The 42,846-nt window shown below is 40.8% G+C and carries 39 protein-coding genes and 1 pseudogene; 13 read left to right on the top strand and 27 right to left on the bottom strand.

The window, feature by feature from the left end; genetic code table 11:
• Both QL919_RS11835 and QL919_RS11830 read right to left on the bottom strand, forming a co-directional pair.
• On the bottom strand, nt 1-838 hold an 838-nt coding region (locus QL919_RS11835; protein ID WP_290189697.1), incomplete at its 3' end, for a tetratricopeptide repeat protein.
• A gap of 150 nt (nt 839-988) precedes the next feature.
• On the bottom strand, nt 989-1,858 hold the full coding sequence (locus QL919_RS11830) for a LysR family transcriptional regulator (RefSeq protein WP_290189696.1): 870 nt from the start codon (nt 1,856-1,858) through the stop codon (nt 989-991).
• 218 nt (nt 1,859-2,076) lie between these two features.
• Between QL919_RS11830 and QL919_RS11825 the strand changes: the two genes are divergently transcribed.
• Nucleotides 2,077-2,499 carry a rhodanese-like domain-containing protein gene (locus QL919_RS11825; RefSeq protein WP_290189695.1) on the top strand — a complete coding sequence of 141 codons (423 nt, stop codon included), beginning with the start codon at nt 2,077-2,079 and terminating at the stop codon, nt 2,497-2,499.
• A 185-nt stretch (nt 2,500-2,684) separates the two neighbouring features.
• The gene (locus tag QL919_RS11820) at nt 2,685-3,125 is read left to right on the top strand and encodes a GNAT family N-acetyltransferase (protein WP_290189694.1); all 441 of its coding nucleotides are present in this window, start codon (nt 2,685-2,687) and stop codon (nt 3,123-3,125) included.
• 137 nt (nt 3,126-3,262) lie between these two features.
• Here the strand turns inward: QL919_RS11820 and QL919_RS11815 are convergent, their stop codons facing one another.
• From QL919_RS11815 to QL919_RS11780, 8 genes are all read right to left on the bottom strand, one after another.
• On the bottom strand, nt 3,263-3,895 hold the full coding sequence (locus QL919_RS11815) for a recombinase family protein (protein WP_290189693.1): 633 nt from the start codon (nt 3,893-3,895) through the stop codon (nt 3,263-3,265).
• A 375-nt stretch (nt 3,896-4,270) separates the two neighbouring features.
• Nucleotides 4,271-4,603 carry a DUF3817 domain-containing protein gene (locus tag QL919_RS11810; protein ID WP_227511554.1) on the bottom strand — a complete coding sequence of 111 codons (333 nt, stop codon included), beginning with the start codon at nt 4,601-4,603 and terminating at the stop codon, nt 4,271-4,273.
• 363 nt (nt 4,604-4,966) lie between these two features.
• Nucleotides 4,967-5,674, bottom strand: coding sequence for a signal peptidase II (lspA, locus tag QL919_RS11805; RefSeq protein WP_037026031.1), 708 nt, complete (start codon nt 5,672-5,674; stop codon nt 4,967-4,969).
• Nucleotides 5,675-5,815: 141 nt separating this feature from the next.
• Nucleotides 5,816-7,096, bottom strand: coding sequence for a c-type cytochrome biogenesis protein CcmI (gene ccmI / locus QL919_RS11800; protein WP_025643930.1), 1,281 nt, complete (start codon nt 7,094-7,096; stop codon nt 5,816-5,818).
• Entirely contained in the window at nt 7,093-7,662 is a 570-nt protein-coding gene (locus QL919_RS11795; protein WP_025643928.1) for a cytochrome c-type biogenesis protein, read from the bottom strand. Before QL919_RS11795 ends, ccmI begins: the two co-directional genes overlap by 4 nt.
• Nucleotides 7,659-8,252, bottom strand: coding sequence for a DsbE family thiol:disulfide interchange protein (locus QL919_RS11790; RefSeq protein WP_025643927.1), 594 nt, complete (start codon nt 8,250-8,252; stop codon nt 7,659-7,661). Before QL919_RS11790 ends, QL919_RS11795 begins: the two co-directional genes overlap by 4 nt.
• Nucleotides 8,253-8,321: 69 nt before the next feature.
• Complete coding sequence (locus QL919_RS11785) at nt 8,322-10,370, bottom strand: heme lyase CcmF/NrfE family subunit (RefSeq protein WP_025643925.1); 2,049 nt, start codon at nt 10,368-10,370, stop codon at nt 8,322-8,324.
• A gap of 121 nt (nt 10,371-10,491) precedes the next feature.
• Nucleotides 10,492-12,708: a heavy metal translocating P-type ATPase gene (locus QL919_RS11780; protein ID WP_058025811.1), complete on the bottom strand. Its 2,217-nt coding sequence runs from the start codon at nt 12,706-12,708 to the stop codon at nt 10,492-10,494.
• Nucleotides 12,709-12,850: 142 nt separating this feature from the next.
• On the opposite strand from QL919_RS11780, the gene cadR reads away from it, so the two are divergent.
• A complete protein-coding gene (gene cadR, locus QL919_RS11775; RefSeq protein WP_007394845.1) occupies nt 12,851-13,261 on the top strand; it encodes a Cd(II)/Pb(II)-responsive transcriptional regulator in 411 nt (136 codons plus the stop codon).
• Between the two features lie 147 nt (nt 13,262-13,408).
• Here cadR and QL919_RS11770 read toward each other — a convergent pair whose 3' ends face one another.
• Together QL919_RS11770 and QL919_RS11765 are read right to left on the bottom strand one after the other, a co-directional pair.
• Nucleotides 13,409-14,131, bottom strand: coding sequence for a CHAP domain-containing protein (locus tag QL919_RS11770; protein ID WP_025643918.1), 723 nt, complete (start codon nt 14,129-14,131; stop codon nt 13,409-13,411).
• Between the two features lie 796 nt (nt 14,132-14,927).
• A complete protein-coding gene (locus tag QL919_RS11765) occupies nt 14,928-15,572 on the bottom strand; it encodes a DUF411 domain-containing protein (protein WP_082787298.1) in 645 nt (214 codons plus the stop codon).
• Nucleotides 15,573-15,811: 239 nt separating this feature from the next.
• Between QL919_RS11765 and lnt the strand changes: the two genes are divergently transcribed.
• Nucleotides 15,812-17,380 carry an apolipoprotein N-acyltransferase gene (gene lnt / locus QL919_RS11760; protein WP_068039556.1) on the top strand — a complete coding sequence of 523 codons (1,569 nt, stop codon included), beginning with the start codon at nt 15,812-15,814 and terminating at the stop codon, nt 17,378-17,380.
• A 186-nt stretch (nt 17,381-17,566) separates the two neighbouring features.
• Here lnt and QL919_RS11755 read toward each other — a convergent pair whose 3' ends face one another.
• From QL919_RS11755 to QL919_RS11730, 6 genes are all read right to left on the bottom strand, one after another.
• On the bottom strand, nt 17,567-18,493 hold the full coding sequence (locus QL919_RS11755) for a cation diffusion facilitator family transporter (protein ID WP_058025953.1): 927 nt from the start codon (nt 18,491-18,493) through the stop codon (nt 17,567-17,569).
• A gap of 245 nt (nt 18,494-18,738) precedes the next feature.
• The gene (locus tag QL919_RS11750) at nt 18,739-18,879 is read right to left on the bottom strand and encodes a hypothetical protein (RefSeq protein ID WP_156410079.1); all 141 of its coding nucleotides are present in this window, start codon (nt 18,877-18,879) and stop codon (nt 18,739-18,741) included.
• A 1,109-nt stretch (nt 18,880-19,988) separates the two neighbouring features.
• The gene (locus QL919_RS11745; protein ID WP_058025952.1) at nt 19,989-20,957 is read right to left on the bottom strand and encodes a DNA-binding protein; all 969 of its coding nucleotides are present in this window, start codon (nt 20,955-20,957) and stop codon (nt 19,989-19,991) included.
• Nucleotides 20,958-21,084: 127 nt separating this feature from the next.
• Nucleotides 21,085-21,381 carry a hypothetical protein gene (locus QL919_RS11740; protein ID WP_025643904.1) on the bottom strand — a complete coding sequence of 99 codons (297 nt, stop codon included), beginning with the start codon at nt 21,379-21,381 and terminating at the stop codon, nt 21,085-21,087.
• A 140-nt stretch (nt 21,382-21,521) separates the two neighbouring features.
• Nucleotides 21,522-22,463 (bottom strand): replication initiation protein, encoded by a 942-nt coding sequence (locus QL919_RS11735; protein ID WP_025643902.1) that lies wholly within the window; start codon nt 22,461-22,463, stop codon nt 21,522-21,524.
• A 361-nt stretch (nt 22,464-22,824) separates the two neighbouring features.
• Entirely contained in the window at nt 22,825-24,978 is a 2,154-nt protein-coding gene (locus QL919_RS11730; RefSeq protein WP_290189692.1) for a MobA/MobL family protein, read from the bottom strand.
• Nucleotides 24,979-25,266: 288 nt separating this feature from the next.
• Between QL919_RS11730 and QL919_RS11725 the strand changes: the two genes are divergently transcribed.
• A complete protein-coding gene (locus tag QL919_RS11725) occupies nt 25,267-25,782 on the top strand; it encodes a hypothetical protein (protein ID WP_068039583.1) in 516 nt (171 codons plus the stop codon).
• A 121-nt stretch (nt 25,783-25,903) separates the two neighbouring features.
• Here the strand turns inward: QL919_RS11725 and QL919_RS11720 are convergent, their stop codons facing one another.
• Both QL919_RS11720 and QL919_RS11715 read right to left on the bottom strand, forming a co-directional pair.
• On the bottom strand, nt 25,904-26,179 hold the full coding sequence (locus QL919_RS11720; RefSeq protein WP_068039580.1) for a hypothetical protein: 276 nt from the start codon (nt 26,177-26,179) through the stop codon (nt 25,904-25,906).
• Between the two features lie 156 nt (nt 26,180-26,335).
• Nucleotides 26,336-26,560, bottom strand: coding sequence for a helix-turn-helix transcriptional regulator (locus QL919_RS11715; RefSeq protein WP_058368516.1), 225 nt, complete (start codon nt 26,558-26,560; stop codon nt 26,336-26,338).
• A gap of 364 nt (nt 26,561-26,924) precedes the next feature.
• Between QL919_RS11715 and parA the strand changes: the two genes are divergently transcribed.
• The 6 genes from parA (at nt 26,925) to QL919_RS11685 (ending at nt 34,709) form a co-directional block, all read left to right on the top strand.
• Nucleotides 26,925-27,563: a ParA family partition ATPase gene (parA, locus tag QL919_RS11710; protein WP_068039576.1), complete on the top strand. Its 639-nt coding sequence runs from the start codon at nt 26,925-26,927 to the stop codon at nt 27,561-27,563.
• A 3-nt stretch (nt 27,564-27,566) separates the two neighbouring features.
• Nucleotides 27,567-27,776 carry a plasmid partition protein ParG gene (locus tag QL919_RS11705; protein WP_025652656.1) on the top strand — a complete coding sequence of 70 codons (210 nt, stop codon included), beginning with the start codon at nt 27,567-27,569 and terminating at the stop codon, nt 27,774-27,776.
• A gap of 322 nt (nt 27,777-28,098) precedes the next feature.
• On the top strand, nt 28,099-29,640 hold the full coding sequence (locus tag QL919_RS11700) for a type I restriction-modification system subunit M (protein ID WP_290189691.1): 1,542 nt from the start codon (nt 28,099-28,101) through the stop codon (nt 29,638-29,640).
• Nucleotides 29,637-30,773 (top strand): restriction endonuclease subunit S, encoded by a 1,137-nt coding sequence (locus QL919_RS11695; protein WP_290189690.1) that lies wholly within the window; start codon nt 29,637-29,639, stop codon nt 30,771-30,773. The genes QL919_RS11700 and QL919_RS11695 overlap by 4 nt, the downstream gene beginning before the upstream one ends.
• Nucleotides 30,766-33,867 carry a type I restriction endonuclease subunit R gene (locus QL919_RS11690; RefSeq protein ID WP_290189689.1) on the top strand — a complete coding sequence of 1,034 codons (3,102 nt, stop codon included), beginning with the start codon at nt 30,766-30,768 and terminating at the stop codon, nt 33,865-33,867. Before QL919_RS11695 ends, QL919_RS11690 begins: the two co-directional genes overlap by 8 nt.
• Nucleotides 33,868-34,073: 206 nt before the next feature.
• Entirely contained in the window at nt 34,074-34,709 is a 636-nt protein-coding gene (locus QL919_RS11685; protein ID WP_290189688.1) for an Abi family protein, read from the top strand.
• 219 nt (nt 34,710-34,928) lie between these two features.
• On the opposite strand, the gene QL919_RS11680 is transcribed toward QL919_RS11685, so the two are convergent.
• Together QL919_RS11680 and QL919_RS11675 are read right to left on the bottom strand one after the other, a co-directional pair.
• The gene (locus QL919_RS11680; RefSeq protein WP_256713876.1) at nt 34,929-35,054 is read right to left on the bottom strand and encodes a hypothetical protein; all 126 of its coding nucleotides are present in this window, start codon (nt 35,052-35,054) and stop codon (nt 34,929-34,931) included.
• 99 nt (nt 35,055-35,153) lie between these two features.
• Entirely contained in the window at nt 35,154-35,987 is an 834-nt protein-coding gene (locus tag QL919_RS11675; RefSeq protein WP_025644116.1) for a cation transporter, read from the bottom strand.
• 365 nt (nt 35,988-36,352) lie between these two features.
• On the opposite strand from QL919_RS11675, the gene QL919_RS11670 reads away from it, so the two are divergent.
• Nucleotides 36,353-36,517: a CsbD family protein gene (locus QL919_RS11670; RefSeq protein WP_207992393.1), complete on the top strand. Its 165-nt coding sequence runs from the start codon at nt 36,353-36,355 to the stop codon at nt 36,515-36,517.
• Between the two features lie 144 nt (nt 36,518-36,661).
• Here QL919_RS11670 and QL919_RS11665 read toward each other — a convergent pair whose 3' ends face one another.
• Nucleotides 36,662-37,657, bottom strand: coding sequence for a phosphatase PAP2 family protein (locus tag QL919_RS11665; RefSeq protein ID WP_207992394.1), 996 nt, complete (start codon nt 37,655-37,657; stop codon nt 36,662-36,664).
• A 287-nt stretch (nt 37,658-37,944) separates the two neighbouring features.
• The gene (locus QL919_RS11660; RefSeq protein ID WP_207992395.1) at nt 37,945-38,268 is read right to left on the bottom strand and encodes a hypothetical protein; all 324 of its coding nucleotides are present in this window, start codon (nt 38,266-38,268) and stop codon (nt 37,945-37,947) included.
• A 376-nt stretch (nt 38,269-38,644) separates the two neighbouring features.
• Between QL919_RS11660 and QL919_RS14165 the strand changes: the two are divergent.
• A pseudogene (locus QL919_RS14165) lies at nt 38,645-39,235 on the top strand (recombinase family protein).
• A gap of 357 nt (nt 39,236-39,592) precedes the next feature.
• Here the strand turns inward: QL919_RS14165 and QL919_RS11650 are convergent.
• The 3 genes from QL919_RS11650 to QL919_RS11640 all read right to left on the bottom strand — a co-directional run.
• Nucleotides 39,593-41,176 (bottom strand): Fic family protein, encoded by a 1,584-nt coding sequence (locus QL919_RS11650; RefSeq protein WP_082787299.1) that lies wholly within the window; start codon nt 41,174-41,176, stop codon nt 39,593-39,595.
• Nucleotides 41,177-41,482: 306 nt separating this feature from the next.
• On the bottom strand, nt 41,483-42,076 hold the full coding sequence (locus QL919_RS11645) for a recombinase family protein (protein WP_011959997.1): 594 nt from the start codon (nt 42,074-42,076) through the stop codon (nt 41,483-41,485).
• 452 nt (nt 42,077-42,528) lie between these two features.
• On the bottom strand, nt 42,529-42,846 hold a 318-nt coding region (locus QL919_RS11640), incomplete at its 5' end, for a tetratricopeptide repeat protein (RefSeq protein ID WP_290189687.1).

Below are 42,846 nucleotides of genomic sequence, written 5' to 3'. Positions count from 1 at the left end.
TGGCATAGTCCTGACGCACACCCAAGCCTTTGTAATACATCAACCCAATACTATTTTGAGCATCAGGCACCCCTTGATTGGCAGCTTTTTCATACCACTGAGCTGCTTTGGCATAGTCCTGACGCACACCCAAGCCTTCGTAGTACATTGCACCAAGGATAGCTTGAGCATCAGGCACCCCTTGATTAGCAGCTTTTTCATACCATTGAGCTGCTTTGGCATAGTCCTGACGCACGCCATTGCCTTGGAAGTACATCAACCCAATACTATTTTGAGCATCAGGCACCCCTTGATTGGCAGCTTTTTCATACCACTGAGCTGCTTTGGCATAGTCCTGACGCACGCCATTGCCTTGGAAGTACATCACACCAAGGATAGCTTGAGCATCAGGCACCCCTTGATTGGCAGCTTTTTCATACCACTGAGCTGCTTTGGCATAGTCCTGACGCACGCCATTGCCTTTGGTGTACATCACACCAAGATTGTATTGGGCTTGAGCATCCCCTTGGTTAGCAGCTTTTGTATACCACTCAACTGCCTTGCCGTAATCCTGAGGCACGCCTTCGCCTTTGTAGTACATCCATCCTAGAATGAATTGAGCACTAGAATTCCCTTGGATGGCGGCTTTTTCATACCACTGTCTTGCCTTAGCAGAATCTTGACGCACACCTTCGCCTTTGTCATACATCAGACCAAGCCTAGCTTGAGCCTCAGCCATCCCTTGGTTAGCCAAACGTTGGATCTGGTTAAAATCTGCTGCCATAGCTGAGACAGAAAGCATCGCTGCTGCTAAAAATATGGTTGATTTACGTATTATTGAGGTATTCGGAAAGGTCATGGCGTATCTCTACTAAGGGAATTTTTGGATTTACATTTGTGCGTTGATGCCATGGTAGCAGATATGCTTTAGAGCACTCGGCTCGATGACTTTTTTTTGCTTAAAATCATTTGTCATAATCTAATTAATACGAGACTTTCAACATTCACACTAAATTTTTATACCCCATAATATTCTAATTTCCTGCAATAGAGCGTTTATTACTGGTTCCTCCACTCTACTTTTAGCTACAACAAAATGTAATGTAGTAAAAAAATTTAATGTCGATATGATTTTAATATTGTTGTTTTTCTCAGCCAGAATTGCTTCTTCCATTTCGAGAAAACTCAGACCTAGACCGCTTTTTACCAGTTCTAATCGAGTACCGTCATCACTGGTTTTTAATACAGAGGGTACGCCACTACCTAGCTTTCTTTTTAAAAATGTATCAAAAGGGCAATAGTCGCCCATCATTATCCACTGCTGCGTACTTAGATCTGCTTGTGTTAGTATTTTACTGCAATCAAGTGTTGTTGGTGCAATAGTCGTTATTTGTTGTTCCATAACTGCTACGCTAATAAAGTCATCGGGAATCTCACCAAAAATATAACCACCATCTAGTCGATTTTCTTTAATGTTATTAAGGGTTTTTCCAGTTGATTGTTGGTGAATATCCAAGCTAATACCTGGACAGTTTTCTTGTAGATTCTCGGCTAACTCATGAAGCTTTATCTGCTTTGCAGTTAAGTTAATACCTAGGCGGAATGTTCCTATTATTTCATGTTGGTTATTAGCCGCTAAATTTACTAGATCAAGAGCACTATCTAGGGTGATTTGTGCTTTTTCTAATAGAGCTTGACCTTTATCAGTTAAAGACATGCCTTTATGGGATCGGATAAATAAAGGGGTTGAGAGTTCTTCCTCAAGCGTTTTAATATGAGCACTTATCGCTGGAGGTGTTGTATACAAACGTTTTGCTGCTTTAGTTAAATTGCCTGTTTGAGCAACGGCAACAAAAGAGCGTAAATGGTAAAATTCCAATGTCAATTTCCTCAATCAATTCAAAGAATACAGGATCGTATTCTCAGTCAGTATAAAGGCAAATTTAATACCTACTTCATTATTCCACCATTCATAATTATTGAACACTGCCTTCAGAAATCATGAATTTTGAATTAAATCAAATTGCGCTAATTTAGCTTCACTGAAGACGAACAGTATGATTCAGTCCCACACAACGAATAATACGAGGAATATTTATGCCTAACAATAGCAATGCATTTTCTTACCAAGCTGCTCTCACTCAACAATCAAACGAATTTTTTGCGACTAAACTAGCTTGCGAAACCGATTGTTCAGATGTTTACGCGGATATCAAAGAGCAAACTAAAAACTATATATTATTAGACGTACGTTCTAGAGAGGCTTTTGATAAAAGCCATGCAATAACCGCTGTAAGTATGCCTCACAGTGAAATTAATAGTGAGTCATTTGCAATGTACGACAAAGACACTTTGTTTGTTGTTTATTGCTGGGGTCCTGGTTGTAATGGCGCGACTAAAGCAGGATTAAAAATATCAGCACTGGGATTTGCTGTAAAAGAAATGATCGGTGGAATTCATTACTGGGAAGATTTTGAACGATACCCTGTTAACCGTCGGGTGACTGAAATTCAAAAATAGCAATAAATATCTTAGTGCAACCACTGCTAATAGTAGTGGTTGCTATACTTATACACTCTAAAAATTGGCAATTTATATAGTTATTTGTTTTATTGAATATACTGTCCATACAAATAAAATCAAAGAGCTTTAATCGTACGCCAAAATCTGGATTCTATGAGTAAATAAGTACTTTAGGAGTTAATATGGAATACTGTATTCGTGTAGCGCAAGTCAAAGATCATGAATTTCTATTATTATTGATGAAAGATCATGCTCATTTCGAGGGTCATGAACTTGTGTTATCTAAACAGCATCAACAGTTAGGTAGTTTAGAGTCACTTCCACTAACCATCTTCGTTGTGGAATCAAATAACAAGCTAATGGGTTATATGTCAGTAATAAAACAGTTTTCAACTTGGGACATGGACTGGTATCTATACCTTGACTGCTTATACTTGAATGAGGAAACTAGAGGCCAAGGAATTGGTATGGAGTTAATGCAAAAGATTAAACTTTTTTCACAAGAAAATAATATAAATACGATCCAGTGGCAAACACCAAAAGACAACCTTTCTGCCATTAAATTTTATCAAAAGCTAGGTGCAATTAATAAAGAAAAGTATCGGTTTTTCTGGTCAGTGTGATGCATTCCTAAGTCCTATGTAACTAGAGATCATTCAATCTGCAAAGGTTTCTACAGGTATATCCCAGCGGAACCATCTGAAAAGGCTCATTAATCAATTAATAGACTACTCATAGTAGACTGCTGTAGTGGAACCACTTAATGAGTACTGAGCATCTTCGGTCTTTCCTTGGCTACATCAGCGATCAGATGCCGTGAGCACTTGGTCATTTTTTGAATATCAGAATAGCTATGACCTGATTTGAGCAGACTAGTGATGATCTTACGCTTTTCCGTATCCTTTCTACGACCGGCATACTTACCTTCTGCTTTAGCACGAGCTATACCTTGCATCTGACGGTTACGGCGATCCTCATAATCTTTTCGAGCAATGGCTGCGAGCATATCCAGCATCATTGAATTAATGGCCTGCAATACACTGCTCATAAATTCAGTGCTGCTTTCAGGTTGAAGCGCCATATATGAGGTCGGCAGCTCTTTTGATACGATAGAGAGTTTTTTTTCTGATAGCATTCTTTTAAGCGTATCCCAATCAGCTTGGTTCAAACGTGCCAAGCGATCAATCTGCTCAACTAAGATAACATCGCCCTTATGAGCGTCTTCAATCAGTTGCATAAGCTTGGGTCGCACCAAGATAGCTCCTGATTCGTTTTCGATATAGAAGGCAGCAATTTTGTGGCCATGATCGTTGGCAAATGCTATGAGTTCGCTTTTGGCACGCTTAGCGTCTTGTTCTTTGGTAGACGCTCTAAGATACGCTCTGATAAACATAAACACCTAAAATAGTCTGTTATAAGTGGTTCCATTATAGCAGTCTGTTTTAAGTGGTCTGTTAATAGGTTTAGAGGGTAAAATAGCTGGTTCCCTTGGGGTATACCCTAGGATAATAGGAAATCCATCGCGGATGACAAAACCTGTTTAGCTTTTAAACAATACGGGTTTGTCGATAGTATGTAAGATAAGTTCGAAAAGTGACTAGAGTGTTAGATTATTCATACTGGGTCTGAATTAAAATTTTATTGTGATTAATTTCTGCTCAATGTTATTCATTTGTCGCCATGATGAGTGATGGCGGCTTGTGATTTAGTTAGGAAAAATAATCTTGAGTAATAAGGTACGTTTGTAGCATTTGCAGCAGGGCTTGTTCTAGGCTTCTTTACTTACACTTTCCTGTAAATTCTTTTTTAGTAAATGATCGAATATAAACGGGCCAAAAGGTAAGAGTGAGCCGAGTACGCCCGCAGGTATTGCCCAAAGAGGCATTTTCATTTTGATAGCTGAGCCTATAAGTATTATGATATAGGTAATAAACAATATACCGTGTGCCATACCGATGTATTTCACACCTTCTGGAATGTCCAGCATATATTTTAGTGGCATGGCGATACAGAGCAATAATAAGAAAGAGGTGCCTTCTAGGTAGCCTATAATGGTAAGGCTTTTTAATGCGGCACTTTGTTTTTTTCTAAGATTATGTATTTGTTTGATAGTTAGCTGAGCATGTGACACTATATTATCCTTTTGTTATTTCAATAAATAATTTAGGCGGTATTCAATGTCTTTATAATAATGGCCCTGTCCAGAGCTTTGAAGTACTGGTTTTTGTCATCTACCACTTAGCACGTCACGCCTTCGTCTAGCCACTTCAAAATCATCCTGCGTTCACTCGCATACAATTATGCATTGGGTTTTGGGATATAGAATGAGAGAGTATTTGTATTAATCATATATCACCTTCCAGTTCGCATTTTTATAAACACACTTGAGTATAAAAAGTATCTTTCCGTATAGAGCAGCTATGACGCTAGTTCTTTTTATTTGTACTGATCAATATTCACTTGTTTATTCATTACGCTTACTTTCCAAAAATATCATATCAATTATAATCAACGCTACACCGACACAGACACCTATATCTGCAACATTGAAAATAGGATAATTCCAGACATCAGCATAATGCACATGGATAAAGTCAACCACTTTGCCAATTCTTAAACGATCGATTAAGTTGCCAATCGCACCGCCAAGCACTAAGGCCAACCCCATAGACAATAGCTTGGCTGTACGTGGCGCTTTGATTAAATAAATCGTTAAAAAGATAGCCATTACAAAAGCTAAGCCTGAGAAAAACCATTTCTGCCAACCGCCAGCGTCGGCTAAAAAGCTAAATGCTGCCCCATAGTTATAAGCGAGTGTCCAGTTGAGAAATGGTTCAATGACCGGTACGGGGTCATTGAACGCTAATTTGGTTTGGGCCAACCACTTAGTCCATTGATCAAGTATTAACACCATTATCGCCAACAAATACCAGATAAAAGCGCGACTGCCATTGGCAACCATTTTTGGCATTTTATCCAACTTACCTTTAGGTGTTATCGAGTTGCCTGAAGTCACGTACATAGCTTTAGGCGTATGATTCATGGTTTTAGAGTCAATCGATTGATGAGTACTACTCACAGCTATAGGTACTTTATTGTCAGCAATATTAGTACTAGCCGATTCAACGCTATTCAATTTAGTACTATCTAATCTGTCGGTAGATTCAGTCATAGTTGTTTTCTTTATCTGTGTTTATACAATGAACAATGTTAAACGTATATGTTTTTGGTATACGACTATTAATCGCGCCACTTTTATAAACGGCTCCACTTACCGCTCTGGTGTTATGAAACTTACGGTAATAATTTTTTATTAGGGAATCTGTTGATTGATTTCAACATTAACCTGAGTCTGTTCAGCGCTAATCACTATAGGATTACCCGATAAGTCGCCTGACTCTGCTATGGCATTACCGCTATGACTAATACGAGCAACGACTGCTAACTGAGTTTTGTCACTACGAGCTGAATTTAACGTGCGATCTGGCATCATCGCATCAAGATTGCTTAAGCGGATACTAGCCTCACCTTGCTTGATAATACTAATGGGTAAACGTTTGGCGGCAAACGGTGGACCTCCTTTAACGTCACGTATCGCAACAAACAACACATCATCAGCTTTCACTAACGGTAATAAATTAGCGTTAATTTTCACTGTCACGTCAATACCTTCTAGCGCTTGCTTTTCTTGCGTGCTAACGTAGTTGCTTAACTCATCTAAGCTTGCTAAAGCTTTAGTATGATCACCTGGTTTGGCCACAATGCTGCCTTGTAAGCGTTTAATCCAACCTTGCGCTTGGGCAAAGTTACTACTACGAGTCTCACCCATTGCCATGAGCATTTGAGCCCGTTCATGCTGCGGATTCTTAGCTAATATAGCTTGTAATACACGGCGAATATTGGCGTCTAACTGACCTTCATTAACGAAAAAGCTAGTCTGAGCATAAGTGGTGGCGATTTCTTCATTTTCAGGAGCTAAACGATAGGCACGAGATAAGGCTTCCAGCGCAGAATCAGTTGCCTCCATAGATAAGAAAAGCTCGGATAGGCGCATCCAGCGATTAGGATCATCAGCATTACGATGAACATTGGTTTGCATGGCGCTAATCAGTTGACGACCATCTTCAAACGCCCATGATGGCGGCTTGTCAATTTTAGCTGTCAATAGGTCGTCAGCCACTTGTCCTACTTTGTCCTCAGCTGTCCACAAATCAAACACGGGCGTACGATTGCCTATTAGTAAATACGCCATTGCAGCCAATATTGGGATCCAAGCTGCGACAATTAAACGGCTTTTGACATCAGGGGTGACCATAGGTGTTATCTGACGCTGCACATCTAATAGCTGACGCTCCAGTTCCAGCTTTTGATTTTGATAATGGCTATTATTAATAGTACCGCTGTCTTTATCTGTTTGTAGCTCAGCTAAACGTTCGCGAAATACTGCAACATTAATATCTAGCAGTTGATTGTCTATTGGTTTGGACTGCAAACGCGGTGCTCGTAGCCATGGCATAATAGCAATCAGCGCAAATATAAGAGCAATCAGCAAGCTTAGAGTTACAAATAAGCCAAAAGTAGAAAATAGAGTCATTTTTTGTCCTCTAGGCTAGTAATGTCGTGGTCGACACTCTCAGCTTGCGATAATAGACGATCAAGCTCAGCCTTTTCCGTAGAGGTCAAGGCAGCAGTACTGTTCACTGTGACGCCGCTTTGACCACGGGCAACAACTTGGCGACGCTTACTTTGCCAAAACCAACCAATAATTAAGACGAGCAATAATAGTGGTGGAAAAAACCATAGGATCCATGTTGATGGTCGCATAGGCGGCTTGTAGCTAATAAAGTCACCGTAGCGCTCTTGCATATAGACGCGTATTTCAGCATCACTACGTCTATCTTTAATTAAATCATAGACTTTTTGCTTTAGATCCTGTGCAATCGGTGCATCAGAGGCTGCAAGGTTTTGATTTTGGCATTTTGGGCAGCGAAACTCTTCTATTAATCCACGATACTGAGCTTCTTGCTGTGGTGAGTCAAAATCGTATACGTCAATAGCTGCGTTTGCCGTCATGTTAAGCAGACACGCTAGTATTAAGCTTGCTAGTTTTAAAACTATATTGGGTTTTAGTTGAGGAGCTCTTATTCGAGTAACGTTCATTTGCACATCTCCTCAACCTGAATGAGATCAGGACTATCGTTGTTCTTATTAGCCTTATTAAGTACTGTCAGGCACGGCTTAACACGCTGTTGCCAATTGGCTTCATTAATCTCACCAACAATATGCTGACGAATGATGCCATCTCCATCCACAACAAAGGTTTCGGGCGCACCAGTTATGCCTAAGTCTAGAGCAAACTGACCCAATGAATCCTGAATAGACATAGAAAATGGATCACCGCCTCGGTTTAAGTAACTGAGCGCATTACCAATCTCATCCTTATAATTCACACCAACGATATCAACGCCGCGCTCTTCTAGTTGCATTAAAAACGGATGCTCAATAACGCAAGTTGGGCACCATGAGCCCCAAACATTAAGTAAAAACGGCTTATCCGGCAAATTATCATTGGTGATAGTACGGGTAGTATCTGCTAATAACGGCAGCTCAAAGGTAGGAACCGGACGCTCAAGAGCGGTATTGGTCACAATGTCTGTTGGTTTACCTAAGCGCATGTACAATATAACTACCAAACCAAAAAAGAGGATAAGCGGAATTAAGAACCATAGCTTCGTCTGCTTTTTTTTCATTGTCTTTGGGTTACGCTGCTTACTGTTTTGGCTATCTTTTTGCTCAGGAGTATTATTCGACATAGTCATTTATTTCTCCTTTAGTGTCGACATCGTCGATACTGAGATTGCCTGCTCAATAGCTACCTCATTGACTCCATAAGTAGCCAAACTACCAGTAACTAGCAACGGAGCTTTAATTTTTTTGATGCGGTATCGTTTATCAAGCATACTAATTAATCCACCTAGAGCCATGATAATTGCCCCTAACCAAATCCAGCGAATTAATGGTTTTACATAAATCCTTAATGCCCATTGGTTACTACCATCGGCAATAGGTTCGCCCAGTGCGACATAAACATCGCGCATAAGACTGGGGTCAATAGCAGCTTCAGTTGTTGGCATCGTGCTGATAATATAAGTACGCTTTTCTGGAGTCAGTTTCGCCACTTCACGACCGTCTTTGGATACCACCACTTGCGCTTGCGTTGCATCAAAGTTACTACCCTTTATTTCAAAAAATTCAGTTACTTCAAAATCGTAACCTTGAACATTGACTGTATCGCCAATACCCATTGCTACGTCACGCTCAATACTCAGGCTACTAGTAAAGGCTATGCCAATGACAGCAACCAATACGCCAATATGAGCAGTCTGTTGACCCCAATAGCTAAGACGCAGCTGACGCAGACCTTTAAAGAAATTAGGGGCGTTCTTGGTTTTGTCTCTAAAGTCAACGATCATCCATAGCAGTACCCAAAAGCTCACCGCTAAAGTCACGCCAATATTGAACATAGCAGATGGACTGGTAAAGTAGGCGATAATAGCAGCCAATACGATACTACTAGCGGCAATGGCGATACCCACCCCTAGTAACGGACGCTTATCTTGTTTCCAGCGAATATTAGAGCCCATACCCATAGCGATTAACAACAGCCATGTCAAAGGCACAAACAGCGCATTGAAGTATGGAGGCCCTACAGATACCTGACCGAGACTAAAGGCATCAGCGATAATAGGATAGAGGGTGCCGAGCAGCACCACTAAGGTTGCAATCAAAATGATGGCGTTATTGATCACTAAAAAGGACTCACGTGAAATCAGCTGATATTGACTTTCAACGGTTAAACGCCAACCGCGAACGGCAAACATTAATAGACCACTACCGATGATAATGCCAAGAATAGCTAAGATGACCAAACCACGCGTCGGATCAGCGGCAAACGAATGCACTGAGGTAAGGACTCCAGAGCGTACCAGGAACGTGCCAAGCAAGCTTAAGGCAAAGGCGAAAATAGCCAGCATGATGGTCCATGCTTTAAACACCCCGCGCTTTTCAGTGACTGCTAATGAATGCAGCAATGCTAAGCCGACAAGCCAAGGCATAAACGAGGCGTTCTCTACCGGATCCCAAAACCACCAACCGCCCCAGCCAAGCTCGTAGTAGGCCCACCACGAGCCCAGTGCAATACCAATGGTCAAAAATCCCCAAGCCGCGAGCGCCCATGGACGTGACCAGCGTGTCCAAGCAGCATCTAAACGCCCTTCCCACAATGCCGCCATACAAAATGCAAAAGGCACTACCATACCCACATAGCCCATATATAACATGGGCGGATGAATAATCAGACCGAAATCTTGTAGGACAGGATTTAAATCAGCGCCATCGACCGCTAGATTGGGTAAGGTACGCTCAAACGGTGACGAGGTAAATATCAGCATTGTTAGCATCATTAACTGTACACCGGCCAAAATAACTAATACCCGCGCACGCATTGATAACGGCAAGCCGCGACTAAAGTATGATACCAGTGCACACCATGTGGCCATGATGGTCATCCATAGCAGCAAAGAGCCCTCGTGTCCGCCCCATGTCGCCGATAACTTATAGTACCAAGGCAACAGCGTATTGGAATGCTGCGCGACGTAACTGAGGCTAAAATCATTATAATAAAAACCTGCTATCAAAGCGCCAAATGACGTTATCATGGCGGCAAACTGTGCCCAAGCTAAGCTAGGGGCTAGTCGTTGCCAAGCAACTTGGTTACGAATAACACCAATAGTTGGCAGAATTACCTGCAATAACGCCAATACAAAAGCGGTAAGCAAGGCAAAATAGCCCAATTCTGTAATCAACATACGGTCTAACCTTATTTACTCTAATGCGGTTGCAGTTTACTGTAGCGGTGGAATTTTTATTATTAGAACCCACCCCCGAAATCTGCTGCTATCTCTAGTTTTTAATTGATTTCGAAGGGTTTTATTTAACTACTTTAGGCGGAGTTACCAGTGGAGGCGCGCCTTTAAAGCGCAGTAAACGTAACGCATTGAGAGTAACGAGCACTGTTGCTCCAGCATCAGCTAGAACCGCAATCCATAGTCCAGTAATGCCGAATACGGTCGTGATCAGAAAGACGCCTTTGAGACCTAAAGCGAAAATGACGTTCTGATGAATGTTGCGCATGGTGGCACGCGAAAGTGCAATCAGATGGGCCATGTCTGTAACACGACTTTTTAATAATGCGATATCGGCCGTCTCAATGGCCACATCGGTACCACCACCCATCGCGATGCCAACATCAGCGGTTGCTAGTGCTGGCGCATCGTTAATACCATCACCCACCATCGCTATTTTGCTGTTATTCTTCATCTCGTTAAGCAAGCGCAGTTTGTCCTCAGGCAACAGCTCAGCTTCCCATTCCACGTCTAAATTACTGGCAAGTGCTTGAGCGGTTAAGCGGTTGTCGCCTGTTAGCATGACGGAGCGCACACCCATCGCTTTAAGTTGAGCCACACCTTCATGAGCGTCGTCTCGTAACTCGTCTCTTAGTGCGACCAATCCAAGCACTTCTCGACTTTGCTCATCGAAAAGAACTGAGACGGTCTTGCCCTCATTTTGCAGCGCCTCGATTTGTGCCTGTTGCTCGGCTGAAATTGATGCCTCATCTGCGGCATAAACAGGCGAACCGATAGCTAGCGCGCGCCCAGCGATAGTTGCGTGTACCGCTTTACCCGCAGTAGCAGAAGCTTTAGAAGCCACAGGTATGACAACTTTGGCGGCTTTGGCATGACTGACAATAGCTTCAGCAAGCGGGTGACTAGAACCTGTCTCCACACTGGCAAAGAGCGCCAATACCTTATCTTTACCTTGAGAACCCTGATCCTGAGAATCCTGACCTTGAACACTTGAATACTCTTGTGTAATGTCAACAACATCGGTCACGCGTGGTTTGCCTTCAGTTAAAGTGCCTGTCTTGTCAAAAGCGACTGTCTTCACTTGGCCGATGGTTTCTAAAGCACTACCGCCCTTGATCAGCAAGCCGCGGCGCGCACCGACCGCTAGACCAGAGGCGATAGCAGCTGGTGTTGAGAGCACAAGAGCACAAGGACAAGCGATCAATAATAAGGCTAGACCTCGATATAACCAAGTTGACCAATCTCCGCCCATGGTTAACGGTGGGACGATGATAATTAGGGCGGCAATAGCCATCACAGCCGGTGTATAGTAACGACTGAATTTCTCAATAAAACGGGCAGTGGGTGCTTTGGAAGCTTGCGCTTGCTCTACCAAATCAATAATGCGCGAAATAGTGTTATCGGCGGCTGTCTTTTCTACGCGCACTTGGAGCACACCATCGATGTTAATTGACCCTGCAAATACATTGTCACCCATCGTCTTGGCAACAGGAACAGACTCTCCCGTCACGGGCGAATCATCAAGGCTGGACGCACCTTGAACAATGGAACCATCAGCAGATACCCTATCTCCAGGACGCACCAGCACAAGGTCATTCACTTGTAGTGAAGTCGCTGGAACGTTACGCTGCCCACCTTGAGCATCAAGTAAAATCGCACTTTTCGGAACCAGCGATGATAAGGCTCTGATGCCAGCGCGAGCGCGATCAGCAGCGATACTCTCAAACAGTTCACCGATTGAGAACAAAAAGACAACCGCTGCGGCCTCTTCAGCTTCACCAATGATAAGTGCGCCAAGCACGGCGACGGACATCAGCGTTTCAATTGAAAAGAATGAACCTGTTTTAGCCAGTGCTAAGGCTTTGCGTGCAAATGGAAAAACGCCTACAATCACAGCGATGGCAAACACCCATATCCCATAAGCGGGGAACAGTAGTGACAGTGCATAAGCGCTGCCCATCAAAATACCGAGACCAACAACCTGTTTGCCTTTTTGAGTTTGCCACCACCGCTTATCCTGCGGAGCCATCTGATTGTCGCTGTCAATATCAATAGCCGATACAGTTTGTTGACCAGTATTGGCAGATATACCGAACCCTAGGCTTTTGATTGTTTTTTCGATATCACTAGCCTGAGTCGGCGCACCAGGGGCTAAATTTAGCTCTAGCGTTTCTGTAGCGAAATTCAGCTGAACATCAGAAACCCCAGGCATACGTTTCAAAGCTGTTTCAATCTTGCCGATGCAACTGGCACAGTCCATACCTTCAATATGATATTTCATAATAATTTACCCTTTGAATAATGATATTATGAACCCTATAGTGGCTTTAGAGTCAAGGTTATTTATCTACAGTTTCGTAATTTTAATTTCTCTAGCGCTAGTCTTTACAGCCACTTTAATTATTTAAATCATAGAGGTTGTTATGACAATCAAAATTGGTGAGCTCGCTAAACGCACAGGTGCCACAGTAGAAACCATTCGCTATTATGAAAAAGAGCGTTTATTACCCGAGCCTTTTCGTAGCGAAGGGAATTATCGTTTATATAATGAAGAGCACATTGAGCGTCTACAATTTATCCTACATTGCCGTACGCTCGATATGGCTTTAGATGATGTGCGAATCTTACTTGAATACTGGGAGTCGCCTGACAAGGACTGCGGCGATGTGAATAACTTGCTAGATGAGCACATTCATGCTGTGGAAATACGAATGGAAGAACTGATGCACTTAAAGCATCACTTGACCGTTTTGCGCCAGAAATGTGCAAGTAGTGCACCAGCGTCATCATGTGGCATTTTAAACGCGCTTGTCGATAACTCCTGTCATGAGTAATGATATCAGTAGTGTTCATTTCTGACGGATCAAATCATGAAAGGTTAAATACGCCCTGATGTTAAGCACAAAAAAACCCAGCAATGATATTAAGATCACTACTGGGTTGGAGGAAATAACAACTATGTTGTGCTGACTTAGAAAGTCTTATTTATCATTCATAGCAAGGTGGATATTACGATCTGATGCGGATGCGTCATCCACGTATTTTGAATCGCGCCATGTCGTATAAGCATAGACACCACTGTATGGGCTGATGCTGTTCTGACGGAAATCAGAAATCCAATTTTCGCCATCAAAGATTTGGATATGGCCATGCGGGCGCTTTGATGAGCGATCATAGACAATAACATCACCTACTTGGGTTGGCATATCATTACTGATTTTGCTAAAACCTGCTTTATCAAGCGTGCCACGAGTGGCGTACTGATAGGCTGAAGGATTGGGTGTAAATTCATAACCAGCTGATTGTAGTGCTTTACGTACGTAACGGGCACAATATCCAGAGCTGCCAGATAAAGCCACTTTTGAGGCGCGAGCAGCAGCGATAGCGGGGGCTGAATTGCTGTCAGGAACTGTATTGACTTGCTGCTGTTGTTTTTCAGCGTATAAGCGGCTGTTTAATGATGAAAGCTGATTCTCTTTTTGCTTGGCCTGCGCACTTAGGTTGCTAATTGCTTGACTAATTTCATCATTATTAGAAACATAAGCACCACTTTTGGTGCTATAGATGTTTTTTGATGAACCGTAGTTTGATGCCACAGAAGTATTGGTGATGGTATTATTTGTTTGAGAGATTGTGATAGCAGCACCACTCGTTTGTGCTATGCCCATACCCAGTACTGACAAAATCAATAAAGCCTGTTTCATAAATCTAATACCTACGGTTAATTCAAAATCGTCTGTTATCAACAACAGCGCAGTCAATTAAATCTCAATAACTCAAGTATATATATGTCATAGTGACTGATACTTCTGCTGCATATTATTCATATAAAAAATGATTATTGGCGATCACAGCTCATTGAAGTCTTACGAAGCTGTTACAAATCAAGCTGCTGACCAAAACACAAAGCCGACTTTAGCATAGGTTGTTTAGCCTGTCATTCCCCTTAAAAACCCCAAAAATACTTTTTTGATGTCGAAAAAATTGCTAATATCCCACATTTTACAATGTAAGTTTGTGTAACATGTACAGAATATAGCTGACTAGATTGACCACAATTTCTACTGTTTTATAAGCAAAAAAACGTCTGAGGGTTAAATCTATAATTTAGATTTAACCCTCAGACGTTTTTCTATTGGATGAAGTAATTACCCTATATAGGGTCTAACTAATTATTAAGATAATATAATAATTTATAATATTAATATAGATGTTAATTCCCTACTGGCTTATGTAATATTACGTAATTGTTTCGATACATCCTGTATATTCTTGTATTAACCCTTAATTATTTATCTATTTTAAGGGTTAATAACCGATAAATCCGCTTACATTGTCATCAAAAGTTACAAATTCAAAGTTATTTTTGCTTTTAAAGTCGCAATAGCTAATGATTTTTTTGATGAAGAATCATTTTATAAGCAATAGAACAGTCTTATACCTGCCTCATTTACTTTTAACGCTAACACTATAATCAAAGTATTCTTAACTGCTAACACACTATAATTGCTGCTCTACCGATTCAATATCAGCATAAACTTGGGTCGTCCCGTCTTTATTGAGCTGCATAACCTGATAGGGCATGAATTTATTTTGATACTCCATACCTGGGCTACCAACAGGCATGCCAGGTACGGCAAGACCCATAGCTTGTACTGGCGGATTTTCTAAAAACTGCGCCATATATTTAGCGGGTACATGACCTTCAAAGACGTAACCATCAGTAGTGACTACAGTATGGCAAGAACGCATTTCATTTGGAACGCTGTAGCGCTCTTTAAATACGGCTAAGTCCGCAACATCTTGCGCGGTTGCACTTAGACCATTATCTTCTGCATGACTTATCCATTCTTTACAGCAGCCGCAATTGGCATCTTTATAGACAGTGGCTGAGACGTTTTTTAGTAGGTCTGGTTTACTTACTGATGTCATCATAGGAGTATTTATAACGTTTGGTTCAGCTGTCTTCGGAACAGTCACTACATCTTCAGTTGATGCCGATGTTGTGCTTGCATCAGATACGCCACTACTCGGTTGGCTACAAGCAAATAGTGATGAGGCGGCAAGTAATACTAACGTACTACGCAACCCCTTAGACAGATAACGATTGAATATAAGACTGGATTTTATTTTTAAGGGGGTCATAGTGCTCTCTCATGTACTGTAGATATTGTGAGCTATAGAAGGTCAAGTAACACTTCATATCGTTTGGTAATGTAGCATAATAACCCATCAAACGGAGTACGTAAATTTATCCATTGAGCAGTGCGGACTGGTATCATAAGCAGTTTTCATTTTGAAATGCTGCCTGTAGTATTAACAGGTCTATCCGAGTTTTGGATTTTGACTAAAAATTCAAAACTCATAATTTTGGATAATTTGCGATGCGCCTGTCTACTATTAATCTACAAAAGCGTTTGAGTACTCACTCAAATCAATTACCGCTATGGTTTACGCTAGTAGCAGCATGGCTTGCAGGGGCTATTTTTTTATTTGCGCTAGCGCCTCATGGGTTCTGGCCGCTAGCAATAGTGTCACCAGCGATTTTATATGCGCTGTTGGTACCAAATATGAGTGGTCGTCGCGCTTTTATTATCGGTGAAGCTTACGGTATGGGGCTATGGTGCGTCGGCGGCTTTTGGCTCTATACTGCCATCCATGATTATAGCGATACTCCAACGTGGCTCGCATTGATTATGATTGGATTGATGGGTCTCGGTATGGGACTGTTTCATGGATTTTTAGCACTAGTCTTTAACCGTATGGTAGGCAAACAACCCTTTTCATTTGCTGCTCTTTGGGTGCTACAAGAATGGTTAAAAACTTGGTTATTCACAGGCTTTCCGTGGCTATTTGTTGGTTATGCATTTACTGAAGAGTATTGGTTATCGTCCTTAGCACCCGTTGCTGGTGTTTTTGCCGTCTCTTTTGTTGCCATACTATTGGCTGCAAGTTTAGTAGAGCTACTGCTTCGACGCAGTAGTTATGCCGTCGTTTCTGTACTGTTATTAGCCATTAGCACATCATTATGGCTGGTCAATCCGCAATGGACAAAACCTAAGGGCACACCTGATCTGTCAGTGTCATTGATTCAAGGTAATATTTCACAAGATATAAAGTGGCTGACGCAATATCAAGTAGAAACGCTAAAGATTTATGCGAAGTTAACGCGCACTGAGTGGGGACGTGATGTGGTGGTGTGGCCTGAATCATCTATTCCGATGTTTCAGGATGAGGCTGCGGGCTTTATTAGTGAAATGATAGAAATGGCCAATGCGACCAATACGACATGGATAACTGGTATCCCTTATAAGGATAAAGCGGCATTCAATGCCAGTACGGATAAGTATCCCCCATTTTACAATAGCGTGATTGCTCGAGGTGTAGAAGCGGAAGGCCTATACAAGAAGCAGCGTCTAGTGCCTTTTGGAGAGTATATTCCATTTGAAGGCGTGCTCGATATTTTCCCAAGTTTGGCCGGTAGTCAGGATATTAAGAGCTATAGTCGTGGTAGTGATCAGCAGTCACCGCTAAAGGTGCGTGAACACAATATAGGGACGGCTATCTGTTATGAGGTAGCTTATCCAGATACCACGCGTAAAAATGCCATCGATACTGACTTTTTGTTGACCGTCTCTAACGATGCCTGGTTTGGCACTTCAGCAGGACCATTGCAACATTTGCAAATGGTACAAATGCGCGCGCTTGAGAACGGGCGCTGGTTTATTCGAGCGACCAATACTGGTGTTACCGCTATCATTAACCATAAAGGTCGTATTGTAAAACGCGCACCGCAGTTTGAGCGTACTGTACTACGTGGTGAGATACAGGCACGGGTTGGTAACACGCCCTTTATGCTTATGGGAAATTATCCTATCTTGATAATAATAACCCTGTTATTACTAATAAGCTATTTTGGCAAAGGTCTAACCACACTTAGAAGACGAGGGTAATAGTAAACTTAATCATAATAATTTAATCAGCGTAAGTTTTTTATTTTTTCTAGGTAACGTCCTAACGCACGTAAATATAAAAGTTTTAAACTATTGATCACATAAGAACTGATTGAAAAAATTATGTTGACATAAGGCACGCGCCTCATACTTAAAAAGAGATAGCTATATACGGTCTATCATCTTTTAGTTGATACTTTCATTTAATGCACGCGATTTTTGATTGTCATCTGCCTTAGTACCAAATTCAATAGTTGCATGTTGTATATTCTGATGCGCCAAATCTTCCTTGATGTTTTCTTTCATAGTAATAGTCTCTTCAAACGTTATATCGGTCTTCGGTACAATATGAACTGTAAGAGCATTCTCAGTGGTACTCAAAGCCCAGATATGTAAATGATGAAAGTTTTGAATAAAATTATAGCTCTCTAAGATAGCAGTGATTTTACTGAGATCAACATTTTGAGGTACTCCGTCGATAGCAAGCTTGATACTCTCTTTTAGTAGACCCCAAGTCGATAACAGTATAACGACTGAAATAATCAAGCTAACTAGAGGATCAACGATATTCCAACTTGTATAGTAAATAATAATGCCCGAGATAACGACACCTACAGAGACCAATGCATCTACCATTAGATGCAAGAAAGCACCTTTGATATTAATATCGTCTTTTTGACCTTTGTAGAATGCAAAAGCAGAAACAGTATTTATAAATACACCTATTAGAGCTGTAATAATAATAACTTTTCCTGCAACTTCCGGTATCGTATCAAATCGACCCAAGGCCTCATACGCAATACCTATAACGATTGTAACTAACAATATGGCGTTAATAAGAGACGCCATTATAGAAGCTTTTTTGTAGCCATAGGTATAAAGCGTAGTAGATGCTTTCTGTGCTAATTTCATTCCAATTAACGAGATTATTAAACTGGCAACATCACTTAAGTTGTGGCTAGCGTCTGCGATTAAAGCTAATGAATTAGTTGAATAGCCCACTATAAACTCGATGAGCGTAAATGCAGAATTTAGACCAATCCCAATATAAAAAGCTTTATTCATATTTTTAGGGTCTGGAGCTTGATGACTGTGGTTATCTGAATTACTCATAATTTACCCTTGTTTAGGTTGCTGCATTTTATTAAAGGTAGAAAATAAGTTTATTGCATATTTTCTATATTGCACAGTCAATATTGCTCTAATACCGTAGACCCACTTATTTTTATCAATAAACTGAGCCACAACTTGATTGTGTGTCCTATCTCTCCTTGGGCGAAAAAAGCGGATTTTACTGTAATCTAACTGGCTTACGTAAGCTTCTTGTTCTCATGTTCAAGCTCTTTAGTATGTGTAGCTTAGTCTTGAATGTTGGTTAGTATAGTTTCATTAGTGTGCTTTTTATGACATGACCACATAAAGGTGTAATCGTTTAATGCTTCAATCAGCATACGAACGGCGCGTTCTTTAATCTCAGGAGTGTAGGTTTGTCTTTTCATTATCGTATTCTCTCAGAAAGATGATTTACCGCTTCTTAACAGCGCGTGTAAAACCTTGCATCTGACGACTAAGCCGGTCTTCATAGTAAACTATCCCAGTATTGTCAGAAACTTAACGTCTTGTGAGGATGTACTAAGTGCTAACTTCAAAATGGTTGAAATACCTACGCTAAATGACGACAAAAAAAGCCTAAGCAATCTAATGAAAAAGTAGATAATAAAAACCCAATCTACATGACAAACAAAAAAATGCCTCTGGGAGTTGACTCCCAGAGGCATTTAGTTTTAAATATAGCTAACGGTTACAGCGTGTTGACGCACACTGTAACGAACAAATAAGCACCTGAACTGCGTTATTTGAACAGCATTAAATGCCCGTGTAGGTGCATTTTATCCAAAATTTGCTTTCATATCAACTTTATTCACTATACATTTTAAAAACCGCTTGTTCGCTCGTTACATCCTCGTGCTGCTCTCTTTATAACCGTTACCCGTCAAATGGGTGGCAGGCTAAGGCGACGACTGCGTTTGACAGAAGGGTAAAGCTCTCGACAGGGGGTTCTAGACATATTGAGCAACGCAATGAGTGGTTATTTGTGCATATCGTAGCGGTATATTGGGTGTATTGCCCTTGCTAGCGTATGACAGCACAGTAGCGGTTAAGAGCGTGTCTAGGCGGTGCTATCAGCCGTAATCTTAACAACCGTAGCTTGATACAGTGATACGGTCTTGATGACGCGATGGGCGATGAAGTCGGCATGACTAATCACATCAAATCCAAGGAATGCACTAAAGTGTTTGTGAGTATGCTAGAAAATACTCATAGATGCTTTAGGGTGAGTGTTCCTTGAAATCTGCTCAAGGCTCCAAAATCAGCATCGGAACTTACTTAGGCTAATTTAAATAGTATATAGCCCACTAGGCTATATACTATTAGACTTCAGAGAAAAATTTAGAATAGTTCTTATACAACAGTCATTTATTCAGTGAGTCGATATTGTCATAGTTGATTCATAAGCTTAGTGTGAATAGAACGAGATCTACGCTTTAGGTAAAGTCTCTTCCTAGCTCATAACTATTCTTTATCTTGGAACCTTGAATACTTTTATTTAATCAACATCCAAGGCGTTATCTTTGTTTTGAATAAGTATTAGATTATCTTGAGCTTTCTTGAGTTTATTTTGTAACACAGTCACTTGTTCTTGTTCTGATAGGTGACGGCTCGATAGCTCGCCATATTGCTTATTCAATATACTATGTTCAGCTTCAAGTTTAGCCTGTATTTGAGTCAGCTGCTCATAAAGTCCTGATAGCTTATCACGTTCAAAGGTTACCGCCTTTAGCTCTCCTTTGATCTCTGCGGTAGCAGTTTGTATCTCATTGCGTTCAGCTGTGACCGTCTTTAGCTCTGACTTAGTGGCTTTAAGCTCCGCCTTTAAACGTGCAATCTCTGCTTTATCGCTATCAGCTGTAGCTTTAAGCGTGGCTACCTCACCAAGACTACTAGTAAGCTCTACAGATTGCTTATCTAATGCGCTACGTGTCTCTACAAGCTGTGATTGTGCTGTTTCTGCTTTAGTTCGTTCAAGCTCTAATTGATGCTTAGTATCTGATAGCGTCTGTTTGGTAGCATCATGGTCAGCTGTGGCTTGCTGAGCCGCTTTAGTTGCTGTCTCCGCAGTAGTGGCCACTTCGTCCAGCTGCTGTAGTAGATCTGCTTGTTCACCCTCTAAGGTTTTAACTGCTTCTTGCGCTTCGTCCGTCTCTGCTTGTGCCTTAACCTTAACCACCTCTAGAGCTTCACGCTCCTTAGACAGCCTATCGTTCGCCATATCAATAGCTGTCTGCCACATATCAGCGCCAAGCGTGTGCAAGCGTTCAGTGATACCGCTAGGTAAATCCACTTGTTGCAGCTCTTGCTCTTCCTGCTGTTCTCGCTTCCAACTCTGCATCGCATCACTAATGGTAGTGAATGAGCCACCGCCTAGCGCCTTACGCACCTCTGCCAGTGTCGGCTTTATCCCTTGCTCCTGTAATCGGTCAGCTGCTGCATGAATATCTTGTGTGGTGAGTGCCATGATTTTGTATTCCTTGATAGTGCATTGTAGTATGTTGTATATAGTATAATACAATATACAACATACTACAATACAAGGTGTAAAAAAACCCCAAGTCGTCTTGAGGTTATAACTTGTTGGCTAAGACTTAATGATCAGTTAGGTATTCTTCTAGGGCATCATTGATCATGTCCTGATAGTTACCGCCTGTCTGCTTGGCTCTGTCCTTAAACTTAGCAAGAATGCTTGGGCTGATAACACTGGCTTCTGTAGTAAGCGTTTGTGGTTTGATACTGCCACGGATCGCGCCTGACCAGTCGGTGATTTCTGGAATGTCCGATAGATCAATGTCGTCATCGCTAAGCGTTGCTAAGTACTCTAAGTCCGCTTGCTGCTTAGCCGTTAATGGCGGCAACTTATCTATGTGATAACTAACCTTGTTCATATTGTCTCCTTTCAATCTTTATGGCACGCCTGGCAGAGATAATGCGTATAACCTCAGGCCATAGATTTCAAACACTGCAAAAGCATTGGCCTTTGACTCTTAAGTAAGCCATATATCATAATTGGTAGTAAACATAGTAATTACCTACCTTGACTGACTTTTGGTAAGTAGCTCTCAAGCGCTTTGTTTGGCTTGTTAAAGCTTTCAGGTTCCCGCTGTATGAGGTTAATCATTTCACGCTTAAAAATATCAGTACTCATTTTACCGTCATAGCTTAAACCTGGGTGATCGTTATAGTCGTTCATAAACTGCACATTATCAACAATTGATTTGATCTTATCTTCTGACAATTTACCGTCTTTACCAGCAATTTTATCTAATAACTTTTTGTGAAATTTGAGCTTTAAGCCTTTATAGCCCTTCCCTCTTGCTTTTTTTTGATACTCTACACTGACTTTATAATTCGTATTTTCATTTATATCGTTGATAGCTGTTTCAATAACATATCTTCGCAACTCACTAAATTGCTTATACTTATCTTTAACACACATTACGTGTTTAAACTCTTCTATCGTAAACTCTTTGCTGTACTGGTATTGATTAACCCACATTACCACCAATTCATACATTTTTATTGAATGAATACTCGATAACTCACCTATTTCTAATAGCTTGTATTTAGTGAAATTAGCTTTAAGTTGCGTCAAATATGGCAGTATTTTATTTGCGAATGATAATACGACTTCTCCGTTATCTGGATCATAAACAATACTACTAACAAGCCTTGTTTGAAGCGTTTTATTCTCGGGCAAGCTCATAACAATATCGACGTCATATAAACGTTTGCTTGCGTTCTCTATGTCACGATAAACATTCTGTTCGTTCTTAGACTTCTTACCAAAAAACAATGATTTAATATCATCAACTGTTACTTTATATTCTGTGTCTTGCGTGACATTTGGTGCATCAGGCCTACTGTCAATTTGACTGATACAAGCAAGCATGAGCTCTTTATCCGTCTTTTGCATTGTGTACGTTGCTAGGATTAAATCATTTGACTGAACAACTAAGTTATTTTCCATTTCAACTCTGCGCCCATAGTTACATTTAACAAGATCTTATCATAAAATAGAGTTATAAAAAGAGTGTTTTTTATTTATCTCTGTTTTCTGCTCATTTACTCTGTTTTCTGCTCATTTACTCTGTTTTCTGCTCATTTACTCTGTTTTCTGCTCATTTACTCTTTTTCTTTCTTGTAAGGTATTGATTTTAAAGGTGAAAAAAGGCTCTTAAACAGGAGTAAACAGGAGTAAACAGGATTAAATAAACCCCTTAAAGAAACGGGTGATAAACTTTTTTGTGGATAAGTGAAAAATCATCACTTAAACCGCGTAGCTTGCCTAAGTAACTTATTTCTCAGTAACGGTTCTTTTGAGGATTAGATTAAGGACTAAATCCTCGACTGGGTGTATTAGTTCTACTCACTTGATGCTGATAGGACTCTAAACCGCTCTGTATCGCTTTGTGTTGGCTTTCAGACAACTCTTTACCATATCGCTCAGTAAACGTCTCTAAAGTGGCTTTAAGAGCCTCTGAGTAGGTTTTACGCTGGGTTGTTGGTAAGGAATTAACATCACGCAACGCAAGTTTGAATTGCTGACAGGTTTTATCCAAGATATCTGCTAAATGTTCTTTAGCAACCTCCCTTGCCTCAGCTGGGTAGTTATCCTGATTGATGTAATCCATTAATTCTTCTATATAGCTGAACGATGACATGGTGTCCCGAGTCATTCTGCCAACCTCTCCTGCGCTACCGCCTAGCTTGTCAATGATACTAGTATTAAATGTCGCACGCTTTTGATCAATATCGTCCCTAAAGTCCTCAAAATGCTTAATAAGTGCCAGATACTGCTCTCGTTCAGCTTTAGGATCACGCAAAAGCTTGATAATGGATTTGTTATTTTCAACTAGCGTGTAATCAAAACGTTTGCCCACTTGCTGTAAGTGATCTCTAAACCCTAGCGCTTTATCTTTATCTTCAATACCAAGGCGCTTTGCAAACTCGCTAAGTATCGCAACTTGACGCTTATCAAATTTATCAGGGGCATCCTCTATCGTTTCTCCTTGTGCCCAGCTGATTGCCATTGAATTGTGATGGCGTTGAATTAAACGCATGGCTAAGTGCAGCTTCATACGTTCAGCATACTCAAAGATTCTCTCATCTTTGTGACGGTTTTCTCGAGTGTCTCGATCAATTTGTCCTTGCTGTCGATCAAGTCGAGCAGCTCTTGCTCGTCGTGCTGCGTCATCGAAGGGGCTGGGGGCTGCTTTTGCTCGCTCTGCAATACCTTGATGGATGTCCTGAGCGATTGATTCGCTGTCTGTAGCTCTTTTTGTGTTTGCAGTAACCCATTGTTTTGAGTGCTCAACTCTGTATTTTGCTTTTTGGCTTCTTTCGTCTGTGCCATTAATCCACTTTGGTAGGTTTTCGCATCGTTTAGCTGCCCAAGCAATGCCTGATTTTGCGTCTTCAACGCATCGTTTTGTGTCGTCAACTCGAATTGCTGTTCTATTATTTTGTTCTGTGCAGTACGTAATGTGAGGTTCTGAGCTTCTAGAGAGTTGTTTTGCAAAGTCAGCTCGTCGTTTTGTGCCTCCAATGCGTCCAGGTAGTCTTGCGTTTTTCTCAGTTGCCCAAGCAAGTCCTTTTCTAAGTGCGCTAATTCGTCGCTCATTGTCTGCTTCCTGTTTGATATGGTTGTCAGCCACCAATTTGTTGCGTGCTTTGATGGCGCGGTTGGTATTACCTTTTTCGGTCGTGATGCCTCGGCGCTCCATGGCCGTCGCCTCCACGCCCATTTTAATGGTGGGCTGTTGATCAAGCCCCTGATCCTTATAACTGCGTGCATCCATCAGCGGTAGATGGTATTCGGCCAATACCTTATTGGCGGTATCTACCCACATCTCCCGAATACGCTTAATCTCCTGCATCGATGACGGCAGATCATGCGCCTTACGTTTTTTATTGGACCATTCAAACGGGGTCTTAAGCTTTGGATCAAATGCCAAGGTTTTATTGGGTCCAATGGTAGGCGCTCGAGTAGTGACTAAAATATGCGCGTGAAAATTACGAGGATCAGGGTTTTCCTCACCCTCACGCAAATACTTAGAGCTTGGCGGTACATTAGGATCAAAAGGCAATTTCATCACCGGACGATGGATACACACATCCGCAATCACATCCATATCGTCGCAAAGCTTTTGGGCAAAGTTTATGGCCAGCTGATGCCGATCATACTCGTCTAACTCATACGGCAAATTAATCAGCCACTCACGTGCCACCCGACTGTCCGAACGTGTCTCTGCCGCTTCAGCGGTATTCCAAAGCGTCTCCCGATCCACACTCACACCCAGCGCCTTTAATGAAAATGGTAAAACGATATCGCTACTCATCACACCAGACTTTTTACTATAGTCATGGGTCTTGCCATATTTGGCATCATCAAGCACATCGCCAGCACGATAGGCCGCCGACGCCACTGCCGACTGTCCTGCTTTTCGAGAAATCGCCTTTGTTGCAATGTGTACCATCGTCATAAAGAGTCACCTGCTATTTTTGCTTTTTGCACACCACGGTTTTTTGTGGTGTGCGGGGTTTGGGGTTTCCCCAACGAAGAAGGATTCAAAATTAAGAATAGTAACGAAGTGGATAGATTGAATTTTGAGTCGTTACTTCGCCCTTAGTCAGGGAGACGCCACCATTAAATAATAAACTAAGCTATCTAAGGTTTCGGATGTAATTGTGTTAAAGCTTACCACAAGTGATTGAACGATAGTAAGGTGCTTGCTATGCTGAGTAAAATTTAATTGATAAGGATAAATCTGATGTCAGTATCTAATAATAAAGCGCCTGTGTCTATTTTTGATAGTCAAGACTCTAATGAGCTAAAAGAGCGACAACGGTTAGAAGAGTTAAAACGCCAAGCTAAGGTTCAGCAGGTGAAGCTGGATAAACGATTAAACAAGCAGAAGATTCTAATGGGGGCATTTTTAGGTCAGGTATTGGCAACTGATGGTGAGAGTGAGCAGATGATTCGAGAGTATTTTGCGATTCATTTTCCAGATTTTTTAACGAGAAAATCTGATAAGTTTTTATTCAAAAGCATGATTGAAAGTTTAGGCGGTGATATAGGTTTAGGCGATGAAGAGGATTCATTTGAGATTCAACAAAAAGAGAAGAGTCAAAAAGCTATTCATGAGGAAGGGGAAATGAAAGTTGATGCTACGGAACAGAGCCAACCAGAGAAATTTGTGAGCACGACCGATAGGAGTCCACTAGATTTTTCTTTGGGTGAGACAGATTATTCTGATCAGGGCAGTCACCAAAATTATCATCGTTAAAAGCGTGACAATAAATATGGTATCGGCTAATAAAAAATAGCCAGATGGTGACAACTGGCTATTAAGGCAATAAATATCAAGCTCTATCGGTCATAAGAGAGGCCTTTTTAATCTAAAACGATTATGCTGCTTGGTCAGTATGAGCTGTGACCAACTCTATAAAGGCGGTTTCAAGGGTGCTTAACGTATAATCATCAATCATAAGACCGTCATCTAGCTGTCGTTGCACCCAGACATAAATCGCTTCATCATTATAAAGGATAGAGTCAACACCAAGTAATGATGCCAGTTGTACGCCCTGCTGTATTTGTAAGCTGAATAACAGCTGAGAGGCTAAAGCTTTAGTCTGTTCACTAAACCATGTGCAGCTGTTGAGCCGCGATAAATTAGTGTTCATAGATATTCTCCTATAGATTATTGTATGTAAATAATGGATAAAATGACCTACTACAGGTCAAATTATACCTATATTTTAATCTATTGCAAGAGAAAATGACCTTCTAAAGGTCTTTTTATGCGTCTAAAGGTGATAATGTCTTATGAGCGAGGGTATTCACTCAGGCGTTTCACTGCTGTCCTCATTTATAATTTCATATAAATCACCAACATTGATTCTAAGATACGTGCATAAAGACTCGATGACATCTAGATCAACTCGGGTGGCTTCTTCATGATACATGCGAGTAATGGTGCCACGATTGATACCAGTATCTCTTGCGACATCGGCAATTTTAAGGCGTCTTTCGCCCATGATGGTCGATAAGTGACACTTCACCATAGTGGTTTCCTCATTAACGATTAGTAGTTTTTGATTGGTGAACGGATTATAACGAATATGAGCGGCTAAAGTATTCCTTTTAGTAGCTCAAATTGGTATCCAATAGCGCAATTTGCCTAGTAATAGGCAGTTTATTATGCTGTCTTTGATACAGGACGTCTATCATGATGGATATACGCTAGTTAGAAAAGGCGATGCTATTTTTACTATGAAGTATTGCTATTAATAGTGATGTGACGTACGTTTTTAGTTATACTTATATACTTATATACTTATATACTTATATACTTATATACTTATATACTTATATACTTATATACTTATATACTTATATATTCAATGCATGCTACAGGGATCTGTATTTATGAAGGTAATCGCGGTATTAAATCAAAAAGGTGGCAGCGGCAAGACTACCATCGCAACGCATCTGGCTCGTGGCTTACAGTTAAAAGGCCATAGTGTTCTGCTAGTAGATAGCGATCAGCAGGGCAGTGCGCGTGACTGGAGAGCGGTTGATGAAGACAATCCGGTACCAGTGATCGGGCTCGACAGACCAACACTTGATAAAGATTTAAAAAGCGTCTCTGATAAAGATTATGTGGTGATCGATGGATCTCCGCAAGCTACTAGTCTGGCTATTTCTGCTATAAAAGCGGCTGATTTTATATTGATTCCGGTGCAGCCGAGTCCCTATGATATCTGGGCGACTAGCGATTTGGTTGATTTAGTGCAGCAGCGTATTGAAATGATGGATGGCCAACTAAAGGCAGCCTTTGTCGTCTCACGCGCCATTCAAAATACCAATATTGGTAAAGAGGTTGCAACCGCGCTGCTTGATTATAATCTTCCGGTATTAGAGACCAGAGTGATGCAGCGAGTTGCTTATCCTAATAGTGCCGCCCTTGGTAAGACAGTATTTGATACCGAATCGCCTAGTAGCAATGCGTTACAAGAGATAACCGCATTGGTCAGTGAGATTCAAATATTTTTTGGTGAGGAGTAAGTCATGAGTTTATCAGCAGGTCGTCCTAGTAAGAACGTTAAGGATCAATTGGCTTTATCGGATGTGACGGACAGTCCCAAAAAGACGGTACGTGTGAATTTTAATTTAGATGAAGATAAGCACATTGCGCTCAAACGGTACGCGCTTGAAAGTCGAAAAACGGTGACTGAGTTGTTGACTGAAATGATTGAGGAAAAATTGGTTGAGCGATAGGTATAAAAAATTCGTTTTTCTATACCTATAAAAAGGATATGTATAAAAAACTCAAAAAATTATACATATCGTCGAACGCTGTGCACCTTACTAGTATCATCAGATGCTTGTTTTCTTAAGACAGACGCAGAAGCAAGCTGTAAAGAAAATGCCCATGGCAAAACAAGCACTGTTTCCTATATCAGCACCATATAATAGAACCAAAAACGGTTAGCAGTGCTAAGGTATATTGCTCTTAATCAAAGCGTACTCAATAACGATTTAAGTTACACAAAACATAAGGGGCTTCTAGCCCCATCATTATTCCTATAGGATTTTCATCATGACAAGTACCCAACAACGTGCGGAACTGCATCGACAAATTTGGCAAATTGCAAACGAGGTTCGTGGTTCAGTCGATGGGTGGGATTTTAAACAGTATGTGTTGGGGACTTTGTTCTACCGCTTTATCAGTGAGAACTTTGCCAATTATATTGAGGCGGGGGATGAGAGCGTTAATTATGCCGCTCTTCCTGATGAGGTAATTACTGCTGATATTAAAGACGATGCGATTAAGACCAAGGGTTATTTTATATACCCAAGTCAGCTGTTTGCTAACGTGGCTGCCAATGCGCATAGAAACGAGAACTTAAACACGGATTTGGCGGCTATTTTTAAAGAGATTGAAAGCTCGGCCAATGGCTACCCGTCTGAGCCTGATATTAAGGGTTTGTTTGCTGATTTTGATACCACCAGTAACCGATTAGGTAATACTGTTGCGGATAAGAACACTCGATTAGCTGCGGTGCTTAAAGGAGTGGCGGGCCTTAAACTGCATCAGTTTGAGGACAGTGAGATTGATCTATTTGGCGATGCTTATGAGTATCTGATCTCAAACTATGCGGCCAATGCGGGTAAATCAGGCGGTGAGTTCTTTACACCTCAAAGCGTGTCCAAACTGATTGCTCAAATTGCGATGCATAAACAAGAGACGGTTAATAAAATCTACGATCCAGCTGCAGGCTCGGGCTCTTTATTGCTGCAAGCTAAAAAGCACTTTGATAATCACATCATTGACGAGGGGTTTTTTGGTCAAGAGATTAACCACACCACCTATAACCTTGCACGTATGAATATGTTTTTACATAACGTGAACTACGACAAATTTAATATCAAGCTTGGTAATACGCTGCTAGATCCGCATTTTGGGGAGGATAAACCCTTTGATGCGATTGTCTCGAATCCGCCGTATTCAGTGAAGTGGATTGGTAGTGATGATCCGACCTTAATTAATGATGAGCGTTTTGCGCCAGCAGGCGTATTGGCACCTAAATCAAAGGCGGACTTTGCTTTTGTGCTTCATGCATTAAATTACTTATCGAGTAAGGGCCGCGCCGCTATTGTTTGCTTCCCTGGGATATTCTATCGCGGCGGTGCTGAACAAAAGATCCGTCAGTATTTGGTAGATAATAACTATGTAGAATCCGTGATTTCGCTAGCGCCTAATTTATTCTTTGGAACCAGCATCTCGGTTAATATCTTAGTGCTATCCAAGCACAAAACAGAGGGTAAGACGCAGTTTATTGATGCCAGTAAGCTGTTTAAGTCAGAGACCAATACCAATGTGTTAACCGATGCGCATATTGAGCAGATCATGACGTTGTTTGATACTAAAGAAGATACGGATTATTTGTCTGCCAATATTGATAACAGCGCTATTGCTAAAAATGACTATAACTTATCGGTAAGTGCGTACGTAGAGGCAGAAGATACGCGTGAGGTTATTGATATTAAAACTTTAAATAGCGAACTTAAAACGACAGTTGCTAAGATTGATAAGCTGCGTGCTGATATCGATAAAATCGTTGCGGAGATTGAGGCATGAGTCACTTAAGTTATATGGAAAAGCTACTTGATGGGGTTGAGGTTGAATGGAAAGTTTTAGAAGAGGTTTTTGATATTTTAGCTGGCGGTGATGTTCCTAAAGATTCGTTATCAAATATAAAGACAGAACAGTTTAATATACCTATTTTATCTAATGGAATAGGTGAAAGATCTTTATATGGTTGGACAGACAAGGCTAAGGTGATCAAGCCGAGTATAACTGTATCTGCTAGAGGAACAATAGGTTGGACTAGCTTTCAAGATAAACCATTTTTCCCAATAGTTAGGTTGATTGTTTTAACACCTAAAATTGAATTAAATGTGAAGTATGTTTACTACTACATGAAGTCAATTGAAAATGCATACAATGTTCCAAAAAATGGAATCCCTCAACTTACTAAGCCTATGATAAGGGATATTAAAATTCCTCTTCCACCCCTTAACGTCCAAGCCGAAATCGTCCGAATTTTAGACACATTTACCGAACTTACAGCACAACTTACAGCAGAACTTACAGCACGTCAGCAGCAGTATGCGTACTATCGTGAGCAGCTGTTAACGTCGTTTAATGATGATAAGACCGAAATCAAGACTTTGAAAGATATTGTCATTATGAAAGCAGGGCAGCATATTTCTGCAAGTAAAATTTCGGCAAATAAAAGTACAAGCCATATTTATCCATGTTTCGGAGGAAATGGTATTCGTGGTTTTGTAGATGAAAAAAGCCATGATGGTTCATATCTACTTATTGGTCGTCAAGGTGCTCTATGCGGTAACGTTCATCGCATGAGTGGTGAGTTTTATGCTACAGAACATGCTGTAGTCGTCACTGCTAAAGATGGTATCAATATTGATTGGGCCTTTCATAAGCTAACACTAATGAACCTTAATCAATATGCCTCTAAATCGGCACAGCCAGGTTTAGCTGTAGGTAAACTAGCTGGGTTAAAGGTTTCCGTACCTTCTCTTGATGAACAAAAGCGCATTGCTGCCATTCTCGACAAATTCGAAGCTATCACTGCTTCACTAACTGAAGGCCTTCCGCGTGAAATAGAGCTACGTCAGCAGCAATATGAATATTACCGTGACCTGCTGTTAAGCTTCCCTAAGCCTGAGGTAGTAACTCATGACTGACCAAACAAAAACCATTGCTGAATCGAATAATTTTATCGTTTTAAATAAATATACCAAGTGCGATCAGCCTGATGGGGGGTATCAGACTGAAGACGATCTAGAGCGTGAACTACTCAAAGACTTACAAAACCAGGGATATGAGTTTGTCCCTGGTTTAAATTCACCTGAAACGATGCTCGCTAACGTACGTGTACAGCTGCAGATCTTAAATGAGGTGCAGTTTACAGATGCTGAGTGGCAGCGCTTTGTCATGGAGTATCTGGATAATCCTAGCGATAACATTACGGACAAAGCTCGAAAGATTCATGATGACCATATCTATGATTTTACCTTTGATGATGGCCACCTGAAGAACATTGCCCTGCTGGACAAAAAAAACATCCCACGTAACAAAGTACAGGTCATTAAACAGTTTGCTCAAAAAGGCACACAAGCCAATCGCTACGATGTGACTATTTTGGTCAATGGCTTGCCCTTGGTGCAAATTGAGCTTAAAAAGCGTGGTATCGCCATTCGTGAAGCCTTTAACCAAGTACATCGTTATAGCAAAGAGAGCTTTAACTCCGATAACTCCTTATATAAATACCTACAGCTGTTTGTGATCTCAAACGGCACCGATACCCGCTACTTTGCCAATACCACCAAACGCAATAAAAACAGCTTTGATTTCACCATGAACTGGGCACGATCAGACAATACCTTAATCAAAGATTTAAAAGATTTTACCGCAACCTTCTTTCAAAAAAATACCCTATTAAACGTGCTGATGCATTACACCGTCTTTGATGTGAGTAATACCTCATTAGTGATGCGTCCGTATCAGATCGCTGCTACTGAGCGCATCTTATGGAAAATAAACAGTGCCTATCAATCCAAAAAGTGGAGCACTCTCGAGAGTGGCGGCTATATTTGGCATACCACAGGCTCAGGTAAAACCTTAACCAGCTTTAAAGCTGCGCGCTTAGCAACGTCGCTGCCTTTTATTGATAAGGTGTTTTTTGTGGTGGATCGTAAGGATCTTGATTATCAAACCATGAAAGAGTACCAGCGCTTCTCCCCTGATAGCGTCAATGGATCAGACAGTACCGCAGGACTCAAGCGTAACCTTGAAAAAGACGATAATAAAATTGTTGTCACCACCATTCAAAAGCTAAATAACCTGATCAAGGGTGAGGCTGATTTACCCATTTATCATAAACAAGTGGTGTTTATCTTTGATGAGGCACACCGTAGCCAGTTTGGTGAAGCACAAAAGAACTTAAAAAAGAAGTTTAAAAAGTACTACCAGTTTGGTTTTACAGGCACCCCTATCTTCCCCGAGAATGCCTTGGGTGCAGAGACGACTGCCAGTGTCTTTGGCCATGAGCTGCATTCATACGTCATCACTGATGCCATTCGTGATGAGAAGGTCTTGAAGTTTAAGGTGGACTACAATGATGTACGCCCGCAGTTTCAAGCCATTGAGAGCGAACAGGATGAGAAGAAACTCACAGCTGCTGAAAACAAGCAGCTGTTATTACACCCCGATCGTATTGAAGAGATCTCAAAGTACGTTTTAAAAAGCTTTAGGCAAAAAACCCATCGCTTAAAAGGAAGTGGTAAAGGCTTTAATGCCATGTTTGCCGTCAGTAGTGTGGACGCAGCAAAGGCTTACTATGAGACCTTGAATCAGCTACAAAAGGACAGCGAGAGGCCCTTAAAGATTGCCACCATCTTTTCCTATGCTGCCAATGAAGAACAAGATGCAATTGGTGATATTGCTGACGAAGGCTTTGAGCCTACCGCCATGAATAGCAGTGCCAAAGAGTTTTTAAGCCGTGCTATTAATGATTACAACGAGATGTTTAAGACCAATTACGGCGTAGACAGTAAGTCTTTTCAAAACTACTACCGTGATCTTGCAGGACGCGTTATTAAGCAGGATGTGGATTTGCTGATTGTTGTCGGTATGTTCCTCACAGGTTTTGATGCGCCGACCTTAAATACGCTCTATGTTGACAAAAACCTTCGCTATCACGGTTTGATGCAAGCGTTCTCAAGGACTAACCGCATTTATGATGCCACTAAGACCTTTGGCAATATCGTGACGTTTCGTGACTTAGAGCAAGCGACCATTGATGCCATCACCTTATTTGGGGATAGAAACACTAAGAACGTCGTGTTAGAAAAAAGCTATAGGGAATATCTAGAAGGCTTTACTGATATTGCGACAGGCAAGGCGCGACGAGGCTATTTGGAGGTGATTAAAGAGCTGCAGCAACGTTTCCCTAACCCTGATGAGATCGTCAAAGAGGCGGACAAAAAGGACTTTGCTAAGTTATTTGGTGAGTACCTACGTGTCGAGAACATCTTACAAAACTATGATGAGTTTGCAAGCCTAAAAGCACTGCAAGACTTGGATGTGACCGATGCTGACGCTGTTGAGACGTTTAAGGATGAGCATTACCTAAACGACGATGACTTAGCCGCTATGCAAGCCATTAAAGTGCCTGCTGAACGTACGGTACAAGATTACCGCTCAACCTATAACGATATACGTGATTGGCTACGCCGTGAAAAAGCCGCCAAGGATCAAAGCGAGTCCTCGCTTGACTGGGATGACGTGGTTTTTGAGGTGGATCTTCTTAAGTCTCAAGAGATTAACCTTGATTACATCCTTGAGCTGATTTTTGAGCATAACAAGAATACCAAGGACAAGTCCGCCTTGGTTGAAGAGGTGCGCCGAGTGATTCGAGCAAGCCTTGGTAATCGCGCTAAAGAAAGCCTGGTAGTAGATTTCATCAATAAAACCAACCTAGATAACATCCCTGATAAATCCAGCATCATTGAGGCCTTCTTTAACTTTGCTCAAACAGAGCAGCAGCGCGAAGCCCAAGATATGATTGTTGCTGAAAATCTTAATGAAGAGGCAGCGAAGCGTTATATAACGGCATCTTTAAAGCGTGAATACGCCAGTGAGAATGGTACTGAGCTAAATGAGGTCCTACCTAAGCTAAGCCCTCTTAATCCTCAGTACTTAACTAAAAAACAAATCGTCTTTCAGAAAATATCGGCTTTTGTAGAGAAGTTTAAAGGTGTGGGTGGGAAGGTTTAGCATTAATTGCTATTGAGAAGCACTTTTCTGAATATGCTGCATTCGGAACAAGAATAATGACGACAAATCAATGTTGAAAAATAATATTTGATAAAGTTAAAAAAAAGAAAACCCTGCACAAGGGCAGGGTTTTCGCATCTGTCTAGGGGGGAGGTGTTAACCTACGATACCCCTAGCTCACAATTTAATTATAAGGCTTTGTAGGTATGAATTCAACTGTTAACGGTGAAAGGGTAAAAAGTACGCTATCTTCACCCAGACTATCTACTTACGAAAAAGAAGTTTCTGACCTAGATAGCGCTTTAGAATTGTATCTATGGAATGCAAATGTATCAGGCGCTTTTTTACCTTGCCTACATATTTGTGAGGTGACTATTAGAAATGCGGTTTCAGAGGTGTTGTTTAAGCTACATGGTAACCAGTGGCCTTGGAATAACGGTTTTATAAATACTTTGCCTAATCCTGCAAGAATAAACCTACAGCAAGCAAGCACCAAGTCATCTGATGTCAATAAGGTCATACCTGAGCTAAACTTTGTATTTTGGCAAAAAATGTTTACCAGTCGTCATGATGATCAGTTGTGGCTTCCGTATTTTAGAACTGTTTTTCCTAATGCTAATACCAATATTACGGTAAAAGCGTTAAGAGGTGAGATGTATAATGATCTCGAGAGGATTCGAAAATTAAGAAATCGTATAGCTCACCATGAGCCAGTATTTAGTAGAAAGCTTGATGAAGATTATCAGGCAATCATAAAAATAATCGGATATAGATGTAATGATACAGCTGAATGGTTGAACTTAAACCAGAGTGTAGGCTCGATGTTGAGCAAAAAGCCTTAAAAGAGGGGACTTTCCTAAACTTTGTGTAACTTCTTATACCCTATTAGCAAATAGAAGTTACACAAAATCCAGGATGGGCTCCAAGCTGCCATAACTCGTCACCTACTAACAGATCTTGGCGGTCATAAAAGTTGCCCCAACGCTTATAATTATTATCCGTTCTCGACTCAGGGTTATAAGTAATGGCGATGTAGGTTTGAATTTTATTAGTGTCCTAAATTAGTTGACCACCACCAGATTCTTATCAAAGACTTCATCATCTATTATTCGCCAAACGGCAACTTGCTGATGGTCTTTGGTGGTGACTAGATTTAAAGTTTGTTCAATCATTGCTTGAGGTCTCATATCCTTATGATGTTTATTTGCTTCAAACCCAGTTACTTTACACTTAGCGGTTTAATTAAGCTACTTACTTGAGCTATTTGCTTCAGTTATTAGGCTTGGCTACTTACTCAACTTCAATATTCTAAAGGCGCCCTGAATAACTAAAGCAAATACGATGCTACCAATAATCAAATCAGGCGTACTAGAGTGTAACCAATTAACCAAAATCCCTGCAACAATTACCCCTAAATTGATAATCACATCGTTTGAAGTGAAAATCATACTGGCTTGCATATGGGCTTCTTCTTCTTTGCTTTTCGATTTTTGTAGTAAATAGAGGCAAATCGAGTTTGCAATTAGCGCAAGAATCGATATGACTATCATGGTAGAAAAGTCAGGTAACTGCTCATTGCCAAAGAAACGTCTTAGTACTTCTAAAAAACCAAGAATCGCTAGCGTAATTTGAAAATATCCGGCAATTCTAGCAATCCGTTTTTTCTTAATGACCGTTCCACCGACCGCAAATAAGCTAATTCCGTACACGAAGCTATCTGCTAACATATCTAAGCTGTCGGCGACCAACCCCATCGAACGAGAAATCAGTCCCGTGCTCATTTCAATAATAAAGAAAGCAAAGTTAATGACCAGCACTATCCATAGTAGCTTTCTTTGCTCAGCATCTTTTTTGTGACTAGAGTCAGCATCAATTTTAAAATTATTGTTGGGATCAGAGGGGTCAATGGTTTCGGTCGAGAGTAGGGTGTCTCCTAATTTTAGGTCATGAATAGCAGTCTCTATCCCTTCTATATTGTCATGATGAAACACAGTTAATTGACGGTTAGGAATGTCGAACTCAAGATGTTCAATATTCGAGTGGCCCTCTAATTTCATTCGGATTAGGTTTTCCTCCGAAGGGCAGTCCATCTTCGATATTTTAAAAGTTGTTTTATTCATAGCTACATTTATATCCGGGTGGTGGTTCAAATGCCCAGCCTGTCTAAGTGACAATATAAAGAAAAATGGTTTCAAAAGCTATACCTCAAGGGAACCAGTCAGGTGTTGTCACTGGTTCGGTTCCCTAGTGAGGACTTTAATATTTGGCTGCAAGCTATTGGTATCAGTGGCTATAGTTATTTATAGCAGCTCAGTGTACATAGAAGTGTAATCTTGAACATAAAATGGTGATACCTTCAGTATAAGGACATTTAGAATTATCTAAGCCCCAAAAGCAGCTTTCATTTGATAAACTGGTGTTCACTAAATTGATTGTATGTTTGCGATATTAAATAGTAAGTGCCTTCATCTATTTATATAACTTAATGACAAACGATAAAAAGAAGTGGGCAGATTTAACAGATGACGATCTAACCCATATCGAAGGTGACCGTGACAAATTGGTTGGCCGTATCCAAGAGCGTTATGGTCATTCAAAAGAAGATGCTGAACGGGATGTAGATGAGTGGCGTAACCAAAATAAATATTGATTATTCTATCTTCAATAATCATACCCTGGAAATATAAAAAGCCCGTGACTATGATCACGGGCTTTTTTAGTCAGTTTAGTTAGGACTTGATCCTTTAGCGGTGTGCTATTGGTGTCGATACTTCGTAGTGGCTTACTTTGATGGCTAAGATAACATTGGAAGTTGATAGATTTTTGCGTAAATCAACGTGCTAATAAACACACCTAATCCGCTCAGCCATATCATGTATGCATGAGAAGTTGACCACTCGACTTTCCATATGATTTTACTTTCTACGCTTAGCCACTCTGTAATACTGATGCCAAGTGTCAACCAAAATGCACCTACTAGATAACCACCCAGTACATCGCTTAGATAATGCTGGTTCAATACAACTCTGCTCAATCCGATCAAGATGATAAAAAGAATCGCTATTGTAAATATACGAATTTTTTGAGCGAAATTTTGGTTGAATCGAATCAGTAGGTAAGCGATAAATCCATATAACGCCATAGCGGTCGTCGCATGACCACTTGGAAACGAATAAGTTTGCGCAACTAATAAGCTATTAGCAGGCCTTTCACGCTGAAATAAATATTTCAACAAAGAAGTAAATGCAGTGCTGCCTAAAGTAGCAATCAATAACCCTACTATTATATAGCGTTGCTGCTTTACCCAGCAATTCACAGCAACAAACAAAACCACCAAAACGGCAATAGGGGTAGACGCAAAGCTGGTTATCAGGACTAAAAAAACAACAACGTCGGAATCACGTAGTAAGCTCATCTGTGACGATATAAAATAATCGATGGAAACAATAGAATTCAACGTAGCCACAGCTTCAGCCAATGCAATGAATAACACCAGCATGCAACCTATCACTACCCATAGAAATGTCAGTGACAGCCCATAAAAATCCCGTAAATTAAACCGCCGAGACATTATCACATCCAGCTTGGGATACTTACCTCTGAATAGAATGATACGTTTGTTCTTTGCAAGATTCCGTTTAGTCCTCACCCAACAGCGGATTGCTTGAGTGAAAAGCTGCTGACCATAACGAATAACCACGTACTGAAAAACCAATAGAACAGAGATAACCAGAAAAATCAGAAAACCTAAGGCGAACAATGGCTGATTTTCTGATATTAAAGATATCATTATTAAACCTTTTCCGAGAGTATGCTGAACCCTGAGTAATTACTTTCTAGTTAAAGCTCTGGATAGAACTTCTGTTTAAGTCACTAAGTCTTAGTTAGTAAACGATATTGAGTGAGACTATACTTAGTAATGAAGTGATCTGGTTGTAAAGATATGATGATCTTAATCTATTAGACATAGCTGTCTGACTTAAGTAAATCAGCCGCCGATATAGTCAGAGCGATTTAAGCTAATCACAACCTTACAGAAACCCTTTAATATTTAATGGATTGTTCGCTTTCTGATACTTACTGCACTCCATCTGCTGGTGTTTGATCTAAGTTCGAGTTATTTTCATTGACAGTAACCGTATCATCAGCCTTTTGATCATTTTCTACACTGCCATTACTAGAATAGTACGCTGTACCTCCTGCGCCTTCTACATCCTCTGTGGAAGCTGGGATTTGATCTTCAGCCTCGGTTGCTGTTTGCACAGGTGTCATTTCGCTAGATTCTGTATCAGGAGCTGGCTCTTCTGTCTCACTGCTGCAAGCGCTGAGACCAAAGAAACTTACCAAAAATACTATCCATAATTTATTTTGAAGCGACTTCGTAGGTACTGATGTTTTCATTTTAATATCCTTATTATAATTAAGGTCGAAATATTTAAAAAACTCTAGGAAACGATCATACAGTCATTGAGCTGAGCTAATTTAAGTACTAACGCAGACCATTTACTCTTTTTATTTTTTATTGCTATCATTCTTTTATGAAAGCAAAATAACTCTCAACTAATAAGTTAAACCTAACAGACAGATTTAATGTTTTCAGGTAGTGAAAGGTAACAGTTATCTTTTTATTAGGTTCGCCTTAGCAAAGGTAGAAGGGATAACAGTTTAAAGGTATACCCCAGGGGCACTATCAAAACAGGTCTCTTAATCAATTAATAGTCTACTTATAATAGACTGCAATAATGGAACTACTTATAACAGACTATTTTAGGTGTTTATGTTTATCAGAGCATAGAGCGCCAATCAAAGATCAAGATGCCAAGCGTGCCAAAAGTGAGCTCATATAGCTTGCTGCTGATCATGGTCACAAAATTGCCGCCTTCTATGTTGAAAACGAGTCAGACGCAACTTTAATACGTCCACAGTTAATGTAACTGATAAATGATGCCCATGAAGGCGATATAATTTGGTTGAGCAGATTGACCGCTTAGCACGTTTAAACCAAGCTGATTGGGATACTCTCAAAAGAATGCTATTAGAAAAGAAGCTGGCGGTAGTATCAGAAGAGCTACCGACCTCTTATATAACGCCTCAATCTGATAGCAGCATTGAATTTATGAGCAGCGTATTACAGGCCATCAATTCGATGATGCTTTATATGCTCGCTGCTATTGCTAGAAAGGACTATGAAGATCGACGTAACCGTCAGATGTAAGGTATTTCTCGTACTAAGGTAGAAAGTAAATATTCAGGACGTAGGAAAGATACCGAGAAGCGTAAGATTATCGCTAGCCTTCTGAAATCTGGGCGTAGTTATTCTGAAATACAAGCTACAGCTAAGTGCTCGCGTCATTTGATAGCTGTATAGCTAAATAAATACTCAAATACTCAAATACTCAAATACTCAAATACTCAAATACTCAAATACTCAAATACTCAAATACTCAAATACTCAAATACTCAAATACTCAAATACTCAAATACTCAAATACTCAAATACTCAAAATTATTTTGAGGATCTGTAATAACCTTGTCAAATAAAAATTGTCTGTTATCAAAGTTCCTCTAATATATTCTGTTTAAGTAAGAAAAATATTGATTACGTTTCAGGTGACAGTATTTTAGCCGAATCTTTTATAAACGAATCATTATCGTAACGATGACACAAATACTAGCTTGAGCTTGATTATTAAGGCAGACTTTCCTGCGTATAGCAGAGTTTGTTCTAACTATTCAAACCATTTGCTTCATCTTTAAATGTCTCTACAACCACAGAGAAAATATCGTCCCAAACCTCATCATTTGCCAAAAACGGATAATCTTTCAATAGCTTATTACTTTTAGCACCCTTATTCTGCAGCATGCTACGAATGATTCTATCGGCATAGCTGTTGGGCATCTCAATAATCTCTTTTATCGCCAGTCGTGCATGGTCATGTTGTCTTAGGTACTGTGACTCGTTATGCATCTCTTTTTCAATAACATGCGCAATCAGTCCTGATAAGTACTGAACATGAGGCGTCAGGTCCATAAAGCGCCATGCCGGTTGAATAAGGTGACTGTCTTCAAAATTTAAGTTTGAGCGAATACCATCAGGGTAAGTAATCGCTTGTTTATCAAAGCTGTAATGATCACGGATTTGCTCCATAAGTGGCACGGATACACGGTCTAAAATTTTATCATAGGCATGACGGTCTGAGGGATGCTCAGCGATGGCTTGCGATATAGGTAAGATAATCGGCTCATGAATGATCTGGTCGCGTCTGAGTACATCGTTAATTAGGAAGCGATGTACTCGGCCATTGCCATCCGCTAGCGGATGAATATACACAAAAGCAAAGGAAGCAACCGCACTACGTATCAGTGCCGATTGTCCCTCGGTCTTTTCCATAAATGCCTGTAACCCTTTGAGCTTTTCAGCAATGTCATCAGCAGGTGGCGCAATATAGTGCACAATCTCTTTAAAGCCATTGACCTGAGTATGCGACACAAAAACTGGAGATTGACGGACGCCATACTGCTGGATGACCGTTTTGCTACCAAGTATCTCTTGTTGCAACTCTGCTAGCGACTCAGGATCAAGCGGAATATCGCCCTTGCCGGTACGCCGTGCCATCACATCGGCGAAACGTTCAATACGTTTTAACTCTTTCCCTTCACCTTCTATAGTAAAACTGGCTTTACTCTCTCGTAATGTCATCCATACGGAGGCACGCATCAGTAAGTCTTGCCCAAATTCATCGTTCAGCTTGTCAACCATTGTGGCAATATCGAGTGCAGCGGCTTGCGTAAACAACTCTGTTTTCACCAATTGAGGACAGAAATGACGGGTTCCTGCAAGATTGTCATTGATACGCCAACGAGCATTCTTTATGACATGCGCAGGGCTTGAAGTAACCTGCTTCTTAGCATCTAGAGCATCCACATAGTTACCGCCTAAATTACTCGGTACTGCTAACTGCTGACCCATGAGCCACTCATACAAGAAAGCCATTCTACGGGCATAGCTGCCTGTCGGCTCAGCGTTTACCCATGCTTGTACGTCATCAGCACCTACCTGCTCAAATAGACGAACCAGTAACTCTAAATTCAGTACTTCATGACGCATGTGAAACTGTAAGTGCGCAATGATAGTGTCCAGTGGACGCGCGGTTTCCTGATAAGCGTTATGAATGACGTCACCGTCTTTATAGGTTTGTCTGCGCCCACCGATACTACTGCTGACATATAAAGGGGACACCAGCTCGATGCTGGCATAACGGATAAGCCATGCTGCGCCAATAGGGTCTGAAGTAGGGGTATTCATCATGAGGGGCTCAAGCGATTATAGATAAGCCATTTTGCAGAAAAGCGATTATGAATGCAATATAATGATTATAATGAAGCCTCATTGCATTAAATCGATTTTTATATGACGCTGTGATGTCTTTAGATAAAGATCGAAGGGCGTTTTAAGTGGGCATAATTGAACGAAATTGAATGATGAAAATACACCGTTCTTAACACAGCTACGTAGTAATAGAGTACCTATTTCTGCAAATAAAGCCTTCTTGCCTCGCGTGTAAAGCCTTATATATCAGCTGTTTATGAACAAAAATAAAATAAAATACCTCAGCTATGAGCCTGGCTTTAACACCCGGTAAACAGTAGCTACGCCAACACCAACTGCCTTAGCGATTTCCTCTTTTGTCATATTGCCTTGACTGTCTAATTCTCTAATACGATTGTGTTTCGTTGTATTAGGCTTCTTACCGGAGGGCTTATAGCCACTGTTAGCCAATCCCTGCTTGATACGCTCTCTACGCTTGTCGTTATCAAGCTTTGCCATCGTTGCTAATAAGTCGATCAGCATATGGTTAATCACTGTTAGGATCTCACCTGTCATGCCATTATTAACTGTATGCGTCGTTGGTAGATCAGCCACCACCAATCGCAAGCCTTTGTCTTTGATACGCTGCTTTAGAATTGCAAAATCATCTTGAGATAATCGGCTTAATCTATCCACGCTTTCAACCAGTAGAATATCGCCTTGCTCAGCGTCCTTTAGCAGCTTGGCTAATAATGGTCTATCGAGCTTTGTACCACTGAAATGCTCGACGTACTCAACATGGTTATCATCATAACTTGTACTGAAAGCCACCAAATCAGCCAATGCTCTGGTAGCGTCTTGATCCTTAGTGCTGGCTCTCACATAAATACGAACAGTCATAACCCACCTCTATTATTTAGACTTAATAATTAGTGCTCATTGATAATAACAAGATATTACTATCATTTAATAATATAAAAAAGTCTAATGATAGATAGATTATCATTTAAAGGTTTTATGTTTTGGGTATAGGCTAATGATAGGTTTTCAGGTGTTCTCACTGGTTTAGTATTACTGTAATATGTATATTGTTTTGATTAACTATAAAAAGCCAAGGGGGCAGCATTGGACAATAAAAGATTTTTTATACGAGCAATTGGTGTTTGCGGTTTGATCTTTATTTTATCCACGATGGTTGCTGCTAGGTTTTTTTAGTATGGTGACTGAATATTGAGTTTGGCGGTTACTGGAGAAGTCGGACTGTCAGGCGTAACGCTCACTGTGGGTGCGTTCTTTGATCGTCACTATCAAAATAGACCAACAAATAGACCGCACTCCGCATATGTAGCAGCCTATCTTTGATTTAATAGTCGATAACCATCACAACCTTTCTGATCCCCGTTATCACAAGCTTTACCAAACCATTCTTTAGCAGTAGCCTTGTTTTGACGCACGCCTTCGCCTTTGTAATACATCAACCCAATACTATTTTGAGCATCAGGCACCCCTTGATTGGCAGCTTTTTCATACCACTGAGCTGCTTTGGCATAGTCCTGACGCACACCCAAGCCTTTGTAATACATCAACCCAATACTATTTTGAGCATCAGGCACCCCTTGATTGGCAGCTTTTTCATACCACTGAGCTGCTTTGGCATAGTCCTGACGCAC

The sequence above is a fragment of the Psychrobacter sp. APC 3426 genome (genome assembly GCF_030408035.1).
Taxonomy (GTDB): Bacteria; Pseudomonadota; Gammaproteobacteria; order Pseudomonadales; family Moraxellaceae; genus Psychrobacter.
Note: the sequence above shows the minus strand (reverse complement) of the source record. Positions and strands in the feature narration are given on the sequence as shown.

What these genes read in the sequence shown, in the direction of transcription:
- QL919_RS11685 (WP_290189688.1), top strand. Translation starts at nt 34,074, where the DNA reads ATGAATTCAACTGTTAACGGTGAAAGGGTAAAAAGTACGCTATCTTCA.
- QL919_RS11705 (WP_025652656.1), top strand. Translation starts at nt 27,567, where the DNA reads ATGAGTTTATCAGCAGGTCGTCCTAGTAAGAACGTTAAGGATCAATTG.
- QL919_RS11645 (WP_011959997.1), bottom strand. Translation starts at nt 42,076, where the DNA reads ATGACTGTTCGTATTTATGTGAGAGCCAGCACTAAGGATCAAGACGCT.
- QL919_RS11795 (WP_025643928.1), bottom strand. Translation starts at nt 7,662, where the DNA reads ATGAACGTTACTCGAATAAGAGCTCCTCAACTAAAACCCAATATAGTT.
- QL919_RS11765 (WP_082787298.1), bottom strand. Translation starts at nt 15,572, where the DNA reads ATGACCCCCTTAAAAATAAAATCCAGTCTTATATTCAATCGTTATCTG.
- QL919_RS11700 (WP_290189691.1), top strand. Translation starts at nt 28,099, where the DNA reads ATGACAAGTACCCAACAACGTGCGGAACTGCATCGACAAATTTGGCAA.
- QL919_RS11750 (WP_156410079.1), bottom strand. Translation starts at nt 18,879, where the DNA reads ATGAAAAGACAAACCTACACTCCTGAGATTAAAGAACGCGCCGTTCGT.
- QL919_RS11735 (WP_025643902.1), bottom strand. Translation starts at nt 22,463, where the DNA reads ATGGAAAATAACTTAGTTGTTCAGTCAAATGATTTAATCCTAGCAACG.
- QL919_RS11730 (WP_290189692.1), bottom strand. Translation starts at nt 24,978, where the DNA reads ATGACGATGGTACACATTGCAACAAAGGCGATTTCTCGAAAAGCAGGA.
- QL919_RS11770 (WP_025643918.1), bottom strand. Translation starts at nt 14,131, where the DNA reads ATGAAACAGGCTTTATTGATTTTGTCAGTACTGGGTATGGGCATAGCA.
- QL919_RS11650 (WP_082787299.1), bottom strand. Translation starts at nt 41,176, where the DNA reads ATGATGAATACCCCTACTTCAGACCCTATTGGCGCAGCATGGCTTATC.
- QL919_RS11690 (WP_290189689.1), top strand. Translation starts at nt 30,766, where the DNA reads ATGACTGACCAAACAAAAACCATTGCTGAATCGAATAATTTTATCGTT.
- QL919_RS11790 (WP_025643927.1), bottom strand. Translation starts at nt 8,252, where the DNA reads ATGAAAAAAAAGCAGACGAAGCTATGGTTCTTAATTCCGCTTATCCTC.
- QL919_RS11665 (WP_207992394.1), bottom strand. Translation starts at nt 37,657, where the DNA reads ATGATATCTTTAATATCAGAAAATCAGCCATTGTTCGCCTTAGGTTTT.
- lspA (WP_037026031.1), bottom strand. Translation starts at nt 5,674, where the DNA reads ATGACTGAATCTACCGACAGATTAGATAGTACTAAATTGAATAGCGTT.
- QL919_RS11695 (WP_290189690.1), top strand. Translation starts at nt 29,637, where the DNA reads ATGAGTCACTTAAGTTATATGGAAAAGCTACTTGATGGGGTTGAGGTT.
- parA (WP_068039576.1), top strand. Translation starts at nt 26,925, where the DNA reads ATGAAGGTAATCGCGGTATTAAATCAAAAAGGTGGCAGCGGCAAGACT.
- QL919_RS11780 (WP_058025811.1), bottom strand. Translation starts at nt 12,708, where the DNA reads ATGAAATATCATATTGAAGGTATGGACTGTGCCAGTTGCATCGGCAAG.
- QL919_RS11720 (WP_068039580.1), bottom strand. Translation starts at nt 26,179, where the DNA reads ATGAACACTAATTTATCGCGGCTCAACAGCTGCACATGGTTTAGTGAA.
- QL919_RS11725 (WP_068039583.1), top strand. Translation starts at nt 25,267, where the DNA reads ATGTCAGTATCTAATAATAAAGCGCCTGTGTCTATTTTTGATAGTCAA.
- QL919_RS11670 (WP_207992393.1), top strand. Translation starts at nt 36,353, where the DNA reads ATGACAAACGATAAAAAGAAGTGGGCAGATTTAACAGATGACGATCTA.
- QL919_RS11745 (WP_058025952.1), bottom strand. Translation starts at nt 20,957, where the DNA reads ATGGCACTCACCACACAAGATATTCATGCAGCAGCTGACCGATTACAG.
- QL919_RS11755 (WP_058025953.1), bottom strand. Translation starts at nt 18,493, where the DNA reads ATGAGTAATTCAGATAACCACAGTCATCAAGCTCCAGACCCTAAAAAT.
- QL919_RS11785 (WP_025643925.1), bottom strand. Translation starts at nt 10,370, where the DNA reads ATGTTGATTACAGAATTGGGCTATTTTGCCTTGCTTACCGCTTTTGTA.
- QL919_RS11675 (WP_025644116.1), bottom strand. Translation starts at nt 35,987, where the DNA reads ATGAATAAAACAACTTTTAAAATATCGAAGATGGACTGCCCTTCGGAG.
- QL919_RS11715 (WP_058368516.1), bottom strand. Translation starts at nt 26,560, where the DNA reads ATGGTGAAGTGTCACTTATCGACCATCATGGGCGAAAGACGCCTTAAA.
- QL919_RS11660 (WP_207992395.1), bottom strand. Translation starts at nt 38,268, where the DNA reads ATGAAAACATCAGTACCTACGAAGTCGCTTCAAAATAAATTATGGATA.
- cadR (WP_007394845.1), top strand. Translation starts at nt 12,851, where the DNA reads ATGACAATCAAAATTGGTGAGCTCGCTAAACGCACAGGTGCCACAGTA.
- ccmI (WP_025643930.1), bottom strand. Translation starts at nt 7,096, where the DNA reads ATGACTCTATTTTCTACTTTTGGCTTATTTGTAACTCTAAGCTTGCTG.
- QL919_RS11820 (WP_290189694.1), top strand. Translation starts at nt 2,685, where the DNA reads ATGGAATACTGTATTCGTGTAGCGCAAGTCAAAGATCATGAATTTCTA.
- QL919_RS11825 (WP_290189695.1), top strand. Translation starts at nt 2,077, where the DNA reads ATGCCTAACAATAGCAATGCATTTTCTTACCAAGCTGCTCTCACTCAA.
- QL919_RS11680 (WP_256713876.1), bottom strand. Translation starts at nt 35,054, where the DNA reads ATGAGACCTCAAGCAATGATTGAACAAACTTTAAATCTAGTCACCACC.
- lnt (WP_068039556.1), top strand. Translation starts at nt 15,812, where the DNA reads ATGCGCCTGTCTACTATTAATCTACAAAAGCGTTTGAGTACTCACTCA.
- QL919_RS11740 (WP_025643904.1), bottom strand. Translation starts at nt 21,381, where the DNA reads ATGAACAAGGTTAGTTATCACATAGATAAGTTGCCGCCATTAACGGCT.
- QL919_RS11815 (WP_290189693.1), bottom strand. Translation starts at nt 3,895, where the DNA reads ATGTTTATCAGAGCGTATCTTAGAGCGTCTACCAAAGAACAAGACGCT.